Source organism: Avibacterium paragallinarum (genome assembly GCF_900450705.1).
Taxonomy (GTDB): domain Bacteria; phylum Pseudomonadota; class Gammaproteobacteria; order Enterobacterales; family Pasteurellaceae; genus Avibacterium; species Avibacterium paragallinarum.
Genome location: NZ_UGHK01000002.1, coordinates 1713512 through 1771013, shown reverse-complemented (window position 1 = coordinate 1771013; position 57502 = coordinate 1713512). Strand labels below are relative to the sequence as shown.

Annotated in this window: 58 protein-coding genes and 2 pseudogenes (2 of these 60 cut by a window edge); 32 read left to right on the top strand and 28 right to left on the bottom strand. The window is 42.2% G+C overall.

Annotation, left to right across the window (positions count from 1 at the left end):
* The 14 genes from hisC to hda all read left to right on the top strand — a co-directional run.
* A protein-coding gene (gene hisC / locus DXZ23_RS13690) for a histidinol-phosphate transaminase (protein ID WP_017805076.1) crosses the window boundary here: on the top strand, window positions 1–250 show its end. 806 nt of this gene lie to the left of the window's left edge; only the last 250 of its 1056 coding nucleotides appear in the window; its start codon lies beyond the left edge, outside the window; it ends in the stop codon at window positions 248–250.
* Between the two features lie 66 nt (window positions 251–316).
* On the top strand, window positions 317–766 hold the full coding sequence (gene tnpA / locus DXZ23_RS13685; RefSeq protein ID WP_017805077.1) for an IS200/IS605 family transposase: 450 nt from the start codon (window positions 317–319) through the stop codon (window positions 764–766).
* A gap of 71 nt (window positions 767–837) precedes the next feature.
* Window positions 838–1932: a bifunctional histidinol-phosphatase/imidazoleglycerol-phosphate dehydratase HisB gene (gene hisB / locus DXZ23_RS13680; protein ID WP_017805078.1), complete on the top strand. Its 1095-nt coding sequence runs from the start codon at window positions 838–840 to the stop codon at window positions 1930–1932.
* Window positions 1933–2008: 76 nt separating this feature from the next.
* Entirely contained in the window at window positions 2009–3025 is a 1017-nt protein-coding gene (locus tag DXZ23_RS13675; RefSeq protein WP_017805079.1) for a PDDEXK nuclease domain-containing protein, read from the top strand.
* A gap of 1 nt (window position 3026) precedes the next feature.
* Entirely contained in the window at window positions 3027–3620 is a 594-nt protein-coding gene (gene hisH / locus DXZ23_RS13670) for an imidazole glycerol phosphate synthase subunit HisH (RefSeq protein WP_017805080.1), read from the top strand.
* On the top strand, window positions 3620–4114 hold the full coding sequence (locus DXZ23_RS13665) for a protein disulfide oxidoreductase (protein ID WP_035695632.1): 495 nt from the start codon (window positions 3620–3622) through the stop codon (window positions 4112–4114). The genes hisH and DXZ23_RS13665 overlap by 1 nt, the downstream gene beginning before the upstream one ends.
* A gap of 23 nt (window positions 4115–4137) precedes the next feature.
* Complete coding sequence (gene hisA, locus DXZ23_RS13660; RefSeq protein WP_017805082.1) at window positions 4138–4887, top strand: 1-(5-phosphoribosyl)-5-[(5-phosphoribosylamino)methylideneamino]imidazole-4-carboxamide isomerase; 750 nt, start codon at window positions 4138–4140, stop codon at window positions 4885–4887.
* A complete protein-coding gene (hisF, locus tag DXZ23_RS13655) occupies window positions 4869–5648 on the top strand; it encodes an imidazole glycerol phosphate synthase subunit HisF (protein WP_017805083.1) in 780 nt (259 codons plus the stop codon). Before hisA ends, hisF begins: the two co-directional genes overlap by 19 nt.
* An 8-nt stretch (window positions 5649–5656) precedes the next feature.
* A complete protein-coding gene (locus tag DXZ23_RS13650) occupies window positions 5657–6268 on the top strand; it encodes a DUF2726 domain-containing protein (RefSeq protein ID WP_017805084.1) in 612 nt (203 codons plus the stop codon).
* On the top strand, window positions 6258–6863 hold the full coding sequence (gene hisIE, locus DXZ23_RS13645) for a bifunctional phosphoribosyl-AMP cyclohydrolase/phosphoribosyl-ATP diphosphatase HisIE (protein ID WP_017805085.1): 606 nt from the start codon (window positions 6258–6260) through the stop codon (window positions 6861–6863). Before DXZ23_RS13650 ends, hisIE begins: the two co-directional genes overlap by 11 nt.
* 9 nt (window positions 6864–6872) lie before the next feature.
* Window positions 6873–7388 carry a chorismate--pyruvate lyase family protein gene (locus tag DXZ23_RS13640; RefSeq protein WP_017805086.1) on the top strand — a complete coding sequence of 172 codons (516 nt, stop codon included), beginning with the start codon at window positions 6873–6875 and terminating at the stop codon, window positions 7386–7388.
* A 260-nt stretch (window positions 7389–7648) separates the two neighbouring features.
* Window positions 7649–8275, top strand: a complete 627-nt coding sequence (upp, locus tag DXZ23_RS13635; protein ID WP_026138429.1) for a uracil phosphoribosyltransferase — start codon at window positions 7649–7651, stop codon at window positions 8273–8275.
* 100 nt (window positions 8276–8375) lie between these two features.
* Entirely contained in the window at window positions 8376–9623 is a 1248-nt protein-coding gene (locus DXZ23_RS13630; protein ID WP_017805088.1) for a nucleobase:cation symporter-2 family protein, read from the top strand.
* 16 nt (window positions 9624–9639) lie between these two features.
* The gene (gene hda / locus DXZ23_RS13625; RefSeq protein ID WP_017805089.1) at window positions 9640–10419 is read left to right on the top strand and encodes a DnaA inactivator Hda; all 780 of its coding nucleotides are present in this window, start codon (window positions 9640–9642) and stop codon (window positions 10417–10419) included.
* A 217-nt stretch (window positions 10420–10636) separates the two neighbouring features.
* Here the strand turns inward: hda and leuD are convergent, their stop codons facing one another.
* The 5 genes from leuD to DXZ23_RS13600 all read right to left on the bottom strand — a co-directional run bounded on the left by leuD (window position 10637) and on the right by DXZ23_RS13600 (window position 16764).
* Complete coding sequence (leuD, locus tag DXZ23_RS13620; RefSeq protein WP_017805090.1) at window positions 10637–11239, bottom strand: 3-isopropylmalate dehydratase small subunit; 603 nt, start codon at window positions 11237–11239, stop codon at window positions 10637–10639.
* A 9-nt stretch (window positions 11240–11248) separates the two neighbouring features.
* Window positions 11249–12658: a 3-isopropylmalate dehydratase large subunit gene (gene leuC, locus DXZ23_RS13615; RefSeq protein WP_017805091.1), complete on the bottom strand. Its 1410-nt coding sequence runs from the start codon at window positions 12656–12658 to the stop codon at window positions 11249–11251.
* 487 nt (window positions 12659–13145) lie between these two features.
* Window positions 13146–14228, bottom strand: coding sequence for a 3-isopropylmalate dehydrogenase (gene leuB / locus DXZ23_RS13610; protein ID WP_017805092.1), 1083 nt, complete (start codon window positions 14226–14228; stop codon window positions 13146–13148).
* An 11-nt stretch (window positions 14229–14239) separates the two neighbouring features.
* The gene (gene leuA, locus DXZ23_RS13605) at window positions 14240–15793 is read right to left on the bottom strand and encodes a 2-isopropylmalate synthase (protein WP_017805093.1); all 1554 of its coding nucleotides are present in this window, start codon (window positions 15791–15793) and stop codon (window positions 14240–14242) included.
* Window positions 15794–16104: 311 nt separating this feature from the next.
* Window positions 16105–16764 carry an IS1595 family transposase gene (locus DXZ23_RS13600; protein ID WP_017805094.1) on the bottom strand — a complete coding sequence of 220 codons (660 nt, stop codon included), beginning with the start codon at window positions 16762–16764 and terminating at the stop codon, window positions 16105–16107.
* Between the two features lie 282 nt (window positions 16765–17046).
* Between DXZ23_RS13600 and ccmA the strand changes: the two genes are divergently transcribed.
* From ccmA to ccmI, 9 genes are all read left to right on the top strand, one after another.
* Entirely contained in the window at window positions 17047–17694 is a 648-nt protein-coding gene (ccmA, locus tag DXZ23_RS13595) for a cytochrome c biogenesis heme-transporting ATPase CcmA (protein WP_017805095.1), read from the top strand.
* Between the two features lie 45 nt (window positions 17695–17739).
* Window positions 17740–18405, top strand: coding sequence for a heme exporter protein CcmB (gene ccmB / locus DXZ23_RS13590; protein ID WP_017805096.1), 666 nt, complete (start codon window positions 17740–17742; stop codon window positions 18403–18405).
* A 42-nt stretch (window positions 18406–18447) separates the two neighbouring features.
* Window positions 18448–19185, top strand: a complete 738-nt coding sequence (locus DXZ23_RS13585) for a heme ABC transporter permease (RefSeq protein ID WP_017805097.1) — start codon at window positions 18448–18450, stop codon at window positions 19183–19185.
* Window positions 19186–19293: 108 nt separating this feature from the next.
* The gene (ccmD, locus tag DXZ23_RS13580; RefSeq protein ID WP_017805098.1) at window positions 19294–19491 is read left to right on the top strand and encodes a heme exporter protein CcmD; all 198 of its coding nucleotides are present in this window, start codon (window positions 19294–19296) and stop codon (window positions 19489–19491) included.
* Window positions 19488–20006 carry a cytochrome c maturation protein CcmE gene (gene ccmE / locus DXZ23_RS13575; protein ID WP_017805099.1) on the top strand — a complete coding sequence of 173 codons (519 nt, stop codon included), beginning with the start codon at window positions 19488–19490 and terminating at the stop codon, window positions 20004–20006. Before ccmD ends, ccmE begins: the two co-directional genes overlap by 4 nt.
* Entirely contained in the window at window positions 20003–21961 is a 1959-nt protein-coding gene (locus DXZ23_RS13570) for a heme lyase CcmF/NrfE family subunit (protein ID WP_017805100.1), read from the top strand. Before ccmE ends, DXZ23_RS13570 begins: the two co-directional genes overlap by 4 nt.
* 10 nt (window positions 21962–21971) lie before the next feature.
* The gene (locus DXZ23_RS13565) at window positions 21972–22517 is read left to right on the top strand and encodes a DsbE family thiol:disulfide interchange protein (protein ID WP_017805101.1); all 546 of its coding nucleotides are present in this window, start codon (window positions 21972–21974) and stop codon (window positions 22515–22517) included.
* A complete protein-coding gene (locus tag DXZ23_RS13560; protein WP_017805102.1) occupies window positions 22517–23008 on the top strand; it encodes a cytochrome c-type biogenesis protein in 492 nt (163 codons plus the stop codon). Before DXZ23_RS13565 ends, DXZ23_RS13560 begins: the two co-directional genes overlap by 1 nt.
* Before the next feature lie 3 nt (window positions 23009–23011).
* A complete protein-coding gene (gene ccmI, locus DXZ23_RS13555) occupies window positions 23012–23905 on the top strand; it encodes a c-type cytochrome biogenesis protein CcmI (RefSeq protein ID WP_017805103.1) in 894 nt (297 codons plus the stop codon).
* 293 nt (window positions 23906–24198) lie between these two features.
* Here the strand turns inward: ccmI and mglC are convergent, their stop codons facing one another.
* The 3 genes from mglC to mglB are packed head-to-tail and all read right to left on the bottom strand — an operon-like array spanning window position 24199 to window position 27791.
* Window positions 24199–25209 carry a galactose/methyl galactoside ABC transporter permease MglC gene (gene mglC / locus DXZ23_RS13550; RefSeq protein WP_021723910.1) on the bottom strand — a complete coding sequence of 337 codons (1011 nt, stop codon included), beginning with the start codon at window positions 25207–25209 and terminating at the stop codon, window positions 24199–24201.
* 18 nt (window positions 25210–25227) lie between these two features.
* Entirely contained in the window at window positions 25228–26745 is a 1518-nt protein-coding gene (gene mglA / locus DXZ23_RS13545) for a galactose/methyl galactoside ABC transporter ATP-binding protein MglA (RefSeq protein WP_017805104.1), read from the bottom strand.
* Between the two features lie 56 nt (window positions 26746–26801).
* Window positions 26802–27791, bottom strand: coding sequence for a galactose/glucose ABC transporter substrate-binding protein MglB (gene mglB, locus DXZ23_RS13540; protein WP_021723909.1), 990 nt, complete (start codon window positions 27789–27791; stop codon window positions 26802–26804).
* A gap of 380 nt (window positions 27792–28171) precedes the next feature.
* Between mglB and galT the strand changes: the two genes are divergently transcribed.
* From galT to galM, 3 genes and pseudogenes are all read left to right on the top strand, one after another.
* Window positions 28172–29215 (top strand): galactose-1-phosphate uridylyltransferase, encoded by a 1044-nt coding sequence (gene galT / locus DXZ23_RS13535; protein WP_017805106.1) that lies wholly within the window; start codon window positions 28172–28174, stop codon window positions 29213–29215.
* A gap of 20 nt (window positions 29216–29235) precedes the next feature.
* Window positions 29236–30393: a galactokinase gene (gene galK / locus DXZ23_RS13530; RefSeq protein WP_021723908.1), complete on the top strand. Its 1158-nt coding sequence runs from the start codon at window positions 29236–29238 to the stop codon at window positions 30391–30393.
* A pseudogene (galM, locus tag DXZ23_RS13525) lies at window positions 30387–31435 on the top strand (galactose-1-epimerase). The gene galK and the pseudogene galM overlap by 7 nt, the downstream one beginning before the upstream one ends.
* Before the next feature lie 369 nt (window positions 31436–31804).
* Here the strand turns inward: galM and pflA are convergent.
* From pflA to focA, 4 genes are all read right to left on the bottom strand, one after another.
* Window positions 31805–32545: a pyruvate formate lyase 1-activating protein gene (pflA, locus tag DXZ23_RS13520; protein ID WP_017805108.1), complete on the bottom strand. Its 741-nt coding sequence runs from the start codon at window positions 32543–32545 to the stop codon at window positions 31805–31807.
* 153 nt (window positions 32546–32698) lie between these two features.
* Window positions 32699–33514 carry a 5'-nucleotidase, lipoprotein e(P4) family gene (locus DXZ23_RS13515; protein ID WP_017805109.1) on the bottom strand — a complete coding sequence of 272 codons (816 nt, stop codon included), beginning with the start codon at window positions 33512–33514 and terminating at the stop codon, window positions 32699–32701.
* A 124-nt stretch (window positions 33515–33638) separates the two neighbouring features.
* A complete protein-coding gene (gene pflB / locus DXZ23_RS13510) occupies window positions 33639–35951 on the bottom strand; it encodes a formate C-acetyltransferase (RefSeq protein ID WP_021723904.1) in 2313 nt (770 codons plus the stop codon).
* Window positions 35952–36025: 74 nt separating this feature from the next.
* The gene (gene focA, locus DXZ23_RS13505) at window positions 36026–36880 is read right to left on the bottom strand and encodes a formate transporter FocA (RefSeq protein WP_017805111.1); all 855 of its coding nucleotides are present in this window, start codon (window positions 36878–36880) and stop codon (window positions 36026–36028) included.
* A 314-nt stretch (window positions 36881–37194) separates the two neighbouring features.
* Between focA and hinT the strand changes: the two genes are divergently transcribed.
* The 4 genes and pseudogenes from hinT to rlmC all read left to right on the top strand — a co-directional run bounded on the left by hinT (window position 37195) and on the right by rlmC (window position 40194).
* Entirely contained in the window at window positions 37195–37545 is a 351-nt protein-coding gene (gene hinT / locus DXZ23_RS13500; RefSeq protein ID WP_017805112.1) for a purine nucleoside phosphoramidase, read from the top strand.
* A complete protein-coding gene (locus DXZ23_RS13495) occupies window positions 37545–37913 on the top strand; it encodes a YcfL family putative periplasmic lipoprotein (RefSeq protein ID WP_017805113.1) in 369 nt (122 codons plus the stop codon). The genes hinT and DXZ23_RS13495 overlap by 1 nt, the downstream gene beginning before the upstream one ends.
* Window positions 37914–37921: 8 nt before the next feature.
* Entirely contained in the window at window positions 37922–38968 is a 1047-nt protein-coding gene (nagZ, locus tag DXZ23_RS13490) for a beta-N-acetylhexosaminidase (RefSeq protein ID WP_017805114.1), read from the top strand.
* Window positions 38968–40194 (top strand): annotated as a pseudogene (rlmC, locus tag DXZ23_RS13485) (23S rRNA (uracil(747)-C(5))-methyltransferase RlmC). Before nagZ ends, rlmC begins: the two are co-directional and overlap by 1 nt.
* Here rlmC and DXZ23_RS13480 read toward each other — a convergent pair.
* The 4 genes from DXZ23_RS13480 to priA form a co-directional block, all read right to left on the bottom strand.
* Entirely contained in the window at window positions 40148–40723 is a 576-nt protein-coding gene (locus DXZ23_RS13480; RefSeq protein ID WP_017805117.1) for a protein-methionine-sulfoxide reductase heme-binding subunit MsrQ, read from the bottom strand. The pseudogene rlmC and the gene DXZ23_RS13480 overlap by 47 nt on opposite strands.
* Window positions 40723–41682, bottom strand: coding sequence for a protein-methionine-sulfoxide reductase catalytic subunit MsrP (gene msrP / locus DXZ23_RS13475; RefSeq protein WP_017805118.1), 960 nt, complete (start codon window positions 41680–41682; stop codon window positions 40723–40725). The genes DXZ23_RS13480 and msrP overlap by 1 nt, the downstream gene beginning before the upstream one ends.
* Window positions 41683–41911: 229 nt before the next feature.
* Window positions 41912–42574 (bottom strand): SPOR domain-containing protein, encoded by a 663-nt coding sequence (locus DXZ23_RS13470; protein ID WP_017805119.1) that lies wholly within the window; start codon window positions 42572–42574, stop codon window positions 41912–41914.
* Between the two features lie 189 nt (window positions 42575–42763).
* The gene (gene priA / locus DXZ23_RS13465; RefSeq protein WP_017805120.1) at window positions 42764–44950 is read right to left on the bottom strand and encodes a primosomal protein N'; all 2187 of its coding nucleotides are present in this window, start codon (window positions 44948–44950) and stop codon (window positions 42764–42766) included.
* Between the two features lie 201 nt (window positions 44951–45151).
* Here priA and rpmE point away from each other — a divergent pair, with 201 nt between their 5' ends.
* Window positions 45152–45364, top strand: a complete 213-nt coding sequence (rpmE, locus tag DXZ23_RS13460; RefSeq protein WP_017805121.1) for a 50S ribosomal protein L31 — start codon at window positions 45152–45154, stop codon at window positions 45362–45364.
* A gap of 84 nt (window positions 45365–45448) precedes the next feature.
* On the opposite strand, the gene paeA is transcribed toward rpmE, so the two are convergent.
* From paeA to rpiA, 11 genes are all read right to left on the bottom strand, one after another.
* Window positions 45449–46735, bottom strand: coding sequence for a polyamine export protein PaeA (gene paeA / locus DXZ23_RS13455; protein WP_017805122.1), 1287 nt, complete (start codon window positions 46733–46735; stop codon window positions 45449–45451).
* Window positions 46736–46801: 66 nt separating this feature from the next.
* Window positions 46802–47329, bottom strand: a complete 528-nt coding sequence (locus DXZ23_RS13450; protein WP_017805123.1) for a DUF1523 family protein — start codon at window positions 47327–47329, stop codon at window positions 46802–46804.
* 28 nt (window positions 47330–47357) lie between these two features.
* Complete coding sequence (locus tag DXZ23_RS13445) at window positions 47358–48140, bottom strand: TatD family hydrolase (protein ID WP_017805124.1); 783 nt, start codon at window positions 48138–48140, stop codon at window positions 47358–47360.
* Window positions 48141–48149: 9 nt separating this feature from the next.
* Window positions 48150–49154 carry a DNA polymerase III subunit delta' gene (locus DXZ23_RS13440; protein WP_021723899.1) on the bottom strand — a complete coding sequence of 335 codons (1005 nt, stop codon included), beginning with the start codon at window positions 49152–49154 and terminating at the stop codon, window positions 48150–48152.
* Between the two features lie 5 nt (window positions 49155–49159).
* Window positions 49160–49789: a dTMP kinase gene (tmk, locus tag DXZ23_RS13435; RefSeq protein WP_021723898.1), complete on the bottom strand. Its 630-nt coding sequence runs from the start codon at window positions 49787–49789 to the stop codon at window positions 49160–49162.
* 1 nt (window position 49790) lies between these two features.
* Window positions 49791–50822, bottom strand: coding sequence for an endolytic transglycosylase MltG (gene mltG, locus DXZ23_RS13430; RefSeq protein WP_017805127.1), 1032 nt, complete (start codon window positions 50820–50822; stop codon window positions 49791–49793).
* A gap of 134 nt (window positions 50823–50956) precedes the next feature.
* Window positions 50957–52399 carry a restriction endonuclease subunit S gene (locus tag DXZ23_RS13425; protein WP_017805128.1) on the bottom strand — a complete coding sequence of 481 codons (1443 nt, stop codon included), beginning with the start codon at window positions 52397–52399 and terminating at the stop codon, window positions 50957–50959.
* Window positions 52375–52722, bottom strand: a complete 348-nt coding sequence (locus tag DXZ23_RS13420) for a hypothetical protein (RefSeq protein ID WP_123797082.1) — start codon at window positions 52720–52722, stop codon at window positions 52375–52377. Before DXZ23_RS13420 ends, DXZ23_RS13425 begins: the two co-directional genes overlap by 25 nt.
* A 48-nt stretch (window positions 52723–52770) precedes the next feature.
* A protein-coding gene (locus DXZ23_RS13415; protein WP_114995397.1) for an IS3 family transposase occupies window positions 52771–54110 on the bottom strand; the annotation gives its coding sequence in 2 pieces (ribosomal slippage) (window positions 52771–53660 and window positions 53660–54110; 1341 coding nt in all).
* Window positions 54111–54308: 198 nt separating this feature from the next.
* Entirely contained in the window at window positions 54309–55541 is a 1233-nt protein-coding gene (gene serA, locus DXZ23_RS13410; protein ID WP_017805132.1) for a phosphoglycerate dehydrogenase, read from the bottom strand.
* A gap of 21 nt (window positions 55542–55562) precedes the next feature.
* Window positions 55563–56222 (bottom strand): ribose-5-phosphate isomerase RpiA, encoded by a 660-nt coding sequence (rpiA, locus tag DXZ23_RS13405; protein ID WP_017805133.1) that lies wholly within the window; start codon window positions 56220–56222, stop codon window positions 55563–55565.
* Between the two features lie 271 nt (window positions 56223–56493).
* On the opposite strand from rpiA, the gene DXZ23_RS13400 reads away from it, so the two are divergent.
* Window positions 56494–57126 carry a hypothetical protein gene (locus DXZ23_RS13400; RefSeq protein WP_017805134.1) on the top strand — a complete coding sequence of 211 codons (633 nt, stop codon included), beginning with the start codon at window positions 56494–56496 and terminating at the stop codon, window positions 57124–57126.
* 42 nt (window positions 57127–57168) lie between these two features.
* On the opposite strand, the gene hflC is transcribed toward DXZ23_RS13400, so the two are convergent.
* On the bottom strand, window positions 57169–57502 hold the end of the coding sequence (gene hflC, locus DXZ23_RS13395) for a protease modulator HflC (protein WP_017805135.1). It continues 554 nt past the right edge of the window; the window shows 334 of its 888 coding nt (coding positions 555–888); its start codon lies off the right edge, out of view — the gene reads right to left on this strand; its stop codon occupies window positions 57169–57171.

Sequence of the window (57502 nt, the reverse complement as noted above, 5' to 3'; positions counted from 1 at the left end):
ATCGCAACGCCAATTTTTGATTAACGCACTGCAAGCCTTGCCTCAAGTGGAACGCGTTTTTACCAGCGAAGCCAACTATCTTTTAGTGAAATTTAAAGATGGACAAAAGATATTCAAAACCCTGTGGGAGCAAGGCATTATTTTACGCAATCAAAACAATGCCTTAGGGTTAGAAAACTGCATTCGCATTACAGTGGGAACAGCAGAGGAAAATTTACGGGTGGTTGAAAGTATTGCGTTAATCCCTTAGCACGCTGAAGCGTACTAAGTTAAGTATCATTGAACCGCTTTGCGGTTCTCTCAAATAGGAATGGATATGAGCTATACAAAATTGTTATATCATATTATTTTTAGAACAAAATATGGCGTACCCACAATTTGCGAGCAATATGAGGATAAACTATATCGCTATATCTGGGGATTTATAAAAGAAAAACGCGGTGTACTCTATCGTATTAACGGAATGCCAGATCATATTCATCTATTTGTAGAACTTCACCCAACAACTTGTATTGCAAGTTTTGTGAAAGAATTAAAAAATGCAACACATTTATTTCTGGAAAATAACCCCGAATTTTTTCCTGATTTCTATGCTTGGTCAAAGGGCTACTGTGCTTTAACTTATAGCAATAATGAAAAAGATAAAATTATTCAATACATTAAAAATCAGAAAAAACATCATCAAGCAATAACCTTTGAGAATAAAGTAAAAACGTTATTAAATGGCAACTGCTCTATTGATGATTTTTTTGAAAGAAATATTTAACCTAGGGACAAAGCCCCTAAATAATACATAACCTCATACGATTTATCGTTTGAGGAAAGAGGAAAAAAACAATGACACAACAATCAATCTTATTTATCGATCGCGATGGCACATTAATTGACGAGCCGAAAACGGATTTTCAAATTGACAGCTTGGAAAAGCTCAAATTTGAAAAAAATGTTATTCCCGCGTTGTTGAAACTGCAAAAGAAATATCGCTTTGTAATGGTTTCTAACCAAGATGGGCTTGGAACGGCTTCATTTCCGCAGGAAGATTTTGACAAACCGCATAATGCGATGTTGGCAGTTTTTCGCTCACAAGGCATTGAATTTGATGATATTTTAATTTGTTCGCATAAACCTGAAGACAATTGCCAATGCCGTAAGCCAAAAACGAAATTGCTGAAAAAATATATTGAAAAACAGCTGTTTGATCCTGCTACCAGCTTTGTGATTGGCGATCGTGCCACAGATGTGCAGTTAGCTGAAAATCTGGGTATTCAAGCCCTGCAATATCACCCCGAAAAGTTGAATTGGGATTTGATCGCAGAAAAATTATTGGCTGAACCCGTTACCAATATCGGCGAACGCACGCCACGTTATGCCGAAGTGGAACGCAAAACCAAAGAAACAGACATCAAAGTGCAAGTGTGGCTAGATGAAACGGGCGTAAACCACATTCACACGGGCGTGGGCTTTTTCGATCATATGCTCGACCAAATCGCCACTCACGGCGGTTTTAGAATGAACATCAGTTGCAAAGGGGATTTGCATATTGACGAACACCACACGGTGGAAGACACCGCTCTTGCACTCGGCACAGCGTTAAAACAAGCTATCGGTGATAAACGTGGCATCGCCCGCTTTGGTTTCATGTTACCAATGGACGAATGTAAAGCGGAATGTGCGTTGGATCTTTCTGGTCGCCCTTATTTCAAATTTAAAGCCAAATTTAAACGAGAAAAAGTAGGCGATTTCAGCACGGAAATGACAGAACATTTCTTCCAATCCCTCGCCTTTACAATGCTCGCCACTTTACACTTAAAAACCAGTGGCGACAACGATCACCACAAAATCGAAAGCCTATTTAAAGTGTTCGGACGAACCTTAAGACAAGCCATTCGTATTGAAGGCAATGAAATGCCGAGTAGTAAAGGTGTGTTGTAATCACTGCATTTAAAAGTGCGGTGCGATTTTTGAATGTTTTTAATACATCGAAATCAAATTTAACAAGGAAGATAAAATGCTAACTGATACCCATATCATCACCGACATCAAACAAATCATCGCTCAATCCCGTGAAAATGCGGTGAGAGCGGTGGATTTTCAGCGTGTTTTGATGTACTGGCACATTGGCAAACGTATTTTTGAGGAAGAACAGCAAGGGCAAGAGCGAGCGGATTATGGTGCTTATTTGATTAAATCACTTGCTCAGCAGTTACAGCCCGAGTTTGGTAGCGGCTTTTCTGCTCGTCAATTAGAGCGTTACCGCCAGTTTTATCGTACATTTCCAATTGCGTCTGCACTGCGGACGCAATTAAATTGGACACAATATAAAAGTCTAATTTCCATCAATGATCCTGATAAACGCGAATTTTATATTGCAGAGAGCATTAAAAATCACTGGAGTTCTCGCCAACTTGAGCGGCAAATTAACAGCAGTTTATATGAACGTTTATTGCTCAGTAACGATAAAGCCAGCGTACTCGCTGTGGCGAATAATGAACTGATCCCAAGCGATCCAAAACAAATTATTAAAGATCCAATGGTGCTTGAATTTTTGGGGTTACAGCGTGAAAGTGCCTATTACGAAAAAGATCTTGAACAAGCCATTATTACTCACTTACAAGAATTTTTACTTGAATTAGGCAACGGCTTCTCTTTTGTGGCTCGTCAGAAACGTTTACATCTTGATGGCGATGATTTTTTTGTCGATCTCGTTTTATACAATCGCTTGCTGCAATGCTTTGTGATTATAGAAATCAAAACCCACAAATTAACCCATCAGGATTTGGGGCAGTTGCAAATGTATGTGAATTATTTTGATCGGGTTGAAAAACTGCCACGAGAAAATCCAACCATTGGCATCTTATTATGTGCAGATAAAAATGATAGCGTGGTGAAATTTTCTTTACCCGAAAATCAACAGCAAATTTTCGCCAGCCAATATCAACTTTATTTGCCGTCGGAAGAATTACTGCGACAAGAAATCCAAAAAGAAATTGAGAATTTTGAACAAAAACAACAAATTAAGGAATAAAATGCAAAACATCACCATCATCAACACAGGCTGTGCTAATCTTTCTTCGGTGAAATTTGCGTTTGAGCGCTTGGGCTATCAGGCGGAAATTACGGACAATCACACCACAATTCAGCAAGCGGAAAAACTGGTTTTACCCGGTGTTGGCACAGCACTGGCGGCAATGCAAAGTATGCAAGCTCGCCAATTAACGGACATTTTAACCCAGCTCAGCCAGCCCGTTTTAGGCATTTGTTTGGGAATGCAATTAATGACCGATTATTCAGCGGAGGGTGAGATCAGCACGCTCAAACTCATTCAGGGAAAGACGGAATTATTGCCAAACAAAGGCTTGCCGCTACCGCATATGGGCTGGAATAAGGTGCATTATCAGAATAATCACCCGCTCTTTAGCGATATTCCGCAAGATAGTTATTTCTATTTCGTGCATAGTTATGCGGTGCTGCCGAATGAAAATACGATTGCCACCTGCGATTATGGTGTGCCATTTTCTGCGGCGATTGCAAGAGATAACTTCTACGGCGTGCAATTCCACCCAGAGCGTTCAGGCAAGGGGGGCGAGCAATTATTGCGGAATTTTATGGAAAATCTGTAATGAATAAAATCAAAAGTGCGGTGAAAAATCTGCTCGTTTTTGCCTTATTGTTTAGCACGATCTCTTTCGCGATGGATTATTGGCGGCGACCTAATGCCCCAGAAAGTGCTTTGCAACAGACTTTGCTTGCATTGAATGGGGAAAGCGTTCAGTTAGCCAAGCTCAGCAAAGAGAAACCTGTCCTACTCTACTTTTGGGGCAGTTGGTGCAGCATTTGCTCGCTCACTTCGCCAAGCATTGCAAGCCTTGCCAACGATGGCGTGCAAGTGGTGAGCGTGGCGTTAAAATCAGGCAATGATCAGGCGGTACAAGACTATTTACAGCAACATCAATATGATTTTTTGACCGTAAATGATCCACAGGGGACACTTTCCGCCCAATGGCACATTCAGGTTACGCCAAGTATTATCATTATTAAAAACGGCAAAATCGTTCACACTACCACAGGCTTAAGCAGCCCATGGGGGTTGAAATTACGTTTATGGCTTAGTTAATAAAAACAAAAGAGAACACAACAATGAAAAAAACATCACAAATTATCCCCGCACTTGACCTTATTAACGGCAAGGTTGTGCGGTTGTATCAAGGGGATTATGCCCAGCAAACCCAATATAGCGACAATCCCATTGCCCAATTTCAGCATTATTTATCGCAAGGGGCGAAACAACTCCATTTGGTGGATTTAACAGGGGCAAAAGATCCAAGCCAACGCCAAACTAAACTTATTGGCGAAATCATTGCCGCAACGCAAGCCCATATTCAAGTGGGCGGGGGCATTCGTACAGAACAAGATGTGGCGGATCTATTGCGTGTTGGGGCGAACCGTGTGGTCATTGGTTCAACAGCGATCAAACAGCCTGAAATGGTGAAGCAATGGTTTCAAAAATACGGTGCGGAAAAATTCGTTTTAGCCTTAGATATTCATATCGTGGACGGTGAAAAACGCATCGCCATTCACGGTTGGCAAGAAACTAGCTCGCTCACTTTGGAGCAAGTGATTGAAGATTTCAGCCAAGTGGGCTTACAGCACGTGCTATGCACTGACATTTCTCGCGATGGCACGTTGCAAGGCTCAAATGTGGCGTTATACCAAGAAATCTGTACCGCCTTTCCACAGATTGAATTTCAATCCTCAGGTGGTATCGGCTCATTAGCCGACATCGCTGCGTTAAAAAATACAGGCGTGGCGGGCGTGATTGTGGGTCGTGCATTACTAGAAGGAAAATTTGACGTAGCGGAGGCAATCCAATGTTGGCAAAACGCATAATCCCTTGTTTAGACGTTCGTGATGGGCAGGTTGTGAAAGGCGTGCAATTCCGCAACCACGAGATTATCGGCGATATTGTGCCGCTAGCAAAACGTTATGCGGAAGAAGGGGCGGACGAGTTGGTGTTTTATGACATCACCGCCTCGTCAGACGGCCGCACCGTAGATAAAAGCTGGGTGGAACGTGTGGCGAAAGAGATCAATATTCCGTTCTGTGTGGCTGGGGGAATCAAGACTATTGCCGATGCGGAGCAAATTTTCACTTTTGGCGCGGATAAAATTTCCATAAATTCCCCCGCACTTGCTGATCCTGATTTAATCTCTCGCTTGGCGGATCGTTTTGGAGTGCAAGCCATTGTGGTGGGGATCGACACTTGGTATGATGCCGAACAAGATAAATATTGGGTGAACCAATACACAGGCGATGAAAAACGCACCCGCCAAACCCACTGGCAAACCCTAGATTGGGTGCAAGAAGTACAAAAACGCGGGGCAGGTGAAATCGTGCTAAATATGATGAACCAAGACGGCGTGCGTCAAGGCTATGATTTAGTCCAACTGAAAAAAGTGCGAGAAGTATGCAACGTGCCACTGATCGCTTCAGGTGGAGCGGGTGAAATGGTGCATTTCCGTGATGCCTTTATTGAAGCCAATGTGGACGGTGCATTAGCCGCTAGCGTGTTTCATAAGCGGATTATTGATATGGGTGAATTGAAAACTTATCTTGCAAATTGCGATATTATTATTAGAAATTCACTTTAGGGAGATCTATGAAATACCTTATTTTATTGTTGGTTGTTGCTAGCGTGTTTTGGTTTTTGGGGAACAGAAATAAGGAACGCTCTATTTCAAAACAAGCAACGCGTATTAATAGATTTAATGAAGTATTACAAGCGAATAAGTGTGTGAATAGTGAAAGTGATTTACACACTGTGGCTAATAATGAATTCAGAAAAAGGTGGTTAATGCACGGTGACGAAACTGCACTTTATTGGGCATTAATTGAGCATATAAGAAAACATCATCAAGGACAATCCTTGGCGGTTTTTGCTCAAGTTTCGGTAGGTGAATTTATTTGGTGTAAAAATCCTTCTACTTATCCCACAATTGCCGCAAAACGAGTGGATTTTTTAATTGCTCAAAAACAAAAAGGGCGAGATAAGGAAAATAATCTGTTTGAAGTTTATTCACCTATCGCAGTCATTGAGTTTCAAGGGAGAAATCACAATAAAGATAATACCTCGTATGAAAGAGATGCAGTTAAAAAAACAGTATGTGATAAAGCTGGCATTACATTTATTGAATTTAAAGAAAACTATGATGACGTAGATTTTAAGCTATTATCAAAGGAATTAATCGGAGTAATAAAAAATGAAAAATAGTATTGATTGGCAAAAAGTGAACGGTTTGCTCCCTGTTATCGTACAAAATGCAACCACCTGCGAAGTGTTAATGCTGGGCTATATGAATGCGGAAGCCCTTGAGAAAACCCTTGTGGAGCGGAAAGTTACCTTTTATTCACGCACCAAGCAACGCTTATGGACAAAGGGGGAAACTTCTGGCAACTTTTTAAATGTTGTTGATTATACATTAGATTGTGATTGTGATACTTTGTTGATCTTGGCAAATCCGATTGGTGCAACCTGTCACGAAGGTACTGATAGCTGTTTTTCACCGGTTTCTGAAACACCGAATTGGATTTTCTTGAGTAAATTGGAAAAACTGTTGAATGCGCGTAAAAATGCTGATCCGAAGAGTTCTTATACCGCTTCACTTTATGCACGAGGCACAAAACGTATTGCACAAAAAGTCGGCGAAGAGGGGGGAGAAACTGCATTGGCGGCAACCGTGAAAGATCGCGAAGAAACCATTTGCGAGGCGGCGGATTTAGCCTATCATTTAACCGTGTTATTGCAAGATGCGAATTTAAGCTGGGCTGATGTGATCGGCAAGCTCAAAGAACGCCATCAAAAATAAGTTTAAAAAATGGATTTTGAGCATTATCGTCAATTACTCGCCAGCCCTGATTGGCAGCATTCAGGGCATTTTGTCGCCCCTCATATTCAGCAATGGCTGGAGCATCAAGGCTCATTAACGCGAAAATTACAGCAGGTTTGCCAGACGTTGAGTGTGGAAGTGATCGAGCAAGACTGGCAAGAAAAACTGCCGTCAAAAAGCACCGCACTTTGCGATCTTTCTAACAATCCAACTGCCAAAATATGGCGGCGAGAAGTGGTGCTAAAAGGCGATGGGCAGGCTTGGATCTTTGCCCAAACTGAGCTTCCGCAACACACCGTAGAGAATGCCGCTCAATATGTACTCCAACTCGGCAATGAGCCTATTGGGCTTTGGCTATTTAAACAACCAATGCAACGCACCACCCTCTTTTGGCGACAAGATCCCATAACGGGGCTTTATGCTCGTAATTCCAGCTTTGAGCTTAAGGGCTATCCTTTACAAATCAAAGAGTTATTTTTACCATATTTTTCTTTTCCGTCATAATTCAAACATTTAAACAAATGATTTTAGTAAAAAATAACTGAAAAAAGTACCGCACTTTTTTGTCATCTTAGTTTAAGTGCGAAATAAGTAAGATAGAGTAACAAGATGAAGATAGTATAAATAGTACGGCAAAATAAAAGAATGCTAGATTATTTTGAGAGCAAATGACTATATTTTATCTAAAATTTGCTGTTCATTTCGGTTACTTTGATTTAAAATTTGCCGATTTTATTTTATTGGGTCAAGATAAGGGGTTACAGATGAAAATTGTTGAAGTCAAACATCCATTAGTCAAACACAAATTAGGTCTAATGCGTGCAGCAGATATTAGCACGAAACATTTCCGTGAGCTGGCAACTGAAGTGGGTAGTTTGCTGACTTATGAGGCAACGGCAGATTTAGAAACGGAAAAAGTGATTATTGATGGCTGGTGCGGACCAGTGGAAGTGGATCGCATTAAAGGTAAAAAAGTAACCGTTGTGCCTATTTTGCGTGCTGGGCTGGGAATGATGGATGGCGTGTTAGAGCATATTCCAAGTGCTAGAATTAGCGTAGTAGGTATGTATCGCAATGAAGAAACCCTTGAGCCAGTGCCATACTTCCAAAAATTAGCCAGTGATTTAGAAGAACGTTTAGCCATTGTGGTTGATCCAATGTTGGCGACAGGTGGTTCGATGATTGCCACCATTGATCTTTTGAAAGAAAAAGGCTGTAACCAAATTAAAGTATTAGTTCTTGTAGCTGCTCCTGAAGGAATTGCAGCATTAGAAAAAGCCCACCCAGATGTGGAGCTTTACACCGCGTCAATCGATCAAAAACTCAATGAGCAGGGCTATATCATTCTGGGCTTAGGCGATGCGGGTGATAAGATCTTTGGAACAAAATAATTTTTACCGCAACGGCAGTAATGCCGTTTTTTTCCGTGCGTTTTTGCCTAAAAAACAGACCGCACTTTCAAGTTAATTCAGACAGAGAGTTGAAACTTAAATGACAAAAAATCAAACCGCACCTGAGGTGCAAAGCAAAGCCAAACAAGCCTTTGTGGGCTTGCAAATGTTATTCGTTGCCTTTGGAGCGTTAGTTCTCGTGCCGTTGATCACGGGGTTAGATAGCAACACCGCACTTTTAACCGCAGGCGTAGGGACATTACTTTTCCAATTATGCACGGGAAAACAAGTGCCGATTTTCCTCGCTTCGTCATTCGCCTTTATCGCCCCGATCCAATACGGCGTTGCCACTTGGGGCATTGCGGTAACAATGGGGGGCTTGGCTTGTACGGGCTTGGTGTATCTCGCCCTGAGTACCCTCGTAAAATTGAAAGGGGCGGAAGCCTTGCAACGCATTTTTCCGCCTGTGGTGGTGGGGCCGGTGATTATTATCATCGGTATGGGGCTAGCCCCTGTCGCAGTGGATATGGCATTAGGCAAAAACTCGGCGTATCAATACAATGAAGCGGTGTTGGTTTCAATGGCAACCTTGCTAACAACCCTTGCGGTTGCAGTGTTTGCGAAAGGCATAATGAAACTGATCCCGATTATGTTCGGCATTACCGTTGGCTATGTACTGTGCTTATTTTTGGGCTTAATTGATTTCCAACCCGTGTATGACGCACCTTGGTTCAGCCTGCCGAAACTCACCACACCAGAATTTAAGCTCGAAGCCATTTTATATTTGCTGCCGATTGCCATCGCCCCAGCGGTGGAACACGTTGGCGGGATTATGGCAATCAGCTCCGTTACGGGTAAAGATTTCTTAAAAAAACTAGGATTACACCGCACTTTATTAGGTGATGGCGTGGCAACTACCGCCGCTTCATTATTAGGCGGGCCGCCAAATACCACTTATGCCGAAGTAACAGGTGCGGTAATGCTCACTCGCAACTTCAATCCAAACATTATGACGTGGGCAGCAGTGTGGGCGATTGCCATTTCCTTCTGCGGTAAAGTGGGTGCGTTCCTTTCCACCATTCCAACCATCGTGATGGGCGGTATTATGATGTTGGTGTTTGGCTCTATCGCCGTGGTGGGAATGAGTACATTAATTCGTGGCAAAGTTGATGTAACGGAAGCACGCAATTTGTGCATTATTTCTGTGGTGATGACGTTCGGTATCGGCGGAATGTTCGTGAATTTCGGCGAAGTGTCGCTCAAAGGGATTAGCCTCTGTGCCGTTGTGGCGATTATTCTTAACTTGATTTTACCGAAAGCAAAAGATCAGGTCGAAATTCAAGAATAAAATTCCACCAAATTCAATGCAGAAAATAGGGGTAGGCTTTATTTATCCCTATTTTTTTTGTATATTCTTACCGCACTTTAATTTACGAACACATTGGTTATTAGATTTGCAGTTACCGCTTCCCATTCATCAAATTGATGAAGAAACCTTAGACAATTTTTATGCCGACAATAATTTATTGTTGCTCGATTCCTTGCATAAAAATTTTGCCGAGTTAAAGCAGCAATTTTTCTATGTTTGGGGTGCGGAAAGTAGCGGCAAAACCCACCTTTTGAAAGCCTGTTCCAATGCCTTTTTAGAACAACAACGGCTTTCTATTTATGTGCCGTTAAGTAAATCGCAATATTTTTCTCCTGCTGTGTTAGAGAATTTGGAGCAGCAAGATTTAGTCTGCCTAGACGATATTCAAGCCGTGATCGGGAATGATGAATGGGAACTGGCGATTTTTGATTTAATCAATCGAATGCGAGAACAAGGGAGGGGGATTTTGTTAATCAGTGCGAACCAATCGCCGAATGCCTTAGCGGTAAAACTGCCCGATTTAGCCTCCCGTTTATCTTGGGGAGAGAGCTATCAATTACTGCCCTTAGGCGATGAACAAAAAATCCAAGTGCTACAACAAAAGGCTTATTCTCGTGGCATTGAGTTGCCAGAAGAAACGGCGAATTTTCTTCTTAAACGCCTCGATCGTGATATGCACACTTTATTTCAAGTGCTAGCTGATTTAGATAAGGCGTCCTTGCAAGCACAACGAAAACTCACAATCCCTTTTGTGAAAGAGATTTTACAGCTCTAAATCATTTAATCTTTAAAGATAATAAAGCAAATTATTATGTTCTACAGCGTGTAATGCTATCATCCAAAAACTTATCGTTCTTTAATTTCGAAAAACACATTTCGCTACATTACATATTCCCCATATTATCCTCAATTCATTATCATATATTTAACTTACACAATCCCACGAACAGGAGAAAACAAGCTAGCATAAAATAATGCTAGCTTAGATTCAATTAACGTAAGAACGCGGGAATATTTTTCTCATATTCCGCAATGGCGTTTTCGTGTTGTAGGGTTAAGCCGATGTTGTCTAAGCCGTTTAATAGGCAATGACGGCGAAATTCGTCCAGTTCAAACGGATAAACTTTTGTGCCGACGCGAACGGTCATTTTTTCTAAATCCACATCAATGGTTTTCCCTTGATTTTCAGCCACCCATTGGAAGATTTCTTCCACTTCTTCTTCGCTTAAATGGATTGGCAACATATGATTGTTTAGGCTGTTGTTGTAGAAAATATCCGCAAAGCTCGGGGCGATCATCACTTTGAAGCCATAATCTGCCAATGCCCAAGGAGCGTGTTCACGGGAAGAACCACAGCCAAGATTTTTGCGTGCTAATAAAATGCTTGCCCCTTGATATTGCGGATAGTTCAACACGAAATCAGGGTTAGGCTGTGTGCCTGCCGCATCGAGATAACGCCATTCGTGGAATAAATGTTTACCAAAGCCCACACGGGTGATAGCTTGCAAAAATTGTTTTGGGATAATGGCATCGGTATCTACATTTGCCACATCTAAAGGCACGACAATACCTGAATGCTGTTTAAAGCCTGCCATAATTTCTCCTTAAAGTAATTCCACTTGACGAATATCAACAAATTTGCCGAACACTGCCGCCGCCGCTGCCATTGCGGGGCTGACTAAGTGTGTGCGTCCGTTACGCCCTTGACGACCTTCAAAGTTGCGGTTACTGGTGGAGGCACAACGTTCCCACTCGCCAAGTTGATCGTCGTTCATTCCTAAACACATTGAACAGCCTGGGTTACGCCACTGCGCCCCTGCTTCGATAAAAATTTTATCTAAGCCTTCTTTTTCCGCTTGCTCTTTAACTAAGCCCGAACCTGGCACAACTAGCACCCGTTTCACATTTTCAGCCACTTTGCGTCCTTTCATTACCGCTGCGGCAGCACGCAAATCTTCAATGCGGGAGTTGGTACAAGAGCCGATAAACACTTGATCTACAGGCACTTGGGTTAAATCGGTGTTGGCGGCTAGGCCAATGTAAGCCAGTGCTTTTTCGGCGGAAGCTCGCACCACAGGATCGCTCATCTCCGCAGGATTTGGCACGGTTTGATCAATGCCGATCACCTGTCCTGGATTCGTTCCCCAAGTTACTTGCGGCGAAATCTCTTTCGCGTCTAACACCACTACGGTATCAAAATGGGCATCATCATCGGTTTTTAAGGTTTTCCAATAAGCCACCGCATCGTCCCAATCTTTGCCTTTCGGTGCATAAGGGCGACCTTTCAAGTATTCAAAGGTCGTTTCATCTGGGGCGATTAAGCCCGCTTTCGCACCGAGTTCGATCGCCATATTGCACACGGTCATACGCCCTTCCATTGAAAGATCACGAATGGCTTCACCGCAAAATTCCACAACGTGTCCCGTGCCGCCTGCCATTGTGGTTTTGCCGATAATGGCAAGCACAATATCTTTAGCCGTAATCCCTGGGGCGACTTTGCCTCGCACTTCGATTTTCATATTTTTCGCACGGCTTTGCTTTAAGGTTTGGGTAGCTAAAACGTGTTCCACTTCAGATGTGCCGATACCAAATGCCAACGCACCAAATGCACCGTGGGTAGCGGTGTGGGAATCGCCACAGACAATCGTCATTCCTGGCAACGTTAGCCCCTGCTCTGGCCCCATAACGTGAACGATACCTTGCTGTTTGGTGTTCATATCAAACAATTCAATGCCTGTATTGGCACAGTTTTTGGCAAGTTCTAATACTTGGATTTTGGCTTGTCCTTCTAATTTATTTACATCACGCACTTGGGTTGAAATGCTGTGATCCATTGTGCCGAAGGTTTTCCCCACTTGGCGAACTTGGCGATTCGCCACTCGCAATCCGTCAAAGGCTTGCGGGCTGGTTACTTCGTGAATCAAATGGCGGTTGATATACAAAATTGGCGTTTCGCCTGCTGCTTCATAGACGACGTGAGCGTCAAATAATTTATCGTATAGGGTTTTTTTCATATTTCTCTCGTTATTTTGTATTTGCTTTCGCCTAATAGCGACTTCATTTTCTTTGCTTGTGCAAAGAAAACGAAGCAAAAGAAACACACCCCTGACAACTTGCTTATCCTCATTTCGTGGAGTGGCGGACGGTGAATTTTTAACTCGCCTGCAAGCAGGCTCAAACAAGAAAAATTCACCTAGCCACTTAACCACTCATTCGGGCAAGTCGTAAAGGGGGAATGGAGCGCCAGATGCTTTTTGTTTGCTCCTTTTATCCCTTCTGTTTTGCCCGAATGTGAATGAATTTTTAGGAAAATTTAGTTTGTTTGAGGCACTAAGTGCCGAGTTCTAAATTTTCCGTTAAGAAAATTCATTCTAAGTGAGGATAAGCAAAACAGCAGGGCGTGTTTTCTTTTGCCTACTTTTCTTTGCACGAGCAAAGAAAAGTAGGGCGCCTCAGTCGAAACCTAATAATGAAAATTAATCAGGCTTCTTAAATAAATTGCTAAGCTTTAATCTCAGTCACAATCAGCTCCCCCATTTCTTCTGTTGAAACAGGCGCACTTTCATCTGCAAGATCTGCGGTACGGTAGCCATTTTCAAGCACTTTTTGCACCGCACTTTCAATTTCACGGGCCGCCTCGTTGAGGTTGAAGCTGTAACGCAACATCATTGCCGCAGACAAAATTTGGGCGATTGGGTTAGCGATGCCTTTGCCTGCGATGTCAGGGGCTGAGCCACCTGCGGGTTCGTATAAACCGAAGCCTTGTTCGTTTAGACTGGCGGAAGGAAGCATTCCCATTGATCCTGTGATCATTGCACATTCATCAGAAATAATGTCGCCGAAAATATTTGAGCAGAGCAACACATCAAAAAACTCAGGTTGTTTGATCAGCTGCATTGTGGCATTGTCGATATAAATATGATCCACCTTGACTTCAGGGTAGGCTTTCGCCATTTCTTCCACCACTTCACGCCATAGCACAGAACTCATCAACACATTGGCTTTATCCACCGAAGTGAGATGTTTTTTGCGTTTCATTGCTGTTTCAAAGGCGACTTTGGCAATGCGTTCAATTTCATAGCGGTGATAGATTTCCGTATCATAGGCTTTTTCGTTTTTTCCTTCGCCCTCACGGCCTTTAGGCTGACCGAAATAGATCCCGCCTGTTAATTCACGCACTGTTACCATATCAAAGCCTTTCGCCGCAATATCTGCACGCAATGGGCAGAATTTTTCTAAACCTTTGTATAGGGTTGCAGGGCGTAAGTTGCAAAATAGAGCAAAGTGTTTACGCAACGGTAATAATGCGCCGCGTTCAGGTTGTTGATTTGGCGGTAAGTTTTCCCATTTTGGCCCACCCACTGAACCAAATAAAATTGCATCGCTTTCTTCGCAGCCCTTTAAGGTTTCTGCTGGTAATGGCGTGCCGTGTTTATCAATGGCGATACCGCCTACATCAAAATGGCGAAAGTTAAGTTGAAAACCGTATTTTTGCTGTACGGCATCAAGCACTTTAAGGGCTTCAGCCATAATTTCTGGGCCAATGCCATCGCCACTTAATACGGCAACATTATAATTTTTCATCACAACACTCCTTAATTCACCGAATTTTTATGTAATTTTAAATTTTCTACTTTATGCGAACGGTAGATCGCATTGATTGCGTGGATTAACGCCCGTGCAGAGGATTCCACAATATCCGTTGCCAAGCCCACGCCGTGGAAGCGGCGACCTTTATGCTCCACCACAATATCCACTTGCCCGAGTGCTTCCGCCCCCTCGCCTTTGGCAGTTAAGTTGTAGTTCAACATTTTTAGTTCGATACCCGTGATTTTCAAAATGGCATTGAACACCGCATCAACAGGCCCATTCCCACCGCTCGACACTTGGCTTAATTTCTCGCCGTCCAATTCCACTTGTACGAAAGCGGAAGCGGGCAAATGGCTAATCATTTGCGAGGTGATCACGTCAAGGGTTAAGCGATATTCATCACCCTGTTGCATATCAATAAAGGCAAGGGCTTCTAAATCGTAGTCAAAGACTTGCCCTTTTTTATCCGCTAATTTCAAAAAGGCTTCGTATAATTTATCCAAATCATATTCATTTTCTTGATAACCCATTGAATCCATATGGTTTTTCACCGCCGCACGACCAGATCTTGCGGTCAAATTCAATTTTTCTTTTTTCAAGCCGATGGTTTCTGGCGACATAATTTCATAGGTGTTTTTATTTTTCACCATACCATCTTGGTGGATTCCTGAAGAATGGGCGAAGGCGTTTGATCCCACAATGGCTTTATTCGGCTGAATCGGCATATTGCATAATTGGCTCACCATTTGACTAACGCGATGAATTTCTTGCGTATTAATGCGAGTGTCCACGCCGAACAAGGCTTGGCGGGTTTTGATCGCCATCACCACTTCTTCTAATGCGGTGTTGCCCGCACGCTCGCCGATACCGTTGATGGTACATTCAATCTGTCTTGCCCCGTTTTGTACGGCAGTTAAAGAATTGGCAGTCGCCATACCCAAATCGTTATGGCAATGCACAGAAATCACCGCCTTATCAATATTCGGCACGCGGTTCATTACATTGGCGATAATGTTGCCGTATTCCATCGGTAAGCAATAGCCCACGGTGTCGGGAATGTTCACGGTGGTTGCCCCCGCATTAATCGCCGCTTCTACGATACGGCAAATATTGTCAATCCCCGTACGCCCTGCGTCCTCGCAAGAAAATTCCACATCATCAGTATAACGTCTGGCACGTTTCACCGCGTTGATCGCCATTTCTACCACATCGTCAAAAGTGCGGCGTAATTTGGCTTCAACGTGCAAGGCGGAGGTGGCGATAAAAGTATGAATACGAAAGGCTTCAGCCACTTTCAAAGCTTCCGCAGCCACATCAATGTCTTTATCCACCGCACGAGATAAGGCACAAACGCGACTATTTTTAACCTGTTGTGCAATGGTTCGGACAGATTCAAAATCCCCCGCTGAAGATACAGGGAAGCCCACTTCCATCACATCAACGCCAAGACGCTCAAGGGCAAGTGCGATTTGCAACTTTTCTTTTACTGTTAAACTGGCTTTCAATGCCTGCTCGCCATCGCGTAATGTGGTGTCAAAGATAATCACTTGATCTGTCATAATTTATCCTTTCGTTAATTTGAAATAAAAAAAAGCCCGACTATAAAGTGCGGGCAAAATTTGGGAAACTGTTACATTGCGTGTTTTTCATCCACAAGCTAGCCGCACAAAAAATGTGAGAGGAGCAGGCGGAGTGAGAGCAAAACACGAATAAACATAAAACATAATCCTTCTTAAAAAGGCTGTTTATCTTACCTGTTAAAAATGTACTGTCAAATACTTTTTTAGCATTTTATGCCTAATTAAACGATTGCTGAAAGATTTAAAAAGCAGAAAAATTTGAATTTTTTAGGGGCTGTAGTAGATTAGCCCTAAATTTCACACCATTTTCGCAATATTTTTAACTGCTCTTTTGGTGTCCCAAAGTTAAACCGAAATTCACATTCCTTCAAGAATAAAGGAAAGTTTTTTCGGTTAATTCCATTATATTTTCGCAGTATCCGCTTCGCCTGATTCCAAAAATTTTCAATGCCATTAATATGATTTTGTTTCACCGCAAATAGCTCGGAATGATTGATTCGTTCGTGGTGAAATTCACTCACATCAAGTGCATCATAACTGCGATAAGTGTCCGTATAAACCCAGCTATCAGGCTTGATTTTTCTTTTAATAACAGGGAGTAATGTTTCACTCTTGGTGTTTTCAACCACAACAGTAAATACCTTTCCTTGTCGTTTTAGTAACCCAAAAACAGCAACTTTTCCAGCCGCTCCTCGTCCTCGTCCTCGTTTTCCCTTTCGATGACCACCAAAATAGCTTTCGTCTAGTTCAATTTCCCCCTCAAAAATCTCGTTAACTTCAAGGGATAAATGATAGCCAATCACAAGCCTGATTTTATGGTAGAACAAAGCGGCTGTATTCGGTTGAATATCTAGCAAATTTGCTGCTGTTCTTGCAGTAACTTCTGCGACAAAAAACTCAAGCAGTTTTTTCTGTATGGATTGCTTTAATTTACAATATGTTATCTTCATTTTTGTAGTATATCATTGTTGCTAATCTACTACAGCCCCATTTTTTATTATAGTTAGTGTTTTATTCTTTATTGATAAAAAATGGTATTTTTTTATACTGCACTTTTCGTAAAATTCCTGTTATAAAATTTATTCTTATGCGTAAAATAAAAGAGGTTTTTGCGTTAAATCAATAATCGCCGCAAATACTTCTAAAGTAGTATGATTTCTTGGGTTAATCGTTACGCTTCATTCGCGGCTTTATGGTAAAATTCGGGAATTTTCGGCACGGAGTGGATTTTTATGTCAATAATCAATCAATTACAACTCAAAGAAATCACTTGTCAGCGGGGGGATAAAACCTTATTTACGGATTTATCTCACTCTTGGCAAAGTGGTGATTTTGTGCAGATTGAAGGGCATAATGGCATCGGTAAAACCAGTTTATTACGCATTTTAGTGGGTTTAGCTTCACCGCTTGTGGGGCAGGTGTGTTGGAATGGTGAGCCGATCACCCAATGCCGTGAAGAATATTATTATCAGCTATTGTATTTGGGACATCAGGCGGGCATTAAACCTGAGCTAACCGCGTGGGAAAATTTGCAGTTTTATCAAGCCATTAGCCAATGTCAGCAAGGCGATGAGGCATTATGGCAGGCGTTAGAGAAAGTGGGATTAATCGGGCGTGAGGACATTGTTGCAGGGCAACTTTCCGCAGGGCAGCAACGACGCATCGCCCTTGCTCGTTTATGGCTGTCGCAAGCACCACTATGGATTTTAGACGAGCCTTTCACTGCCATTGATAAAAAAGGCGTGGGCGTTTTAACCCAACTGTTTGAACGGCACGTTGCCAATGGGGGAATGGTGATTTTAACCAGCCATCAGGAAATCCCAAGCCAAGCCTTGCAACGCCTTGATTTAGAAAAATACAAAGCCAACGCAGCCGAGTAGAACAACAGTGCGATAAAAGTGCGGTAGAAAAATAGAGTAGTTTTTATGGGAATATTTAGCCAAATCATCAAACGAGAACTTCGCATTGCAATGCGAAAACAAACGGAAATTCTTAATCCGTTGTGGTTCTTTTTGATTATCATCACCCTGTTTCCGCTGGTTATCGGGCCAGAGCCAAAATTGCTCGCGGAAATTGCCCCTGGAGTGGCTTGGGTAGCGGCCTTGCTTTCTGCCTTGCTGTCTTTTGAACGCCTATTTCGTGATGATTTCATTGATGGCTCGTTGGAGCAATTAATGCTCAGCTCGCAGCCTTTAGCCCTTACCGCATTGGCGAAAGTGGTGGCTCACTGGCTTTTAACGGGCTTTCCGCTGATTTTGCTTTCACCCATTGCGGCATTATTGCTTTCTTTGGATAGCCATATTTGGTGGGCGTTGGTGCTAACCTTGTTGATTGGCACACCAATTTTAAGCTGTCTTGGGGCGATTGGGGTAGCTTTAACGGTGGGGTTACGCAAAGGGGGCGTGTTGCTGAGTTTGCTCGTGTTGCCTTTGTTTATCCCCGTGCTGATTTTTTCTGCTTCCGTGCTAGAAGCTGCCGAGTTGTCCCTTCCTTACAACGGACAGTTGGCGATTTTAGGTGCGATGTTATGTGCGGCTTTAACCCTATCGCCTTTTGCGATTGCGGCGGCATTACGCATTAGTATTGAATAATATTGAAGGATTTTTAATTTATTTTTAAAGGAAAACAATCTTATGTGGAAATGGCTTCATCCTTATGCCAAACCAGAAACGCAGTATCATTTATGCGGTAAATTTATCCCTTGGTTTGTGCTGCTTTCAACCTTGTTAATCGGCACAGCACTGGTGTGGGGGCTGGCTTATGCCCCTGCGGATTATCAGCAAGGCAACAGCTTTCGCATTATGTACATTCACGTTCCTGCCGCTATTTGGTCGATGGGCCTTTATGTGTCGATGGCTGTGGCTGGCGTGGTTGGGCTTGTGTGGCAAATTCGCCAAGCCTATCTTTCCATTATCGCAATGGCACCGATCGGCACGGTATTTACCTTTATCGCCTTGATTACAGGGGCGATCTGGGGCAAGCCAATGTGGGGAACGTGGTGGGTGTGGGACGCACGCCTCACCGCATCATTAATCTTATTTTTCTTATACTTAGGGGTGATCGCCCTGTATTCCGCGTTCCAAGATCGCACCACAGGAATGAAAGCCGCAGCGATTTTGGCTATCGTGGGCGTGATCAACATTCCGATTATTCATTTCTCGGTGGAATGGTGGAACACCCTGCATCAAGGGGCGAGCATTACCAAATTTGAAAAGCCCTCTATCGCCACGCCGATGTTAATCCCGCTGATTTTGTCGATTTTTGGCTTTATGGCATTGAGCATTTGCTTAACCCTCGTGCGTTATCGCTTGGCATTGCTGAATGATGAGAAAAAACGCCCTTGGGTTAAAGCCCTTGTGAATGGGAAATAAATTTAGCTAAAATTAGCACCGCACTTTGAGATTGTTTGAAATTGAGTTCGGCTGAAATAAAGTGCGGTGGTTTTTTAACGTATTTTTTGATTTTAGAAGGATAAGAAAATGTTTTTTGAATCTGTGAGTGATTTTCTCAATATGGGGGGCTATGGCTTTTATGTGTGGCTATCCTACGGGTTGTCGTTTTTGGCTTTGGCTGGCTTGATTGTGCAAGGAATGTTACGCAAAAAAACGCTCATCAAAGAAATTCAGCGTGAGCAACAACGCGTGAAATATCAATCTTCACAGGGGGAAAGCCTATGAACCCAAGACGTAAATCTCGCCTTAAAATCGTGCTATTTGTGCTGTTTGGCGTGGCAGTGGCGTTTTCCCTCGTGCTTTACGCGTTGCGACAAAACATTGATTTGTTTTATACCCCAACGGAAGTGATCTACGGCAAAAATGATGATGCCGATACGAAGCCGAAAGTGGGGCAACGTATCCGAGTAGGCGGAATGGTGGTGGCTGGTACGGTGAAACGTGATGATAAAAGCCTCAAAGTGGTGTTTGATCTCAACGATATTGGGCCTGCGATCACCGTAGAATATGAGGGCATTTTGCCTGATTTATTCCGCGAAGGACAGGGGATTGTGGCACAAGGTGTGTTGAAAGCACCGACCGTGTTAGAGGCGAGCGAAGTGCTAGCGAAACACGATGAAAACTATGTGCCGCCAGAGCTAGGCGAGCAAATGAAAAAGGTGCATAAACCGATGGGAATTTCGGATTTAACGGGCGAAAGCGAGCGTGATCGCCAAGAAAAACAAGAAGGTAAACAATGATCGCCGAATTAGGAAATTATGCCTTAGCACTGGGGTTCGGCGTGTCGCTATTATTAGCCTTTTTCCCGCTTTATGGGGCTGAAAAAAATAATCCTCAGCTAATGGCACTGGCTCGCCCAATGACCTACGGGCTGTTTTTTACCCTCAGTTTTGCCTTTGCGTGCTTGTTTTATTTATTCGCCACCAATGATTTTTCTGTGCAATATGTGGTGAATAATTCCAACACGAATTTACCGCTAGCGTATCGCTTATCGGCAGTGTGGGGATCGCACGAGGGATCGCTATTATTATGGATTTGGTTACTGAGCCTATGGAGTGCGGCAGTTGCCTTTTTCAGCAAACCCTTACCGCAAGAAGCGGTGGCTCGGGTGTTGGGCGTAATGGGCGTGATTACCATTGGCTTTTTAATTTTTGTTTTGTTTACTTCCAACCCTTTTGACCGTACTTTTCCTGATTTCCCTGTGGAGGGGCGTGAACTTAACCCGTTATTGCAAGATGTGGGGCTGATTTTCCACCCGCCATTGCTTTATATGGGCTATGTGGGCTTCTCGGTGGCATTTGCCTTTTCGATCGCTTCATTAATGACAGGAAAACTCGACACCGCGTGGGCGAGATGGTCGCGTCCTTGGACAATGGCAGCGTGGATTTTCTTAACCCTCGGCATCGTGCTTGGATCTTGGTGGGCATACTACGAATTGGGCTGGGGCGGCTGGTGGTTCTGGGATCCTGTAGAAAACGCGTCTTTAATGCCTTGGCTAGCAGGCACGGCGTTATTGCACTCGCTGGCGGTAACGGAAAAACGTGGCTCGTTCAAAGCGTGGACAGTGTTACTGGCAATTTTAGCTTTCTCGCTGTGTTTGCTCGGCACGTTCCTTGTGCGTTCAGGGATTTTAGTTTCGGTACACGCCTTTGCTTCCGATCCTACTCGTGGGCTGTATATTCTCGCCTATCTCATTGTAGTGATTGGTGGCTCACTGGCATTATATGCCTACAAAGGCAATCAAATTCGCTCACGCGATAATGCCGAACGCTATTCCCGCGAAACAATGTTGTTGCTCAATAATATTCTTTTAATGACCGCACTTTCCGTGGTGTTTTTGGGTACATTATTGCCGTTAGTGCATAAACAGCTCGGCTTGGGAAGCATTTCCATTGGTGCGCCGTTTTTCGATCAAATGTTCCTCTACATTATGATCCCTTTTGCCTTGTTACTCGGCATTGGGCCTTTAGTGAAATGGCGACGTGATCAGTTTTCTGCCATTAGAAAGCCTGTCATTATCAGCCTTGTAGTGATGATGATTGCGGGCTTTGCCTTGCCTTATTGGCTTCAAGATCGCATTACACTCACCTCAGTGCTTGGCGTGATGATGGCAGTGATTATCAGCGTGCTAGCGTTGTATGAATTGCAACAACGTGCCACCCACCGCCACCACTTTTTAGTTGGGCTGACAAAACTTTCTCGCTCTCACTGGGGAATGGTGTTGGCACATTTTGGCGTAGCGATGACTGTTTGGGGTATTGCCTTTAGCCAAAACTACAGCATTGAACGTGATGTACGAATGAACGTAGGCGACAGTATTGATATTGCAGGCTATGACTTTAAATTTCAAGGCATTAGCGATGCCAACGGGCCGAACTATCTCGGCGGCAAAGCGGAAATTGAAATCAGCAAAAACGGCAAATACGAAACCACCTTATACGCCGAAAAACGCTTTTACACCGTGAGCAAAATGTCGATGACCGAAGCCGCGATTGATTGGGGCTTTAGTCGCGATCTCTATGTCGCCTTAGGCGAAAGCCTCGGCAATGGGGCGTGGGCGTTGCGTTTATATTACAAACCGTTCATTCGCTGGATTTGGTTCGGCGGCGTATTGATGGCATTGGGCGGATTGCTCTGTATGCTCGACCGACGCTATCGTTTCAAACAACTTTTAAACAAAACTCAGGCAGAATAAGAAGGTCATAATGAAGAAAAAATATGCCATTCCGTTAATCCTTTTTTTAGTGTTGATCCTCGCTTTTTTCGTACAGTTGCAACGCAACGCTAACGGCGATGATCCAAAAGCATTGGAAAGTGCCTTGGTGGGAAAACCTGTGCCACAAGCGAACTTGCAAGATTTGTTTGAAAACAAAACGTACGATCAAAGCATTTTCCAACAAGGCAAACCCATTTTGTTGAATGTGTGGGCGACGTGGTGTCCCACTTGCTATGCGGAACATCAATATTTGAACCAGCTTCATTCGCAAGGCGTAACCATTATTGGCGTGGATTATAAAGATAAAAGCGACAAAGCGATCAAATGGCTTAAGGATCTCGGCAACCCTTATCAGCTCGTGATTAAAGACGAAAAAGGCTCGTTCGGGCTAGATCTCGGGGTTTATGGTGCGCCAGAAACCTTCATTATTGATGGCAAAGGGATCATTCATTATCGCTATGCTGGCGATGTGAATGAAAAAGTGTGGAAAACCACCTTACAGCCGATTTATCAAAAATTAATGGAACAACAATAATGCAAAAACGTGCTTATTTTCTGACCGCACTTTTCTTTTTTGCCCTGAACAGCAATGGGGCGATCGAAGTGCGAAATTTTGCCTCTGAGCAACAAGAAAAGGATTACCAATCCCTCACGCAAGAATTGCGTTGCCCGCAATGTCAAAATAACAACATTGCGGATTCCAACGCCACCATTGCGGTGGATATGCGAGAAAAGGTGTATGAACTCTTGCAACAAGGGCAAAGCAAATCGCAAATTGTGGATTATATGGTGCAACGTTACGGCAATTTTGTTACCTACAACCCGCCATTGACCCCTGCCACCCTTTTCCTATGGGCGATGCCGATTGGCTTGATTTTACTGGGGATCATTTTAGTGCTACGCCGTAAGCCTAAAACGCAGGAAAAAACCAATGTGTGGGAACAAAGTGCGGTGCAAAAAAATGATGAAAATTTAACCCAAGCGGAGCAACAACGCTTGGCACAGTTGCTAAAAGATAAGGAATAAACAATGAATTTTTGGCTCGCAAGTTTGGGGATCACCTTAGTGGTAGCGGTGATTTGTTTTTATCCCTTATTATTTTCTACTCGCCAAACTCTTGATAATCATAAGCGGGATAAACTCAACAAAGCCTTTTATTTCAATCGATTAAAGGAATTGGAAAATGATGAGCAACAAGGGCTGATTGAAAATGCTGCCCCGTTACGCACGGAATTACAACAAGCCTTATTACAAGATATTCCCGAAAGCGAACCGCAGCCACAAGATCGCAAGCAATACGGCAAAATTTGGTTTGTATCGGGCTTCTTGACATTGGCGATTTTAGCGGGCTTGGGCTATATGAAAGCGGGGGCGTGGCAACAAGAAGCAATGATGGAAAACACCTTGCAAAAACTACCGCACTTTTATGAACGCTTAAAAGAAGAAGACAGCAAGCCGATGAGCGATCAGGAATTGCAACAATTCGCCGTCGCCTTGCGTTTAAAATTGCAACAATCGCCGAATAATCCAGCCGATTGGTGGACGCTTGGGCAAATCGCAATGAATTTGGATAACGCCCGTTTAGCCTATGACAGCTATGCAAGAGCGGTGAAATTAGATCCTGAAAATATTGAATATCAGCTTTCCTATGCGAGAGTATTAATGTTCTCAGAAGATCAAAGCGACAAGAACAAAGGAATGGAGTTGCTGCGTGGCGTGTTACGCAAAGATCACAGCAATCTACAAGCCTTAGGCTTGTTAGCCTTTCAATATTTTGAAAATGAAGAATACAAAATGGCAGCGGTAACTTGGGCGATGATGCTACGCCTTATTCCTGAAAATGATCCACGGGTTGGCTTGCTAGAAAAAAGTATCCGTGCCACTCGTGATGCACAAGCTGAAAAAGAAAAAAGCGAGAAATAAAATGCGGAGGCGAAGCAATGATTTTAACAGTCTTAGGTGGTCAAACCAAGCATAGCTCCTTATTAAAACAAACTTCATAAGGTGTTTATCAACTAAATAAAAGTCGATGATTTCATTCATCGACTTTTATTTGGAGCTCCTCATTGTATAGTCATTTAAGTTCAAAATAAGACTAAACAACGCACCGTAGATAGTACAGATAGTACGGCAAGGCAATGTAACGCCGTATTATTTTGAAATCAAAGGACTATAATATTGACTTATCTCTTACTGTTGCAAAAAATCCCTCTTAATCACTTCTTCTTAGCATATTTGAGGGAATCAATGGCAACGGCAAAAATGATAATGCTGCCTTTGATGATATATTGCCAATAAGGATTTACACCGATGTAGGTTAAACCATAGTTGATCACGGTGAAGATTAGTACCCCAGTAATCACCCCCATTACCGTTCCTACACCTCCAGCAAACGAAACTCCACCGACGACACAAGCAGCAATTGCATCAAGTTCATACATAAAGCCGAGATTATTCGTGGCACTGCCGATACGCCCAGCTTCTAGCATTCCGCCGAACGCATAGAATATGCCGGCGATCATATAGATGGCGACTAAATTCCGCGTTACATTCACCCCTGACACACGAGCGGCTTCAGGGTTTCCACCAATGGCGAAGATATTTTTTCCAAAACGGGTTTTATTCCATAATATCCAAACAAAAAGAGCACAAATTGCCGCATAAATAGTGATATAGGAAAGTTTAAAGTTGCCTAAACGGAAAAAGCCTTGTGCAAAACTGGAGAATTGTTCATTAAAACCTGCAATGGGTGAAGAACCTACTGCATCGTAATAGAGTGAATTAATACCATAAACGATGATCATTGTTCCCATTGTGGCGATAAATGGCGTTACATTTAAATAGGCAATCACGACCCCATTGACTAAACCAATCACAGCCCCTACAGCACAAACAATAAGAATGACAACAGGAATAGGGATTTCCCCCAAATTTGGAAAAACACGGTTCATATTATCCATCGCTTGCAGTAATGTTGCGGAGATCACCGCGGCCAATCCCACTTGACGACCCGCAGATAAATCTGTACCTTGCGTTACCAGTAAACCCGCAACCCCAAGAGCGATAATCAAACGCACAGAAGATTGGGTAAGAATATTGCTAAAATTTCTTAAACTGAGAAAACTTGGATCTTGCATAATGATAATGCCAAGTAACACGAGCAGTACGAAGTAAATGGCGTTCTGTTTCAGGAAATCCAGCGATTTATTTTGTTTTAAAGCAGACATAATTTATTTCCTTCCAAATTAGAGATATTTCGCGGCAAGTTGTAAAATTTCTTCTTGCGAAGTGTTGGCAGTTTCCACAATGCCTGCCATTTTCCCATTACTCATTACCAAAATACGATCAGTTACACCTAAAAGTTCTGGCATTTCGGAGGAAATCATAATAATGCCTTTCCCTTTGTTGGCGAGTTCCATAATGAGCTGATAAATTTCAAATTTTGCCCCAATATCAATGCCTCGAGTGGGTTCATCAAGCATCAAAATTTCAGGTTGAGTGAGTAGCCAACGTCCAATTACCACTTTTTGTTGGTTACCGCCTGAAAGTGAACCAATGGTGGTTTTATGCGATGGGGTTTTGACATTCATCGCATCGATCACCCACTGCGTATCACTTTTCATTTTGCTTCCACTTAGTAAACCTAATTTTCCAAGATAAGATTTCATATTTGAGATCAATGAGTTAAACTCAATATTTAAGTTAGCATAAATACCCGTTGAACGCCGTTCTTCTGTAACCAAGGCAAAGCCATTGTTAATCGCCTCAAGTGCGGTACGATTTTTCATTGTTTTTCCGTGCAGTTTAATTGTCCCCGATTTGCGTTCTCGCACACCAAACAGTGTTTCGACAATGTCCGTGCGTTTCGCCCCAACCAAGCCTGCGATACCTAAAATTTCTCCTTTGCGTAATTGAAAACTGATCGCTTGAATAGAGGGTTGATTAAGTGCGGTTAAATTTTCTACTTCAAGGATCACCTCTTGTGGTGTATTGGTTTTTTTTGGAAAACGTTGGGTAAGTTCACGCCCCACCATCATTGCGACAATATCGTCCATCGTGGTGTCTTTGACAGCAACGGTGTTGATCCATTTTCCATCACGCAAAATGGTAATTTCATCACAAATTTTGAATATTTCGTCCATTTTATGCGAAATATAAATGATCCCACAGCCACGATTTTTCAGTTTTTCGATGATTTTAAACAAATGTTCCACTTCTTTTTCTGAAAGGGACGAAGTGGGCTCGTCCATAATCACAATTTTCGCGTTGTAAGAAAACGCCTTTGCAATTTCAATCATTTGCATTTGTGAAACGGATAAATTCGCCACTTTTTCTTTTGGATCAACATCGATATCGAGTTCATCAAAAATGGCTTGAGTATCACGATACATTTTAGCGTGATCAACAAAAATACCTTTTAACGGATAACGTCCAAGCCAAAGATTATCCATCACATTACGCTGCCGCACGAGGTTTAACTCTTGGTGAACCATAGAAATACCATTTTCTAAGGCTTCTTTTGAGGTCTTAAAATTAACAGGCTGATTTAAAAAGTGAATTTCCCCTCCATCTTTTGTATAAATACCAAATAAACATTTCAGCAAGGTGGATTTTCCTGCTCCATTTTCCCCCATTAAGGCGTGAACAGAATGAGAATGAACGGTGAGATTTGCTCGATCCAAGGCTTTAACACCAAGAAAGGTTTTGCTGACATTTGTCATTGTAAGCAAAACTTTTTTATTCTTTTCAGTTTGAGCTTGCACAATGTTATCCCTTGATTCTTTGGGGAAACAATATTGTTTCCCCACTGATATGGCTATTATTTTAAAAATGTGGCTAAGTTATCAGAATCAATACCAACATAGGGGATTCGCAATACTTTCTTTTCAAGCTTCCAATTTGTTCCTTGAGTAATCTCTTTTCCTTTCGCAAGATTATCTGCAAATTGAACGATAACTTTACCTTGCGTTACCCCATCTTGTAATACTGTCCCTGTAATATCCCCTTTTTTAATGAGCTGTAAAACCTCAGGTAAAGCATCTACCCCAAAGATAGGTAACTTTTTACCGTGAGCTTTAGCCGCTTCTAAAGCGCCCATTGCCATACCATCGTTATTTGCAATAACAACTTCTATTTCATTCGCTTTTGAGCTTGATAACCAAGCATCCATTTTATCTTTTGCCATTGCAGCGTCCCACATTGCTGTATCAATAAAAAGCTGTTCGGTTTCAATACCACTTTTGTTTAGCTCTTCAATGACATATTTTGTTCGTGCCTCAGCATCTGGATGTCCTGGTTCACCTTTCAGCAACACATATTGGATTTTGTGATCTTTATTTAAATCAAAATCAGGATTGGCTTTCCAATGTTTCGTAATAAGTTGCCCTTGAATAATCCCCGATTCTTTCGGATCTGTGCCTACATAGTAAGCCTGTTCATAACTACCTATGGCTTTTGCACCTGGATCTTTATTAAAGAATATTACGGGTACTTCTTCTAATTTTGCCTTACCAATAATTGTTGAAGCTGCTGCGGGATCAACAAGATTAATCGCAAGTGCTTTCACTCCCTTAGAAATCAGCACATCCACTTGATCATTTTGCACCGATTGAGCATTTTGCGAATCATTCATTAATAGCTCTACATCTAGGAACTGCTTAGCTTCTTTTTCAATAGCTTGTCTCATTAAAGACATAAAATTATCGTCATATTTATAAATAGTCACGCCAATGCGATTTGATGCTTGTGCAGATATTACCAAACCTAAACCTATTGTAAGTGCGGTACTTTTTAGTAGGGATTTTTTCATAAGCTTGCTCCTTAGTAACTTAACGTGAGATAAAAGAAAAGATACGACGCTATACATATGTTCATTTAAAATTTGAGTATAACGAAAAAATCAGAGAAAGACTGTGATCCTTTTCACATTTAGAAAAAGAATCCATAAGAAGATCATTGAAAATGTGATAATGATCATAAATAAATGAGAACGGCTATGCAAAATCTAACCGAAAAAAGACGAAGCGAAGTTCCATTTACTCGATTTTCTTTTTCAATTTGTGATCAAGTTAATAGTTTATCTTTAGCAATCTGTTATACTCATTTAAGTGAAAAATAAAACAGCACATTACGCAGAAAGCAATAAATAGAAAGATTCATTTTTATCACTGTTTGAAAAGAGAGCCAATCATGTTCGAATCATTCATCACCACAGAACACCCACACCGTCGCTACAATCCGCTAACTGAACAATGGATACTGGTTTCCCCTCACCGAGCAAAACGTCCGTGGCAAGGGCAACAAGAGAAAAATGAAACAGTTCAAAAGCCAAGTTATGATCCTCAATGCTATCTTTGTCCAACAAATAAACGCATTACCGGTGAACAAAATCCCAATTACCGCAAACCTTTCGTATTTAAAAATGATTTTTCTGCCTTACTCAACAATACGCCCAGCCCAGAACTTTCCGATGATCCCCTATTCAAAACTGCTCCCGCACAGGGGGAAAGCCGTGTAATTTGCTTTTCACCTGATCACAGCAAAACCTTACCGCTACTCAGTATTGAAGAAATTACATCGGTGATCGAAGTGTGGCAACAACAACTTAATGAGCTAGGGCAACATTATCCTTGGGTACAAATTTTTGAAAATAAAGGTGCGGTAATGGGCTGTTCCAACCCTCACCCGCACGGGCAAATTTGGGCTAGCAGTTTTCTGCCCAATGAAGTAGCCCAAGAAGATCAAGCTCAGCAACGCTATTTTGAAAAATATGGTACTGTGCTACTGGTGGATTATGTACAACGTGAGCTTGCCCTAAAAGAACGCCTTGTGGTGGAAACAGAACATTGGGTTGCCCTTGTGCCTTATTGGGCGGTTTGGCCTTTTGAAACCTTGCTGTTACCCAAAGCCCATAGCAAGAATTTTTCTCAGCTCACCCCAGCCCAACAGCAGGATCTCGCATTAGCATTGAAACAGCTAACCACCAAATACGACAACTTATTTGAAACCAGCTTCCCTTATTCAATGGGCTTTCATTTTGCTCCCTTTAATGGAAAAGAGAACACTCATTGGCAACTACACGCCCATTTTTACCCGCCATTATTACGTTCAGCTACGGTGCGAAAATTTATGGTGGGCTATGAAATGTTGGCTGAAAACCAACGTGATCTCACCGCCGAACAGGCGGCGGAAAGATTGCGTGCGTTAAGCGACATTCATTACCAATTACGCTAATTCAATAAAGGAGAACACGAATGCTCCCACAACAACACGCCACGCAGAAATTTAACGAAAAATACCACCGCACTTTTGATCTCTGCGTTTATGCACCAGGGCGAGTCAATATCATCGGTGAACATACCGATTACAATGACGGTTTTGTAATGCCCTGTGCTATTGATTATGGTACAGCTGTGTGTGGAGCGAAGCGTGATGATAGCCTTTTCCGTGTTTATGCGGCGGATCTTGATGCGTTTGACGAGTTTGATCTTGCCGATCCCATTGTGCCAAACCCCGCTCATAAATGGACGGGCTATGTGCGTGGCGTGGTGAAATTTATTCAAATGCAATGCCCAGAATTTCGTCAAGGGGCAGATCTTGTCATCAGCGGTAATGTACCACTTTCGGCGGGCTTAAGCTCTTCCGCCTCCCTTGAAGTGGCAGTAGGGAAATTTTGCCAACAGCTCGCCCAGCTTCCACTAACTGATACCCAGATCGCTTTAATCGGTCAGCAAGCGGAAAATCAATTTGTCGGGGCAAATTGTGGCAATATGGATCAGCTCATTTCTGCTTTAGGACAAAAAGATCATTTATTGATGATCGATTGTCGCACCCTTGAAACCCAACCGACCCCCGTGCCAGACAAGGTTGCAGTGATGATCATCAATTCAAAAGTAAAACACGATCTTGTGGCAGGGGAATACAACACCCGCCGCCAACAATGCGAACAAGCGGCAGCATTTTTTGGGGCAAAAGCCTTGCGTGATGTGTCGCTAGAACAATTCAAAAAAAGAGAGGAAGAACTGACCGCACTTGATCCTATTGTGGCGAAACGTGCCAGACACGTCATCACAGAAAATGCACGCGTGCTTGCTGCAGTGGAAGCGTTAAAACAGGGCGATCTGGCAGGGCTTGGAAAACTGATGGCACAATCTCACGAATCAATGCGAGAGGATTTTGAAATCACCGTGCCACAAATTGATTATTTGGTGGGATTGGCTCAACTTGCCATCGGCAATACAGGAGGGGCAAGAATGACTGGCGGCGGTTTCGGTGGCTGTGTTGTGGTGGTTGCCCCAACGGAAAAAGTCGAAGCGGTGCGAAGCATCATCGTTGAAAATTACGAAAAAACCACCGGCTTAAAAGAAGATTTCTATGTTTGCAAGGCTTCTGAGGGGGTAAGTCTATGTTAAGACAATATCAACAAGGACTTGCCCCTGATGGTGAACCCTTCCACTGTTTTAGGCTCACCAATCGCAATGGAATGTGTATCGACATTATGGATTGGGGGGCAACGTGGCTTTCTTGCCAAGTGCCAGTAAAGGCAACTTACAAGAAGTGCTACTGGGCTGTAAAGTGCAAGATTACCCCGAACAACAAGCCTATCTTGGCGTAACGGTGGGGCGTTATGCCAATCGCATTGCCAATAGTCGCTTTCGCATTAATGGAAAAACGGTTTATTTAAATGCCAATCAAGGGAAGCATCAACTTCACGGTGGTAATGGCTTTGACAAACGCCGTTGGCAGATTGAAAAGTGCGGTGATAATTTTGTACAATTTTTTCTTTTTTCCCCCGATGGCGATCAAGGATTTACGGGGAATTTACAAACTCGCGTAACTTATCGTTTAATGGAAAATAATACAGTTCGCATTGAATTTGATGCCCTATGTGATGAAGACACGCCACTAAACTTAACCAACCACGCCTATTTTAATTTGGATAATGCCACACAAGGCACGGATATTCGCCAACATTGGTTAAAAATCAACGCGGATCAGTTTTTGCCAGTGGATCAACAAGGCATTCCCAACGCACCGCTCAAAGCGGTGCAAAAAACCAGTTTTGATTTCCGCCAAGCGAAACGGATCGCTCAGGATTTCTTACAACAAGAGCAACACCTCACTCAGGGTTACGATCACGCTTTCTTACTCAACCGAACGCAAGCTTCACAATCGCAACCTTGTGCTGTGCTAACTTCCGCTAACCAGCAACTTTCCCTTGAGGTTTCCACCTCTCACCCTGCATTGCAGGTTTATACAGGAAATTTCCTCGCTGGCACGCCAAATCGCATTGGTGGTTGTTATCAGCATTATCAAGGCATCGCCCTTGAACCAGAATGTTTGCCCGACACCCCAAATCACCCAGAATGGTATTGCTATGGAGGCATTACTAAAGCTCATCAACCGTATAAACAGTGGATTAATTACAAATTTCAGTGTGTCCGCAAGAAATAACAAGTTAAAGTTAAACTGAAAAGATACCTATAGTGATATTAACTAGATATGAGTAGAGCATTATAATAATATGTGGAAAATTTTAACATCACGCCCAAAATCCGATTTTATTTATGAGAAGAATACAATGAAAACACAACGCAGCACAAAAAATTCTGTTTAGCGATAAGTGCATTGTCAATGTCTATTTTTAACTCAAACAGGAGTAAAATGGCAATTTAGCCAACATAACGATATCGTAGATAAAAGCCTAGCCGTGCAGTTAGGTTATTATTTTTAATTCATACTATGTCATTCTCAGCCATTCTTAATCAAGAATGGCTGTTTTTTTATAAATTAAGCTACGCTTTAAAACTAGTGAGTGATAAGTTAATAGCTCACTACTAATCCATATCCTTGTAAAATATGCTTTATATGCTCAAGAGATTCTTTTGTCGGGGGTTTAACATCTTCAAGTTCATATTTTTCCCCCATCGCTTCCCATTTATGTGCACCAAGGCGGTGGTAAGGAAGCAGTTCGACTTTTTCAATATTTTTCATATCTTGAATAAATTGCCCGAGCAAATGCACGTCTTCATCACTGTCCGTCCAGCCTGGTACAACAACGTAGCGAACCCAAACACGTTGATTGCGTTTTTGCAAATATCTGGCAAATTCAAGGGTACGTTTATTCGGTACGCCAATTAAATTTTGATGTACGCGATCATTTAATTCTTTCAAATCCAACAAAACAAGATCGGTAACCTCTAACAATTCATCAATGACTTCATCATAATGACGCACGAAACCGTTGGTATCTAAACAGGTGTTAATCCCCTCTTTTTTACAGGCACGAAACCAATCCCGCACAAATTCCGCTTGTAACACTGCCTCTCCGCCAGAAGCGGTAACCCCGCCGCCCGAGGCATTCATAAAATGGCGGTAAGACACCACTTCTTTCATTAAATCTTCTACAGAAATTTCTTTTCCGCCGTGTAAATCCCAAGTATCGCGGTTGTGGCAATACTTGCAACGCATCAGACAGCCCTGCAAGAAAAGAATAAAACGAATCCCCGGACCATCAACCGTCCCACAAGATTCATAAGAATGGTAGCGTGCTAAAACAGACATAATATTCCTTCGTTAGAGAAAATGTAAATTCGTTAATTTCTATTTAATGCTCTTGAGCATTTAGCTCGCCCTGCGAGAATTAAATAGAAATTAATCTGCCTATTGGGGAATAGGCAGATTGTTCATATTATCGCTTAATCTTGGTGAAAAAATTTATTTTCCATTCCACGCTTTAATCGCATCGTGGCGGATTTTGATACGGTTTTGGTAATCCCCTTTATAATAATCTTTGGCTAAACCGCCTTCCCAATCGCCATAGTTTGGATTTGGTAAGATGATGAATGTGTTACCAAATTGTTTTCTGTTTTGTTGTACAAAAGCACGACGTTCAGCATTCAATTTATGATAAGTGGCATCACCGAAATCATTCAGGTTATCCCCCACATAAAGTACGATGTCGTAGCCTAATTTTTCGATTTCAGCAAAACGTGCTGATTTATTTGATTTCTCTTTTTTCAAATAAAGCACATCTTCACTTGCACCTACAAAGCCAAGGGTTTTCAGGTCGTCAAGGGTTGCCGCTTTCTCTATGGCATCTTTGCGATTAGAAACATAGAAAACTTTACCGTTGTGGCTGTTTACATAGTTATTAAATTCAACTGCGCCCGGTACAGCCGCGGTCTGCCGTGCATTCACCCAACGTGTCCAGTCATCACCATTAAAACTGCGACCTGTTTGCACTTGCCAACCCGCATAAGCACTGTTGTCCATCATTGTTTCATCAAGATCCACTACAACCGCTTTCTTTTTACCTTTGGTAGCTTTCGCTTGGTCAAAGGCAATTTTTGCCATATTAAAGGCTTGATAGGCTAAGGCTTGATATTCACCAGATTGTTGTACCCAGTTTAAGCCTAGCACGGCTTGCTCTTGTAATTGCTGTTCAGCATGTTGTTGATTTGAGGTACAAGCTGTGAGTACAAAAAGAGCGGAAAGCGTCAATACGGCTAATTTGGATTTTGTGTGTTTCATAACACCTCCTGTTGAAAAGTGGAATAAGATAAAAAACTACCGCACTTATTATATGACAGATAAATTTAAGGGAACAATAGATTTCCTCTATGTTCCCTTAATTTCTTTTTATGCTACAACATAATTACATTGCTTGCGTGAAAGTACGCGTAATCACGTCTTGTTGTTGCTCTTTAGTTAAAGAGTTGAAACGCACGGCGTAACCAGAAACACGAATAGTTAATTGTGGGTATTTTTCTGGGTTTTCCATTGCATCTAACAACATTTCACGGTTCATTACGTTCACGTTTAAGTGTTGTCCGCCCTCAACCGTGGCTTCGTGGTGGAAGTAACCGTCCATTAAGCCTGCAAGGTTGCGTTTTTGTGCTTCATAATCTTTACCTAACGCATTTGGTACGATGGAGAAGGTGTAAGAAATCCCGTCTTTTGCGTAAGCAAATGGTAATTTTGCCACAGAAGTTAATGAAGCTACCGCACCTTTTTGATCGCGTCCGTGCATTGGGTTTGCACCTGGCCCGAATGGCGCACCAGCACGGCGACCATCTGGGGTGTTACCTGTTTTCTTACCATAAACCACATTAGAAGTAATAGTAAGTACAGATTGTGTTGGGGTTGCGTTACGATAGGTATTATGCGTTTGAATTTTCTTCATAAAGCGTTCAACTAGATCTACCGCTAAATCATCAACACGGCTGTCGTTGTTACCGAATTGTGGATATTCCCCTTCGATTTCAAAGTCGATAGCCACGTTAGATGCCACTACGTTGCCGTCTTTATCTTTGATGTCGCCACGAATTGGTTTCACTTTAGCGTATTTGATCGCAGCTAATGAGTCTGCCGCCACAGAAAGCCCTGCAATACCGCAAGCCATTGTGCGGAATACATCACGATCGTGGAATGCCATTAATGCCGCTTCATAGGCATATTTATCGTGCATAAAGTGAATGATGTTCAATGCAGTAACGTATTGGGTAGCAAGCCAATCCATAAAGCTGTCCATACGCGCCATTACGGTATCGAAATCTAACACTTCATCAGTAATTGGCGCTGATTTAGGCCCAACTTGCATCCCTGATTTTTCATCAATACCGCCATTGATTGCGTATAACAAGGTTTTTGCAAGGTTCGCACGCGCACCGAAGAATTGCATTTGTTTACCCACAACCATCGGGCTTACACAACAAGCGATCGCATAGTCATCACTGTTGAAGTCTGGACGCATTAAGTCATCGTTTTCGTATTGTACAGATGATGTATCAATAGATACTTTCGCACAATAACGTTTGAACGCTTCTGGTAACTGTTCAGACCAAAGAATGGTTAAGTTTGGCTCTGGTGAAGGCCCCATTGTGTAAAGGGTGTGTAAGATACGGAAGCTGTTTTTGGTTACTAATGTACGACCGTCTAAGCCCATACCCGCTAAGGTTTCAGTTGCCCACATTGGGTCGCCAGAGAATAATTGATCGTATTCTGGAGTACGCAAGAAACGCACCATACGCAATTTCATTACAAGGTGGTCTATTAATTCTTGTGCTTCTTGCTCGGTGATTTTGCCCGCTTTAAGATCACGTTCAATGTAAATATCTAAGAAAGTAGAAACACGACCGAAAGACATCGCCGCACCATTTTGTGATTTTACCGCTGCAAGATAAGCGAAATAAGTCCATTGTACCGCTTCTTGTGCGTTAGTTGCTGGGTTAGAAACATCAAAACCGTAAGAGGCTGCCATTTCTTTAATTTTACCCAATGCACGGTGTTGTTCAGCAATTTCTTCGCGTAATTGAATTGTCGCTTGAATATCTTCACCACGCTCTAATTTTTCTTGTAATGAATTAAATTGGTTGAATTTATCTTTCATTAAGAAATCTGCACCGTAAAGGGCTAAACGGCGATAATCCCCGATGATACGGCCACGGCCATAAGCATCTGGTAAACCTGTGATTACGCCTGATTTACGGCAACGTAAAATATCTGGGGTGTAAACATCAAATACCCCTTGGTTATGGGTTTTACGATATTCTGTAAAGATATGTTCAATTTCAGGTTTTAATTCGCGGCGATAAACTTGGCACGAACCTTTCACCATTTTGATCCCACCGTAAGGCATAATGGCACGTTTTAATGGTGCATCAGTTTGTAAGCCGACGATTTTTTCCAAGTCTTTTTCAATGTAACCTGGTTTGTGAGAAGTAATGGTTGATGGCGTATCTGTATCAATGTCATAAGGTTCGTGAGTTTTGTTCTCAACCTTAATTTTTTCCATTACATCATTCCATAATTTCGTGGTCGCTTCTGTTGCGCCAGCAAGGAATGATTCATCACCTTCATAAGGGGTGTAGTTTTTTTGAATAAAATCGCGTACGTTTACTTCGGTTTGCCAGTCACCTGGAGTAAAACCTTCCCACGCTTTTTTTTGCGCTTCTGTTAGTTGAGTCATTACTATTTTCCTTTAACGTAAATAAAATTTTAACTATGTAAAAACGGCGAAAAAACAACCGCTCTTACGCCAAACTAATGTGAATGTGGTCTGTTAGTAAACCACTGCATTAATGCAATACATACCCCGCCACCTACGATATTACCAAGCGTAACAGGAATAAGATTTTTTACGACAAAATGATAAACATCTAAATCAGCAAATTGTGCAGCATTTAGCCCAAGGGATTGCCAAAACTCGGCTGAACTGCAATGGGCTGTAATGATCCCAAGGGGAATCATAAACATATTCGCCACGCTATGCTCAAAGCCTGAAGAAACAAACAAGCCGATCGGTAAAATCATAATCAATGCTTTGTCTGTTAAGGTTTTTCCTGCATAGCTCATCCACACCGCAATGCACACCATAATGTTACATAAAATGCCTAAGCTAAAGGCTTCAAACCAGCTATGATGAATTTTGTGCTGTGCGGTTTTTAAAATGGTCAAGCCCCATTGTCCATTCACCGCCATTGTTTGCCCTGCAAACCAAATTAAGCCCGCAATGATGATCGCGCCCACAAAATTGCCTGCATAAACGGCAACCCAGTTGCGTAACATTTGAATGGTATGAATTCGTTGACCTACGCGTGCCACCAACGTCATTGTTGATGAAGTGAATAATTCAGAACCACAGACAACCACCATAATCACGCCCACAGAGAATACTAAACCGCCAACCAGTTTAGCCAATCCCCAAGACACATTCGCTAGCCCTGTTTGCGTGGTGGTATAAAAGACAAAAGCAAGTGCAATAAACGCCCCTGCTGAAATTGCGGAAAGAAAAGAATAGAATTGATTTTTCGTTGCTTTATATGTACCGACATCTTCGGCAAATTGAGCCATTTCTGTTGGCGTTGCCATAAGGCGGATTGAATCGTCTTTTTTCATTATTCACCCTAAGGAAATTAACTGGCTTTATTCTAAGGGATAAAAATCCAACTTTAAACTAAAAAAAAGTTTATTTTTTATAAAATTTGTTCAAGATCAATCTTTGTAACAGAGAAGTAATATATTGAAATAAAAAAGAACTTTTTGTTAGCATAAATTTAACAAAAATAATCTGAATTGCTATTTTTTCCCTTTTCTGATAAAACTAACCGCACTTTATTGAATGGAAAAATAAGTTGCTGTTTATCACAAAAGTCCTTGTGCTAAACTCTCATTTTTCCGTTGTCATTCCCTTGAAAACGAAGGATTATCCTATGGCAGAAGAAACCATTTTCAGCAAAATTATTCGTAAAGAAATCCCCGCTACTATTGTTTACCAAGATGAACTGGTTACCGCATTTCGTGATATTTCACCGCAAGCCCCTACGCATATTTTGATTATTCCGAATAAACTGATCCCAACCGTGAATGAGGTTACCGAACAAGATGAGGTGGCATTAGGGCGTTTATTTACTGTGGCGGCTAAGCTGGCTGAGCAAGAAGGAATTGCTCAAGATGGCTATCGCTTAATCGTAAACTGCAACAAACACGGTGGACAAGAAGTGTATCATTTACATATGCACTTACTTGGTGGTGAAGCTTTAGGAAAAATGTTGGCAAAATAATGAAAAAACTGTTTTTTCTGTGCGGATTAAGCCTATTTCTTGCGGCTTGTAGTTCCACACCTTCGCAAAATATTGTGAGCGAAAATGAGCCTATTTTAAATGTAGAGGCCAATCTCGCGCCGTTGATTGAAACAAAATTACGCCACAACAATGTTTGGTTGAAAAACAAAAGTCAGCAGCAGCTTGATGTGGCTTATTATTTCTTTTGGTATGACAAAAATGGCGTAACCCAAGGGGAAGAGCCGAATTTAAACGCACCTTCTAGTTTGCTGCTGCAACCAAGCCAACAAACCAACTTAACGCCTGTTCCGCCAACAGAACAAAGCGTCAATTACCGTTTATATCTTCGTTTGAATAAATTGCAATAAGGATTTCAATGTCAGCCTTACTTATCGATCTTACTGGACAAGACGTTAGCCAAGAAGAATTAGAATTGCTTGCACACCCCTTAGTCGCTGGCGTGATTTTATTTACCCGCAACTTTTATGATCGTGAGCAAATTCAACATCTTATCGCCACTTTACGCCACAAGGTCAAGAAACCGCTGCTTATTACGGTGGATCAAGAAGGCGGGCGGGTACAACGCTTTCGTGAGGGGTTTACCCAACTGCCCGCAATGCAAAGTTTCGCACAGCTTATCCGCGATCCCGCTGAACAAAAAGCAATGGCATTAGAAGCGGGCTGGCAAATGGCTGCAGAAATGACCGCACTTGATATTGATTTAAGCTTTGCTCCAGTGTTGGATTTAGGTCATCAATGCCGTGCCATTGGCGATCGTAGTTTCCACGATGAAGCAGAGCAAACTGTTGAACTGGCTCGCCAATTTATTCTTGGAATGCGTGAGGCAGGAATGGCAAGCACGGGCAAACATTTCCCTGGACACGGACGGGTTTTGGCTGATTCTCATCTTGAAACCCCTTATGATGAACGCCCCAAAGCCGATATTTTCACGCAAGATATTGTGCCGTTTCAGCGTTTAATCGCGGAAAATTATCTTAATGCGGTAATGCCCGCACACGTCATTTATACGCAATGTGATCCGCAACCTGCAAGCGGATCAAGCTATTGGTTACAACAGGTGTTACGCCAACAACTCGGCTTTCAAGGGGCGATTTTCTCTGATGATTTGGGAATGAAAGGTGCGGGTTTTATGGGCGATTTTGTCGCGCGTTGTCAGCAATCCCTTAATGCGGGCTGTGATTTATTATTGCTTTGTAATGAGCGTGAGGGCGTGCTCCAAGTGCTAGATCATTTCCAACCGCAAGAATCCCCTGAGCAATATGCCCTTCGCCAACAACGTTTGCAACGCCTGTTTAAGCGTAGCAAGTCTGATTGGCAACGCCTTGAACGCTCAAGCCGTTGGCAAAAAAATCAGCAAAAACTGACCGCACTTCAACAAACTTGGCTAGCGAGTAACGCGTAATGTCAGCCCAACCTTTTTGCCCACATTTTAGCCAAAATCAGTGCCGTTCTTGCCAGTGGTTAGAAATGCCCTATGCTGAGCAATTAGAGGCGAAAAAAGCCCATTTAATTCAGCAACTTAACGGGCTGAATTTAGAAAAATTGGAATGGCAACCACCCTACACATCGGCGTTACAACATTTTCGTAATAAAGCCAAAATGGTAGTAAGTGGTTCGGTGGAACGCCCAATTTTAGGCATTCTTCGTGATCCTGATGATCCACAAAGTGCGGTGGATTTATCAGACTGCTTTCTGTACCCACCCCATTTTGGCGAGATTTTTACCGAATTGAAGCGATTTATCGGGCGTGCGGGGCTTGTGCCTTACAACATCGCCAAACGCAAAGGCGAGTTAAAGTATATTTTGCTCACGGAAAGCCAAAGTAACGGCACATTAATGTTACGTTTTGTGTTGCGTTCCAGCGTAAAATTACCGCTGATTGAGCGAGAATTGCCACAATTATTAGCCAGATTACCAAAAATTAAGGTAGTGAGCCTGAATATTCAGCCTAAACACGCGGCGATTTTAGAGGGCGAAGAGGAAATTTTCCTCACTGAGCAAAAACAGCTCGCCGAAAATTTTAATCAAATTCCGTTATTTATCCGTCCGCAAGGCTTTTTCCAAACGAATCCCAAAGTGGCAGAAGCCTTATACGGCACAGCTCAGCAATAGATCAAGGATCTCCCGATTGAAAAAATTTGGGATCTCTTTTGTGGCGTGGGTGGCTTTGGTTTGCATTGTGCAAAAATCTTGCAAGAGCAAGGAAAGAGTGTCGCCTTAACGGGCATTGAAATCTCCCCCTCCGCCATTGCCTGTGCCACGCTATCCGCCGAAAAATTAGGCTTACCTCAAATCATATTTAAATCTTTAGATGCGGCGAATTTCGCTCTCGCTCAAGAGGAAAAGCCCGATTTACTGATTGTCAATCCACCCCGTCGTGGCATTGGTAAAGCCCTCACCCAATTTCTCAACCAATTACAACCGCACTTTATTTTGTATTCCAGTTGCAACGCGGAATCAATGGGGCGTGATTTAACAGAGCTTCACCACTACCAAGCGGAAAAAATCCAGCTTTTTGATATGTTCCCGCATACTTCGCATTATGAGGTTTTAACCTTGCTCAAGCTCACTTCAAGCTCACTTAATGATGTTTTTGATATTTCCAATAACCAAAAATTAAGATGCTGAGTAACAGATAAATAACCGCATTGAGATCATAGCTTTTTGTCGACCAATAATAATGGATTGCGGCGAAAACAAGTGCAAAATAGCTAACTTGATGAATAAGCAAGGTTTTTTTCCGTAATTGTTGGCGGATAGCAGGGATCATCACCCCTGCGGCAAGACAAAATAAGAAAAATGCACTCGCCCCGAATAATAAATAAGGGCGGGTAGCCAGTTCGTTAAAAAATAAACCCACATCAAAGCCAAGTTCAAGATATAAATACGCTAAAATATGCAGAAATGCCCAAGTGATCGCCCATAATCCTAAAGGCTGATGTAACCAACGGAGCGAATTGGCATTCGTCCATTGGGTAATCAGCCGAAAAATGAAGAGCACAAGAAAGAAACTGAGCGATAACCAGCCTAAGAAATGGATCATTTCTTTTACGGGATCAGCACCAAAATAAGCCCCATTATTTATGCGGATCTCATAAATCAGCCATAAAAATGGGCAGAATGCACTGAAATGTACGGCGAAACGAAGCATTTTCATTAGTAATTTACCCTGAGATCTAAGCCACTATACAGCGAAGCGACTTCATCATAGCCATTGAATAATAAGGTGGGTTGGCGTTTGTTATCAAATAAACCACCGCTACCGATAACGCGTTCACTGGCTTGCGACCAACGAGGGTGAGCAACATCGGGGTTTACATTGGCATAAAAACCATATTCCTGCGGGGCTAGTTTGTGCCACGTCGTTAAAGGACGTGTTTCGCTAAGGTGAATTTTCACAATGGATTTAATACTTTTGAAGCCATATTTCCACGGCACAACAAGACGGATTGGCGCACCATTTTGCGGTGAAAGTGTTTTCCCATATAGCCCAACGGAAAGTAATGTTAGCGGGTGCATTGCTTCGGCGAGGGTTAAGCCCTCCACATAAGGATACGCAATACCGCCACCGAAAAAATAATTTTTTTGCCCCGGCATTTGTTCAGGGTCATAAAGGGTTTCAAACACGACATATTTTGCTCGGCTGGTAGGCTTCACTTCCTTGAGAAGTGCATTTAATTCAAAGCCAATCCAAGGAATAACCATTGACCACGCCTCTACACAACGAAAGCGATAGATCCGCTCTTGTAGCGGGTAACGCTTATAAAGGTCATCTAAATCCAAGGTTAAAGGATTCTCCACTTCCCCCGTAATTTCCACCTTCCAAGGATCCGTTTTAAAATGCTTGGCATATTGTGCGGGCGAGCCTTTATCCACGCCAAATTCATAAAAATTGTTGTAGCCAAGCACCTTATTCTCTGGGGTAGTATTGAGATCCGTTTGCGTGTTTGGTGTGAAATGCAATGCTTTGCGACTGTCAGAGGTTTCTTCGGCGTGGCTAAGGTGTGGCAACAAGGCACTACCTCCCACCACACTCATTCCAATGAGAAATTTTCTACGGTTGAGAAAAATATCTTCGGGAGTAATGTCATTCTCAGTTAAAATGCGTTTTCTCATTTTCGGTGACCTCTTTTATTTGTTGGAAAAATAAATAATGATTTTATTGGTAGACAACTTTTTTTGGCAATAGTTGTGAAAATAAAAGAGGTCCGATGATCTTGCTATTGTTTTCTCACGTTCAGTTAGGAGAAGCTAATACGGAACAACACCAAATCATTTTGGAATAGAACAACTATGCTATTACTACATTGCCTCAGTACTGAATAATGAAATATATAGACATTATTTACATTCCAATAATAACACAAGGAGTAATTGCTTTTACTTTTGATAGTACTGCTTGAGCCTCATCCCTATTGCCAACAGGACCAACCATAACTCTATTCCAATTATCTGTACTATTAATTCGTGCATTCAACCCTGACATAATTAAATTAGCTTGAATGTTTTCGGCTTGTTGTCGGCTTTTGAACGCACCACATTGCAAACCAAATTTTTTTTCATTTGAAGAAGCTTTATTCGCTAAAGAATTAGTCTGCATATTATCTGCGACATCAACTGCCCTAACTTTAGTTTGTTCTTCTATTTGTTTTAAATGGTTAGCTTTTTGTTCCTTTTCCATCTCTAGTAATACTTTTTTTTGCTCAGCAGTCAAACGCATATTTTTTTCTAAAGATTTGGGATCATTATCAATTGGCACTGTCCGTGTTTCCAAGGCTTTAATATAACTCCATACTTCTTCTGGAGGGCTTGGTAAAACGCTTTTAGGCGTTTTTTTCTCTTGTGGGATCACCACTGGAGCGATTTCCGTTGATTTTTCTTTCAAGAAATAAAGCCCGCCTGCAAACAAGGCAATGATAACTAACACCGCGGTTAAAATCAGCGGTGTATTGTTTTTTTTCTTCTTCGCTTTCCCCGTACGGCGAGTTGCATAATCTCGTTGAGCCACAATCGAAAATCCTATTAGTTAAAAGTGCGGTGTGAATGTTGAGCGTTTTTTCAATCGTTACGCGTAACAGCACACTGACTTTACGCCCCTTTTGCTTTCATTCGATTGCTAAACCGCCTCGCCATCGCACCGCATTAAACAGTAAAAATTGCCCCAATTCTACTGAAAAATCCTTGAATTGGCTAGTAATTAGGTTAAATCAAGGGGATCGACATCTAAAATCCAGCGAACTTGGTGGGATTTTTGCGGCATATTGGCTTGGAATTGGCTTAATGCCTGATGTAACACCGCTCTTGATGAGTGTTGCACCAATAATTGCCAACGATACGCCCCTGCCTTTTTGCTGAATGGGGCAGGCATTGGACCATAAATTTGCAAGCCCTCAATGGATAAATGCTGTAATGTCGCGGCGATCTGTTGCAAAAACTGCTCTGCTTGCTCCGAATGACGGCTTTGTGTGCAAAATAACGCCTGCGAGCTGTACGGTGGCAACCCCATTTGTTCGCGTAAATGCAAGGCTTGCTGAGCAAACTCGCCATAGCCTTCTTTCAATAATGAGCGTAATAAAGGGTGATCGGGATAATGGGTTTGTAGCACCACTTGCCCGTGTTTTTCGCTTCGCCCCGCACGCCCTGCCACTTGTACATAAAGCTGAGCAAGCCGTTCTTCCGCACGAAAATCTAACGAAAATAAGGCATTATCTACATTCAAAAGCCCTACGAGGGTAACATTGGGGAAATGATGTCCTTTCGCCAGCATTTGCGTGCCGATGAGAATTTGGCTTTTTCCTTGTTGAATATCTTGCAAATGCTTCTCCAATGTGCCTTTACGAGCGGTGCTATCGCGATCGATTCTTGTAACCACATAATCAGGAAAACGCTGTTTGAGAGTGTCTTCAAGCTGTTCCGTGCCAAGCCCTGTGGTCATCAAATGGGTTGAGCCACAATGCCCGCATTGCATTGGGATCGGCTTTTGTGAACTGCAATGATGGCAACGCAACACCCGCTGATGTTGATGATAAGTATAGGGCTTTTCACAATGCTGGCAGGTCGCGATCCAACCGCATTCGTGGCAAAACAAAACGGGGGCAAAGCCACGCCGATTAAGGAATAACAGCACTTGATTGCCCTGTTGCAAATGTTCTTGCATTTTATTTGCCAAGGCATCAGACAGCCCATTTTGAATCCGCTGATGTTTCAAATCAATGACAAATTGTTGAAGTGCGGTGCTATTTCCTGCCCGTTTTTGCAAAATAAGGTGCTGATATTTGCCCAGCTTCACATTATTCAGGCTTTCCAAACTTGGCGTTGCCGATCCCAATAAAATCGGAATATTCAGCAATTTGGCATACACCACTGCCAGATCCCTCGCGTGATAACGCCAGCCTTCTTGTTGTTTGAATGAACCGTCGTGTTCCTCATCGATCACGAGCAAACCCAAATTGGAAAATTGGGTGAACAACGCCGATCTTGTGCCGATCACCACCGCACTTTGCCCCGATTTCGCTCGCTGCCACGCACGCAACCGCTGAGTATCGTTCAAATTGGAGTGAAGCACATCAATTTCCACATTGAAGCGTGCTTGAAAACGTTGTACCGTTTGCGGCGTTAAGCCAATTTCAGGCACAAGTACCAGCACTTGCTGCCCCTTTTTCAAGGTTTCTTCAATGGTTTGTAAATAGATTTCCGTTTTGCCCGATCCCGTAACCCCATCAATCAACCACACGGCAAAACCTTGATGAAACAAAATTCGACCCAGTGCGAGGGCTTGCTCTTTGTTTAGGCGGTGTTTGTTTTCTTCATTGACGATCGGCTGTTCAAGGGCTTGCCAAGGACGAATAAGGTTAGCTTGCTCGTATTCCTCCACATAGCCCTTTTCCTTGAGGCTATGCCAAATGTTAGAAGCAAACGGCGTTTGCCCTTTTTCCTGCGAGGATTGAGCGAGCAACTGCAAGGCTTCTTGTTGTTTTTTCGCCCGTTTCAGCAAATTCTCCCGCAATGCCTGCTCCCCCTGCGGGGTAATGCGTAAAAAAGTGCGGTCATTTTCCACCGCACTTTCTCCCTGTCGCAATTTCACTGGCAAGGCTTGAAATAACGCCTCACCCAGTGGGGCTTGATAATAATTCGCTGCCCAATGGATCAACTGCCACAGGGGTTCATTAAAGAGATTTTCTTCATCTAGCACTTGGCAAATGGGTTTGAGCTGTTCAGAGGCGACCTCACTTTGTGCGGGGAAATCCACCACAATGCCAACCCGTTGTTGTCGTCCAAAAGGCACAAGCACCCGCCCACCACGCACGGGTTGCATCTCTTCGGGGAGTAAATAATCAAAAAATTGAAACAACGGCACTGCCAATGCGACACGGACAAGATTCATTAATTGCTAAGCCTTTATTCGTTTTCTTGTGGCTATTATAGCGAAATTCTCACGCCCCTTGAATATTCCTTTTTTTTCGGTATAATTCGCGGCTTGAATAAACGATCCTGTTTATGGTGATTCACTATAAACGTAATATTAACCACACTCGGTGCTAAATTCAGTTTTAGAGAGCGGAGTGGCTTCAAATTGAGGTTTTCTATGAAACAAGGTATTCACCTAGAATATAAAGAAATTACGGCAACTTGTTCTTGCGGTAATGTAATCAAAACTCGTTCAACGTTAGGTAAAGACTTAAACCTAGATGTGTGCAGCAACTGCCACCCATTCTACACTGGTAAACAACGTGTTGTTGATACTGGTGGTCGTGTTGAACGCTTCAACAAACGTTTCAGCATTCCAAGCACAAAATAAGATTGTTGCGAAAAACAAGATTATTGCGAAAAACGAAATTATTGATAGAAACCCTACTTCGGTAGGGTTTTTTGTTGGCGAAGATTACTCTTTTCTCAAGGACACCATTAACTGGTCAATTTTAAAATTCTCGGTATCAATAATTTCAAATTTATATTTGTCGTATAGCACAAAATCGGTTTTTTTCGGAATTTTGCGTAGCATATACATCATAAATCCGCCGATAGTTTCGTAGTTTTCCGCATCAGGAAAGGCTTCAATGTCTAAGGCTCGCATTACATCTTCCAGTGGCGTTGCTCCGTCAATCAACCACGAGCTTTCATCACGGCGGACGATTTGTTCTTCTTCGCTCGAAACCAACTCGCCCATTACAATGCTCATCACATCATTGAGGGTAACAATGCCCACCACAAGAGCGTATTCATTCACGATTACGGCAAAATCTTCCCCTGCGGATTTAAACAATTCCAGCACTTCAAAAAGGGATAACGTATCAGGAATAAACAGCGGTTTGCGTAAAATTCGCTGATCCGTGAGGGATACTTGCTGTTCTTGCAAATACAAGGTGAGCAAGTTATGCGATTCAATATAGCCCAAAATTTTATCTAGCCCGTTATCGCAAATGAGCAATTTAGAATGGGGATTGGCTTTGATGGTTGCCAACACTTTCTCGCGATCAAAAGTGCGGTCTAAAAAAACGATATTTTCTCGCGTCGTCATTGTGGAAGTTACGGTGCGTTGTTGCATATCGAAAATATTTTCGATCAAATAATGCTCTTGGGCTTTCAGCACACCCGCCTCTGCCCCCACATCAACCAATGCCACGATATCTTCTGAGGTGAGATTATCTTCCCTAACCGTTGAAACGCGAAATAGGCGGAAAATGCCGTTGGCGATAGTGTCAAACAGCCAAACAATCGGCTTGAAAATGGCGATACAAAACAGCATAATCCGCACTGTTCGCAACGCGACTTTTTCGGGATTGGTGAGGGCAAGGCGTTTTGGAATTAAATCCGCCAGCAAAATAAAGGCGATGGTAACCACGGCGAAAGACAGCCAAGAGGCGGCTGTCGGCAACCATTCTGCTTGATGATAGGTTGTGAGCAAGGCTTCAATCGCAGGGCTAATGGCACGCTCGCCGATCACCCCACCTAAAATCGCCACCATATTTAAGCCAATTTGCACCACAGTGATAAATCGCCCTGGTTGGGCTTGCAGTTGTAGCACTAATTTTGCCCGCTCATCGCCCTCATTTTCTAAACTTTGTAGCTTTAATTTTCTTGCCCCTGCGAGGGAAATTTCTGCGGAAGAAATCACCGCACTTATGCCAATTAAGGCAGCCAAACTTAATATTGCTTCAAATAATCCCATTTTTATTATCCTTAGACAAAAAATGGTGCATCACAAGATACACCACTTTCACCTTATTTTTGATGCTTATCGTTCGCTATCAAACCAACCACGCACGAATTGGATTGAGAAAAATAAAGTAATCAGCAAGAAGAAGTAAAAAATGTAAGACAAAATCGGGTAAGATGCCCCTTCGTCTAACGTAACTTCTTTAATTGAAGTGGCGTTGCGGAACTCGTCAAATAGTACTAAACGCCAGCCGTAATATTTCACTTGCACCAATTTATGCTCTACCGCAAAACTTTGTGCTTTGGCTTGTAAATCTGCCGAGCCAAATTTGAAATAAAATGGAAAGCTCCAGCGGGTATCTTCATTGCGATACACCATCACTTTATCCTCATTCGGCTTTTGCGTGTAAATATAATACACATCGCGGGTTGGTCCGTCAGCGGGGTTGGATTTGGTGATTGGGCCATCTTTATCCACCCGTTTCACTTCCACGCCCGTTACGCGGGTAACGTCATAATGCGGGGTTACATAGTTCACCAGTGCGAACAAAAACCCGTGAAAAAGCAAAATCACCAAGATGAAAAAATAGTTAAAAAAACGTCGCATTGTTTCTTTCTCCTGCTAAAGTGGTGAGTTATTGTACCTGAATTTTAAATAAACGCTCGAAATTTTGCGTGGTGATTTGAGCAAATTCCTCGCTCGTTAGCCCTTTCAAGGTCGCCACATAGTCGCACACTTCGCGGGTGTAAGCGGGCTGATTTTGTTTTCCACGATAAGGCACAGGGGCAAGATAAGGGCTGTCCGTTTCCACCAGCAGGCGATCTAACGGCACTTTTCGCACCACATCACGCAATGCTTCCGCATTTTTAAAAGTAATAATGCCCGAAATAGAAATATAGAAGCCTAAATCAAGGGCTTGTTTCGCCATTTCCCAATTTTCGGTAAAACAGTGCAAAATCCCACCGCACTTTTCTGCATTATGGGCTTTCAGCAGGGCGATAGTGTCTTCCCTTGCCGAGCGAGTATGCACAATAATCGGTTTCGCCAACTCATTGGCGATGGCAATTTGTTGTGCGAAAACAGATTGTTGCTCCGCTTTATTTTCCTCGCTGTAATAATAATCTAACCCCATTTCCCCAATGGCGATAACTTTATCATCGTGTGCGAGTTTGAGCAGACGCTCATAATCAAAGGGCTCATCTTCCAAATTCAAAGGGTGAACACCGCAAGCTAAGGAAATTTGCGGGAACGGGGCGAGGCTGTCATACACCTGTTCAAAACGTTGCAAGGTTACGCCCACCGCAAGCAAATGTTGCACGCCACGTTGCTTGGCTTTTTCCACCACATCGGCAACATTTTTATGTAAGTTTTCGTAATCTAACGCGTCTAAATGACAATGACTATCTACAATAAACATTTGACTTTCCTAATGATTTTGTTGAGGTTCAAACACCTCAGTAATTAAACGGGTTAAGCCATCAAGCAAGATTAATTCTTGATTGACCGCATTAATTTGCATTAAATCTGACCGCACTTGTTGCATAATTTGGTTGGCTTTGAGTAGCCCCTGTGCGGTTTGTTTTTGGTTAAACTGTTTAATGGCTTGTAAAAAATCTGCTTGAACCCAAGTGGCTGGCACGTTTAATTTTATTTTTAACGCATCAGCCAAAAACGCACAAAGCCAATCTAACTGCTGAAATACCCGCTCTTTTTCAAAGTGCGGTAATAATTCTAGTGGTGAACGGCGAGTATAAAACAGCCAAAATTGGCGTAATAGCCGTTTGCGGTTTTCCAATAGCCCTTGCTCCAACATCGCCAAGGCTTCTAACGGGCGACCGTGGCTAACTTGAAGTGCGGTGCGAATTTCTGCTGTTTTTTCCTCTGTCTTTTCCGCTACCTGCGTCGCGAGCCAAGCCATCGCTTCGGCTTCACAGGGTAATGAAATGAGCCAAGGCTGACTGCGGCTGTAAATGGTCGCCAACAAGCGAGCGGAGAGATCCACTTGCAATAGAAAATAGGTGCTGTCTGTGGGTTCTTCCAAGGTTTTAAGCAAAGCATTCGCGGCGGCTTCGGTTAGGCGATCCGCTTGTTTAATCCACACCACCTTATTGCCGTTTTGCTGTGAGCGTTGGCTAACCTTTTCATTCACCTCACGAATTTGATCGATGCCGATGTCTTTATTTTCAATGGATTCAAGGACATAAAAATCAGGGTGATTGCCCGCATTAAAAAGCTGGCAACTATGGCAATGCCCACAAGGTTGATAATCTTCTGGCGATTGGCACATCAACCAGCCTGCCACCTGATGAACCAACTCATCACCACCAATGCCTTGCTCAGTCTTAAATAGCAAGGCGTGATGACCATAGCCCTGTTCAAAGGCGTTGATGATTTTGTCATAATAAGGTTGCAACCAAGGATAGCGTAACATAAGCATTATTGATGATTTTTAACGAAATTTAGCACCGCACTTTGAATATCGGCACGCACTTGCTCAATGGGCTGTTCGGCGTTGATGACAACCGCATTCGGATCTTGCTGTACCAATTCCAAATAACGGCAGCGAGTGCGTTGGAAAAAAGCGATTTCCTGCTGCTCAATACGATCCAACTCGCCACGCCCTCTGGCTCGAGCCAAACCGATTTCAGGATCGAGATCTAAATATAGCGTGAGATCAGGGGCAAAATCCCCTAACACCGTTTGCTTTAAGGATTGCAACAATTGTGCATCAATTTGTCGCCCGCCCCCTTGATAAGCCTGGGAAGATAAATCGTGGCGATCACCGATCACCCACTTCCCCGCTTCCAATGCGGGTTTTATCACGTTCTCCACCAGCTGAATGCGGGCGGCATAGAGCATTAATAATTCCGCCTTATCGCTCACGGGTTCTTCCGTTTCATATTTAATTAATTGGCGTAATTTCTCCGCTAAGGGCGTACCGCCTGGTTCACGGGTGAACACCACATCATCAATGCCCGATTGCTGTAGGGTTGCCAAAATTGCCTCGCGGGCGGTGGTTTTCCCCGCCCCCTCTAAGCCCTCAATGACAATAAATTTTCCTTTCATTTTATTTCCCATTTTTTTGTTGGCGATACCAACGCAAATATTCTTGCACCGCTTGATTATGTTGTTGCAAGGTTTGGCTAAATTTATGCCCGCCCGTGCCGTCCGCAACGAAATAGAGGAATGTGGTTTTCTCAGGGTGAGCCACTGCTCGCAACGCACTTTCTGTCGGCATTGCGATAGGGGTTGGCGGCAAGCCCTCGATCACATAGGTGTTATAGGCGGTGGCTTCTTCTAGATCTTTACGCCGAATATTGCCCTGATAACGCTCCCCCATTCCATAAATCACTGTCGGGTCAGTTTGCAATTTCATCTTTTTATTCAAGCGGTTAATGAACACCGATGCTACTTTCGCTCGCTCATCATTTAACGCGGTTTCACGCTCAACAATAGAAGCTAAAATCAGCATTTCATAGGCATTTTTTAGCGGTAAATCAGCCTCTCGCTCCGCCCAAATTTTTTCTAATAGCGTTTTCATTCGATCCGCAGCCCGTTTCAATAAGGCTAAATCGCTCGACTTCGGCGTATAGCTGTATGTATCAGGATACAACCAGCCCTCAATTTTATGCGGTAAATCCGCGGGTAAATTCAATAATTGATAAATTTCTTCTTCCGTTTTATCTACCAAAGTTTGTTGCAAATAAGGGGCTTTCGCCAGCGTTTTACGCCACGTTTTGAAGGTATCCCCTTCTAAAAAACGCACATTCAGTTGCACTTCTTTACCGCTATTTAAACGTTGCAACAAATCCGCCACCGTCTTCACGCCCTCAAGGGAATATGTCCCTGCCTTGATTTTGTTTAACTCGGGCTTGAGCTTTAACAACCACGGCAAATAGGTGGCATCATCAACCAGCTTTTCTTGCTCCAACAGCTTCGCTAATTTCGCCCCCGTTGTTCCACGTTCCACCGTTAACAACTGCTCCGCCTGCACATTCACAGGGTGCTGCACCCATTGCGTTAAATGCTGATAACCCCAAAGCGCCGCCCCACCAATCAAGAGCAACAAAAACAAAAGAAAAAGGAAAAATTTTTTCATCATCGATCCATCATCAAAAAATTGAGGGCAAGTGTATCACAGACAGGAAAATTTTCAGAATGTTATGAAAAAACAAGAATAGGGTAAAAACAAAGTGCGGTGGAAAAATTCAAAAAATTTCCACCGCACTTTTTTTACAATAAATATTGATTAAGTATTGCTTTTTTCTTCGCTTCCGTGTCTGCCATTTGCGTTTGCAGTTCGGCGATTTTTGCCTCAATTTCGCTCACTTCAGAAATGATTTTTTCTTGGGTGGCGAGGTCAGGGACGGGGATTTCTACATTTCCCAAATTATTATTGTAAATTCTTGGAATAACGCTTCCTTCTGTTGAGTATTTTTTCCAATCAACAGTTTGCAAAGCATAGTATAAAAATAAATTATTAATAATGTTTTCATTGCTATCCAGCCAGACAATATTTGAATCTTGGAAATACGCAGGTTTTCCATCAAATATAACCGTTTTCCCAAGTGTACCAGCAGCAGAAATTAAAACCTGCCCCTTCTTTGGATACGGATATTTTTCTTTATATTCTTCATATAATTCTAATGAAATAAAAGCATTAGCTTTACTTCCAAATGTTCCAATTTTATAAAATGGCACACCTGAAACCGAATTTGTCTGATGTTTCATAACACGCCTACACATCAAAATATTTGATAACTCATTGATTTTAAAGCGTTTTACCCCCCCCCGCACGATTTCTAACTCATTGAATATCTTAGCAATTTTGGCGCGATATTCTTCAATTTTCATACGGCTGTTTTCGTATTCTTCATTAATTTTTTCGCATTCGGTAACGATTTGTTGTTGGATTTCAAGGGAAGGCAGGGGGATTTTTTGATTTTCTAATTCTGAACGAGAAATTGAAGAAAAAGCCATTCCTTGTTTACCTTGAAATAAATCTTTATTTCCTTGAATAAATGCAAATAAATAACGTTGCTTGATAACATCTAATTTAGGCCTAATCGCAGCCAAACCTCGACCGATACAAATTTCGTCAAATGGATTGATATTTACATCTCCAACAGGAGCGCGAACACTCATCAAAATATCATCTTTAGTAGATCGTTTTGTAATTGATGATGTATAGATATTTATTTTTTCTAAATAAATGAACCCAAAATCCTTTTTTCCCTGATAAAATAGTAAGCCTTCTCCCAATTCATTATAATAACGAGATTCGGGAGATTGCCCTGAAATAATTTCCGCAACTTCTCCCAATCTTACCAGCGGATATTTACTCACCACTTCTACTTTTTTCTGCATGCTGGTGCGAATAGCGTAATTAAAATTGATATTACTGAAATCCAGCATATCTACAGTATTTAAAATTGTTGCATATTCTTTTTGTTCTTCGCCAATGCTTGCATTGTTTTCCGTAAACATTTCACGCACGCAAGCGGCTAATGTATTGGACGCAAAGCGGTCTTGGTCGTTATAAAGTTTTCCGCCTGCTGTTTGTATTTGAATGCCCTCTGCACCTTTGCGGTTGCTCCAGTCATAACCTAAAAATATTTTTTGTTTCGCATTGTCGCTTGGTGCAGTAATGACTAAAGTTTTTTGTTGATATAACATGTAAATAGGGCGATTTTTTCTTGCTCTAGCTTGCTAAATTCATCAAAGAATTTGCGCATTTTTAAGTTTTGCTGCTGTGTTGTTTCTGGATTTTGTTTCTCTTCCGTTCTATTGAGGCTGATTTTATCTAATATTGTTGTGCGATAAGCAACAAGGTATTCATTTTGTGCCTCTTGTATTTCTTGCCAAGTTAATTGTCTTTGACGCAATTTATGATAAGTTTCAGATGGCATTTCAATATATTTCAAATAAGCCTCTAAAATATTCTGGTCATAAGATTGTTTGAGTGAAGATTCATTAAAAATCGCTTTTGCTGTATCCATTGCTAATGGGCTTTGCTGTGGTGGATGATCTGCCCCCAAAAAGTTAGACTATATTCTAATTTCATTCAAGGACTGAGTTCTGTATTCCACAGGGCTTAGTCCTTTGAGCTTCACTTGAATACGCTCATTGTTGTAGTAATGAATGTACTCGTGAATCACTTTTTCAAGCTGTTCAAAGGTTTCAAACCGCTTGCCAAAGTAACATTCCGTCTTCAATCGCCCGAAAAAGCTTTCCATCGCACCATTATCAAGGCAATTGCCTTTTCTCGACATACTTTGCGTAATACCGTGTTTTTTCAATATCTCTCGATAACCCATCATTTGATACTGCCACCCTTGGTCGGAATGCAGTATCGGTTTTTCCCCCGCTAATCGGTTCACCGCCTGGGTCAGCATTCTGGTTATCTGCTCAAAACTCGGACTTCTCGCCACATCATAAGCAATAATTTCGTTATTAAACAAGTCTTTAATCGGCGATAAATACACTTTGCCTTCCGCACATTTGAACTCGGTGATATCCGTTACCCACTTCTCATTCGGCATCGTTGCCGTAAAATCCCGTTGCAACAGATTATCGGCAATGTGTCCCACTTTGCCTTGGTAAGAACGATATTTTTTCTGCTTACTTTTTCCTTTTAACCCCAAACGTTGCATTATCGCTTGCCCCCTTTTGTGGTTGATAATCAAGTATTTCCTTAATTCCAAGGTAATTCGACGATAACCATAATTTTCGTCATTTTTGCGATAAATTTCCTCTATTTTCTGTGAAATCGCTACATTTTTATCCGACTTTGGCTTGAGATGATAAAAGAACGAACTGCGTGCCAATCCGATTAGCCTGAGTAACAATTCCAACGGGAAACGCGAGCGTAAGGCATTTACGATGACGGCTTTTTCTGCATTTTTTGTTGGTTGAGTTCCTGCAACTTTTTTAGCATTGCATTCTCCGCTTCTAATTCCAAAATTCGGTAACGCAAGCGTTCTTCTTCTGTTTTGGGCGTTGGTGGCATTTTAGGTGAGTTGAGTTTCATACTTGGACGACCTTTAGGTTTGAGTAATAACCCATCTATACCTTGTTTTTCAAAGCGTTGCAACCATTGACTAATTATCCCTGAACTGGGGATATCAAAGCGAAAGCAGGCGGCTTCAGCGGAGCACTGGCCTTTTTTGATAGCTTGAATAACCTTTAATTTAAACTCAACAGAATAACATCGTTTTTTACCTAACACAGCTAATCCATTGATTCCATTATGATTAAATTTCGCAATCCAACGTGCTAACGTGCTTTGGGGAAGCTGAAAATACTGGCGAGTAAGCGAACGGTTTTTTCCATTTTGATGATAAAAGTCGAGCACTTGTTGTTTGAAACGTTGAGTATATTTAGTCATAAAAAATCTGCACCTTAATCAGTTGGTTGTTTAGTCTAACTTTTGGGGTGCAGATCAAAGAATATAGAAGTGAAAATTACTAAAAATCAATCTAATTAGATAACATATATTTTTACAGAAAAGTAAAAGTGCGGTCAAAAAACACGCTATTTTCTGACCGCACTTTATATTTACTTATTGCTGAAAAACTCACGCGTTTTAATACAACACCCTCGCACGAATCGTGCCGTCGATTTCACGCAGTTGTTGTAACAACTCGGAGCAATCATCGGTTTCCACGTCAATAACCACATAACCAATTTTCGGATCGGTTTGTAGGTATTGGGCGGCGATGTTGATATTTGCACCGACAAAAATTTGGTTGATTTGGTTTAACACACCTGGGCGGTTTTCGTGAATGTGCAACAAGCGTTTTGTTCCGCTATGCTCAGGCAAGGACACTTCAGGGAAATTCACCGCAGAAAGTGTTGAACCGTTGTCGGAATATTTCACGAATTTGCTCGCCACTTCAGTGCCGATATTTTCTTGGGCTTCCGCCGTTGAGCCACCAATATGTGGGGTGAGAATTACGTTATCTAAACCGCGTAACGGTGATACAAATTCTTCATTGATAGAAGCGGGTTCAACAGGGAACACATCTAACGCCGCCCCTCGCAACTTGCCCGCTTTTAGAGCTTGTGCTAGGGCATCAATGTCCACCACCGTACCACGGGCGGCGTTAATTAAAATACTTCCCTCTTTAAGCTGGGCGATACGCTCGGCATTCATTAAATTTTTCGTAGAAGCATTTTCAGGCACGTGCAAAGAAATCACATCGCAGCTGGCAAGTAATTCTTTTAATGAGCCTACCTGCTGTGCGTTACCCAATGGCAATTTGGTTTCAACATCATAAAAATAGACATTCATACCTAGCGATTCCGCAATGATACTGAGCTGTGAGCCAATATGTCCATAGCCAACAATCCCTAATTTTTTGCCCCGCACTTCGTTAGAACCTGATGCAGATTTGTTCCATAAACCACGATGCACTTCCGCATTGGCTTGCGGTACATTACGCATTAAGAACAAAATTTCGCCTAGCACCAATTCTGCCACCGAGCGAGTATTAGAAAATGGTGCATTGAACACGGGGATACCACGCATTTTTGCTACTTCAAGATCCACTTGGTTTGTGCCGATACAAAAACAGCCCACAGCAATAAGTTTGTTGGCACATTCCAATACATCAGCGGTTAAATGCGTGCGTGAGCGAATGCCTAAGAAGTGAGCATCTTTGATCACTTCTTTTAATTCTTCTGGCTCAAGGGCTTTTTTGTGATACTCAATATTAGTGTAGCCTGCGGCATTTAGCACCTCAATGGCATTTTTATGTACGCCTTCGAGCAATACAAATTTAATTTTAGATTTATCCAGTGAAACTTTGGTTGTCATTTTGCTCTCCATAATCAAAAATTATTCAATAATTTCTGTACCTTGTGGTGTGCCAACAATCACAATATCCGCACCACGCAAGGCAAAAATTCCGTTGGTAACCACCCCTGCCACGTTATTTAAGGTTTTTTCCATTTCGATTGGATTTAAAATTGGGAAATTATACACATCTAAAATCACGTTGCCGTTATCCGTTACCACCCCTTCGCGATATTCTGGCGATCCGCCTAAACTCACTAATTTACGCCCCACTTGTGAACGTGCCATTGGGATCACTTCCACTGGCAAGGCAAAGGTTGAACCTAGCACATCCACTTGTTTGCTTTGATCCACAATGCAGATAAATTTTTTCGCGAGTGCGGCGACAATTTTTTCTCTGGTTAAGGCTGCCCCGCCACCTTTGATCATCATTTTTTGTGGGTTGATTTCATCAGCACCATCAACATAAATATCCAAACTTGACACTTCATTGGCACTGAACACCTCTATTCCTTGCTGGCGTAATAATTCTTCAGAGGCTTTAGAGGCCGCTACCGCCCCTTTAATTTCATCTTTCATTGCACCGAGAGCTTCAATAAAGCAATTCACCGTTGAGCCACTGCCCACGCCTACAATCGTATCGGGTTTTACATATTGCAATGCTGCTTGTGCTGCTTGCTTTTTCATTGCGAGTTGATCCATATTTTTTCCTTATTTTTATCAGTCTGATATTGAAATATGATGGGAGGTAAACGTTTGCGAACGAGCTTCATACTTTAATGCTAATCACAAGAAGATACAAGCCCTATCATATGAATTGAGTTTAGTTTTAGAAAATCGCTGGAAACAAGAAAATAGATAATAGCTTATTTCGAAAGCTAACGCCCCTAACAATAAAGGCATTTAGCAATATACATTATTACTGTACAATACAAGCCAATTAAACTATGAATTTTACTATTAAGGAATTGTAATGAAGTTACTCAAAGTGATTTTTGTCAGCCTTTTTGCATTACCAAATGCGTGGGCAAACTTAAATGCTCAAATCAAATACAGCTCAAATTATCTAATGCCTGCTTATGTGCATTTTAATGCTAATGGCTCACAATATACTATCACTGCAAACATTAATATCCCTTTCTACAATATTGAATTTAAATCTTCAGGAACACAAACGAACAATACATTTGCAATGTTAGACTACCAAGATATACGTAACGGCAAGCTCTATGCAAAAACCCTGATTAATGGCAATGAAATCCTTTATGGAAAAGTAAAAAATAGCTTAGATAATATGCCATTTACTATGCCTATTTTTGATTTATTCACTGTAGCATTTCAACTAAGTTATTACGGAAAACTACCACACAACTTTCAAATTACAAATGGCAGGAAACTTTATCTAATGGAAAATGTATTTGTGAAAAAAAGTGAGAAGCAGGTCAAGGAAAATAATCGAAATCAAACAGAAATCACTTATCAATTCCGCACAGGCGAAAAATCTTTTGTGGTAAAAAAGTATCTAGGCGAACAATTTCCTCGTTATATTTCCTACGATAAGGATGGGGATCATTATGAATTAACATTCAATGAATTAATTAAGTAAAAACAAAATGGCACATATTGAATGTGCCATTTTGTAAATTTTTTATTTTGAAGAAGACTTCATAAAACGGAAGAAATCGCTGTCGGGTTTTAGGATCAACATATTATTTGATTCTGCAAAGCTTTTTTCATAGGCTTTAAGACTGCGTATGAAGCTGTAAAATTCAGGTTCTTGGCTGAATGCGTCAGTGTAAAGTTTTGCCGCTGCCGCATCGCCGTTTCCGCGTAATTCTTGTGCGGTTTTATTCGCAGTGGCGAGGATTACAGTAACTTTGCGATCCACATCGGCTTGAATAAATGCGGCTTTTTCTTTACCTTGTGAGCGATGTTCACGTGCCACGGCATCACGTTCTGCACGCATACGCTGATAAATGGAA

Excerpts from the sequence above, each read along its gene's own strand:
- DXZ23_RS13650 (WP_017805084.1), top strand. The coding sequence starts at position 5,657 with ATGAAATACCTTATTTTATTGTTGGTTGTTGCTAGCGTGTTTTGGTTT.
- DXZ23_RS13440 (WP_021723899.1), bottom strand. The coding sequence starts at position 49,154 with ATGTTACGCTATCCTTGGTTGCAACCTTATTATGACAAAATCATCAAC.
- focA (WP_017805111.1), bottom strand. The coding sequence starts at position 36,880 with ATGAAAAAAGACGATTCAATCCGCCTTATGGCAACGCCAACAGAAATG.
- ccmD (WP_017805098.1), top strand. The coding sequence starts at position 19,294 with ATGTTTTTTGAATCTGTGAGTGATTTTCTCAATATGGGGGGCTATGGC.
- hisIE (WP_017805085.1), top strand. The coding sequence starts at position 6,258 with ATGAAAAATAGTATTGATTGGCAAAAAGTGAACGGTTTGCTCCCTGTT.
- DXZ23_RS13600 (WP_017805094.1), bottom strand. The coding sequence starts at position 16,764 with ATGAAGATAACATATTGTAAATTAAAGCAATCCATACAGAAAAAACTG.
- upp (WP_026138429.1), top strand. The coding sequence starts at position 7,649 with ATGAAAATTGTTGAAGTCAAACATCCATTAGTCAAACACAAATTAGGT.
- galK (WP_021723908.1), top strand. The coding sequence starts at position 29,236 with ATGCTCCCACAACAACACGCCACGCAGAAATTTAACGAAAAATACCAC.
- leuB (WP_017805092.1), bottom strand. The coding sequence starts at position 14,228 with ATGAAAAATTATAATGTTGCCGTATTAAGTGGCGATGGCATTGGCCCA.
- DXZ23_RS13515 (WP_017805109.1), bottom strand. The coding sequence starts at position 33,514 with ATGAAACACACAAAATCCAAATTAGCCGTATTGACGCTTTCCGCTCTT.
- hisH (WP_017805080.1), top strand. The coding sequence starts at position 3,027 with ATGCAAAACATCACCATCATCAACACAGGCTGTGCTAATCTTTCTTCG.
- hisB (WP_017805078.1), top strand. The coding sequence starts at position 838 with ATGACACAACAATCAATCTTATTTATCGATCGCGATGGCACATTAATT.
- ccmE (WP_017805099.1), top strand. The coding sequence starts at position 19,488 with ATGAACCCAAGACGTAAATCTCGCCTTAAAATCGTGCTATTTGTGCTG.
- DXZ23_RS13560 (WP_017805102.1), top strand. The coding sequence starts at position 22,517 with ATGCAAAAACGTGCTTATTTTCTGACCGCACTTTTCTTTTTTGCCCTG.
- hisA (WP_017805082.1), top strand. The coding sequence starts at position 4,138 with ATGAAAAAAACATCACAAATTATCCCCGCACTTGACCTTATTAACGGC.
- DXZ23_RS13425 (WP_017805128.1), bottom strand. The coding sequence starts at position 52,399 with ATGTTATATCAACAAAAAACTTTAGTCATTACTGCACCAAGCGACAAT.
- ccmA (WP_017805095.1), top strand. The coding sequence starts at position 17,047 with ATGTCAATAATCAATCAATTACAACTCAAAGAAATCACTTGTCAGCGG.
- DXZ23_RS13420 (WP_123797082.1), bottom strand. The coding sequence starts at position 52,722 with ATGGATACAGCAAAAGCGATTTTTAATGAATCTTCACTCAAACAATCT.
- DXZ23_RS13630 (WP_017805088.1), top strand. The coding sequence starts at position 8,376 with ATGACAAAAAATCAAACCGCACCTGAGGTGCAAAGCAAAGCCAAACAA.
- DXZ23_RS13640 (WP_017805086.1), top strand. The coding sequence starts at position 6,873 with ATGGATTTTGAGCATTATCGTCAATTACTCGCCAGCCCTGATTGGCAG.
- DXZ23_RS13585 (WP_017805097.1), top strand. The coding sequence starts at position 18,448 with ATGTGGAAATGGCTTCATCCTTATGCCAAACCAGAAACGCAGTATCAT.
- leuC (WP_017805091.1), bottom strand. The coding sequence starts at position 12,658 with ATGAAAAAAACCCTATACGATAAATTATTTGACGCTCACGTCGTCTAT.
- galT (WP_017805106.1), top strand. The coding sequence starts at position 28,172 with ATGTTCGAATCATTCATCACCACAGAACACCCACACCGTCGCTACAAT.
- DXZ23_RS13450 (WP_017805123.1), bottom strand. The coding sequence starts at position 47,329 with ATGCGACGTTTTTTTAACTATTTTTTCATCTTGGTGATTTTGCTTTTT.
- leuD (WP_017805090.1), bottom strand. The coding sequence starts at position 11,239 with ATGGCAGGCTTTAAACAGCATTCAGGTATTGTCGTGCCTTTAGATGTG.
- hda (WP_017805089.1), top strand. The coding sequence starts at position 9,640 with ATGCAGAAAATAGGGGTAGGCTTTATTTATCCCTATTTTTTTTGTATA.
- tnpA (WP_017805077.1), top strand. The coding sequence starts at position 317 with ATGAGCTATACAAAATTGTTATATCATATTATTTTTAGAACAAAATAT.
- serA (WP_017805132.1), bottom strand. The coding sequence starts at position 55,541 with ATGACAACCAAAGTTTCACTGGATAAATCTAAAATTAAATTTGTATTG.
- DXZ23_RS13565 (WP_017805101.1), top strand. The coding sequence starts at position 21,972 with ATGAAGAAAAAATATGCCATTCCGTTAATCCTTTTTTTAGTGTTGATC.
- msrP (WP_017805118.1), bottom strand. The coding sequence starts at position 41,682 with ATGAGAAAACGCATTTTAACTGAGAATGACATTACTCCCGAAGATATT.
- DXZ23_RS13445 (WP_017805124.1), bottom strand. The coding sequence starts at position 48,140 with ATGTTTATTGTAGATAGTCATTGTCATTTAGACGCGTTAGATTACGAA.
- hinT (WP_017805112.1), top strand. The coding sequence starts at position 37,195 with ATGGCAGAAGAAACCATTTTCAGCAAAATTATTCGTAAAGAAATCCCC.
- pflA (WP_017805108.1), bottom strand. The coding sequence starts at position 32,545 with ATGTCTGTTTTAGCACGCTACCATTCTTATGAATCTTGTGGGACGGTT.
- mglC (WP_021723910.1), bottom strand. The coding sequence starts at position 25,209 with ATGTCTGCTTTAAAACAAAATAAATCGCTGGATTTCCTGAAACAGAAC.
- hisF (WP_017805083.1), top strand. The coding sequence starts at position 4,869 with ATGTTGGCAAAACGCATAATCCCTTGTTTAGACGTTCGTGATGGGCAG.
- priA (WP_017805120.1), bottom strand. The coding sequence starts at position 44,950 with ATGAATCTTGTCCGTGTCGCATTGGCAGTGCCGTTGTTTCAATTTTTT.
- paeA (WP_017805122.1), bottom strand. The coding sequence starts at position 46,735 with ATGGGATTATTTGAAGCAATATTAAGTTTGGCTGCCTTAATTGGCATA.
- ccmI (WP_017805103.1), top strand. The coding sequence starts at position 23,012 with ATGAATTTTTGGCTCGCAAGTTTGGGGATCACCTTAGTGGTAGCGGTG.
- mglB (WP_021723909.1), bottom strand. The coding sequence starts at position 27,791 with ATGAAAAAATCCCTACTAAAAAGTACCGCACTTACAATAGGTTTAGGT.
- tmk (WP_021723898.1), bottom strand. The coding sequence starts at position 49,789 with ATGAAAGGAAAATTTATTGTCATTGAGGGCTTAGAGGGGGCGGGGAAA.
- DXZ23_RS13400 (WP_017805134.1), top strand. The coding sequence starts at position 56,494 with ATGAAGTTACTCAAAGTGATTTTTGTCAGCCTTTTTGCATTACCAAAT.
- mltG (WP_017805127.1), bottom strand. The coding sequence starts at position 50,822 with ATGAAAAAATTTTTCCTTTTTCTTTTGTTTTTGTTGCTCTTGATTGGT.
- ccmB (WP_017805096.1), top strand. The coding sequence starts at position 17,740 with ATGGGAATATTTAGCCAAATCATCAAACGAGAACTTCGCATTGCAATG.
- DXZ23_RS13570 (WP_017805100.1), top strand. The coding sequence starts at position 20,003 with ATGATCGCCGAATTAGGAAATTATGCCTTAGCACTGGGGTTCGGCGTG.
- DXZ23_RS13675 (WP_017805079.1), top strand. The coding sequence starts at position 2,009 with ATGCTAACTGATACCCATATCATCACCGACATCAAACAAATCATCGCT.
- pflB (WP_021723904.1), bottom strand. The coding sequence starts at position 35,951 with ATGACTCAACTAACAGAAGCGCAAAAAAAAGCGTGGGAAGGTTTTACT.
- nagZ (WP_017805114.1), top strand. The coding sequence starts at position 37,922 with ATGTCAGCCTTACTTATCGATCTTACTGGACAAGACGTTAGCCAAGAA.
- leuA (WP_017805093.1), bottom strand. The coding sequence starts at position 15,793 with ATGACAGATCAAGTGATTATCTTTGACACCACATTACGCGATGGCGAG.
- DXZ23_RS13495 (WP_017805113.1), top strand. The coding sequence starts at position 37,545 with ATGAAAAAACTGTTTTTTCTGTGCGGATTAAGCCTATTTCTTGCGGCT.
- DXZ23_RS13665 (WP_035695632.1), top strand. The coding sequence starts at position 3,620 with ATGAATAAAATCAAAAGTGCGGTGAAAAATCTGCTCGTTTTTGCCTTA.
- rpmE (WP_017805121.1), top strand. The coding sequence starts at position 45,152 with ATGAAACAAGGTATTCACCTAGAATATAAAGAAATTACGGCAACTTGT.
- DXZ23_RS13480 (WP_017805117.1), bottom strand. The coding sequence starts at position 40,723 with ATGAAAATGCTTCGTTTCGCCGTACATTTCAGTGCATTCTGCCCATTT.
- rpiA (WP_017805133.1), bottom strand. The coding sequence starts at position 56,222 with ATGGATCAACTCGCAATGAAAAAGCAAGCAGCACAAGCAGCATTGCAA.